Annotated in this window: 51 protein-coding genes, 1 tRNA gene and 1 pseudogene (1 of these 53 only partly in view); 38 read left to right on the plus strand and 15 right to left on the minus strand. The window is 38.3% G+C overall.

The window, feature by feature from the left end; genetic code table 11:
- The 18 genes from GJ691_RS10150 to GJ691_RS10235 all read left to right on the plus strand — a co-directional run.
- Positions 1-1,673, plus strand: the 3' portion of a protein-coding gene (locus GJ691_RS10150; protein ID WP_154366499.1) for a carbohydrate-binding domain-containing protein. 67 nt of this gene lie to the left of the window's left edge; 1,673 of the gene's 1,740 nt are visible here — the last part of the coding sequence; its start codon lies beyond the left edge, outside the window; its stop codon occupies positions 1,671-1,673.
- Positions 1,674-1,806: 133 nt separating this feature from the next.
- Positions 1,807-3,252, plus strand: a complete 1,446-nt coding sequence (locus GJ691_RS10155) for a CotH kinase family protein (protein ID WP_154366502.1) — start codon at positions 1,807-1,809, stop codon at positions 3,250-3,252.
- Between the two features lie 106 nt (positions 3,253-3,358).
- Positions 3,359-3,880, plus strand: coding sequence for a hypothetical protein (locus GJ691_RS10160; RefSeq protein ID WP_343033475.1), 522 nt, complete (start codon positions 3,359-3,361; stop codon positions 3,878-3,880).
- 86 nt (positions 3,881-3,966) lie between these two features.
- Positions 3,967-4,629, plus strand: a complete 663-nt coding sequence (locus GJ691_RS10165; protein WP_154366504.1) for a hypothetical protein — start codon at positions 3,967-3,969, stop codon at positions 4,627-4,629.
- A gap of 183 nt (positions 4,630-4,812) precedes the next feature.
- Complete coding sequence (locus GJ691_RS10170) at positions 4,813-5,028, plus strand: 4Fe-4S dicluster domain-containing protein (RefSeq protein ID WP_109649127.1); 216 nt, start codon at positions 4,813-4,815, stop codon at positions 5,026-5,028.
- 2 nt (positions 5,029-5,030) lie between these two features.
- Complete coding sequence (locus GJ691_RS10175; protein ID WP_179955084.1) at positions 5,031-5,675, plus strand: ferric reductase-like transmembrane domain-containing protein; 645 nt, start codon at positions 5,031-5,033, stop codon at positions 5,673-5,675.
- A complete protein-coding gene (locus GJ691_RS10180; RefSeq protein WP_154366508.1) occupies positions 5,668-7,464 on the plus strand; it encodes an FAD-dependent oxidoreductase in 1,797 nt (598 codons plus the stop codon). Before GJ691_RS10175 ends, GJ691_RS10180 begins: the two co-directional genes overlap by 8 nt.
- Before the next feature lie 139 nt (positions 7,465-7,603).
- Positions 7,604-8,731, plus strand: coding sequence for a sensor histidine kinase (locus GJ691_RS10185; protein ID WP_154366510.1), 1,128 nt, complete (start codon positions 7,604-7,606; stop codon positions 8,729-8,731).
- Positions 8,728-9,444 carry a LytR/AlgR family response regulator transcription factor gene (locus GJ691_RS10190; protein ID WP_154366512.1) on the plus strand — a complete coding sequence of 239 codons (717 nt, stop codon included), beginning with the start codon at positions 8,728-8,730 and terminating at the stop codon, positions 9,442-9,444. Before GJ691_RS10185 ends, GJ691_RS10190 begins: the two co-directional genes overlap by 4 nt.
- A gap of 191 nt (positions 9,445-9,635) precedes the next feature.
- Positions 9,636-10,238: a TetR/AcrR family transcriptional regulator gene (locus GJ691_RS10195; RefSeq protein WP_154366514.1), complete on the plus strand. Its 603-nt coding sequence runs from the start codon at positions 9,636-9,638 to the stop codon at positions 10,236-10,238.
- A 134-nt stretch (positions 10,239-10,372) separates the two neighbouring features.
- On the plus strand, positions 10,373-11,107 hold the full coding sequence (locus GJ691_RS10200; RefSeq protein WP_154366516.1) for an SDR family oxidoreductase: 735 nt from the start codon (positions 10,373-10,375) through the stop codon (positions 11,105-11,107).
- A gap of 24 nt (positions 11,108-11,131) precedes the next feature.
- Entirely contained in the window at positions 11,132-12,127 is a 996-nt protein-coding gene (locus GJ691_RS10205; protein ID WP_154366518.1) for an alpha/beta fold hydrolase, read from the plus strand.
- Positions 12,128-12,154: 27 nt separating this feature from the next.
- Positions 12,155-12,988 (plus strand): DUF6503 family protein, encoded by an 834-nt coding sequence (locus GJ691_RS10210; protein WP_154366520.1) that lies wholly within the window; start codon positions 12,155-12,157, stop codon positions 12,986-12,988.
- Positions 12,989-13,010: 22 nt separating this feature from the next.
- Positions 13,011-13,658: a peroxiredoxin-like family protein gene (locus GJ691_RS10215; protein ID WP_154366522.1), complete on the plus strand. Its 648-nt coding sequence runs from the start codon at positions 13,011-13,013 to the stop codon at positions 13,656-13,658.
- Positions 13,659-13,700: 42 nt separating this feature from the next.
- Positions 13,701-14,096: a DoxX family membrane protein gene (locus tag GJ691_RS10220; protein ID WP_154366524.1), complete on the plus strand. Its 396-nt coding sequence runs from the start codon at positions 13,701-13,703 to the stop codon at positions 14,094-14,096.
- 596 nt (positions 14,097-14,692) lie between these two features.
- Entirely contained in the window at positions 14,693-16,159 is a 1,467-nt protein-coding gene (locus GJ691_RS10225; protein WP_154366526.1) for a hypothetical protein, read from the plus strand.
- Between the two features lie 101 nt (positions 16,160-16,260).
- Positions 16,261-17,004: a hypothetical protein gene (locus tag GJ691_RS10230; RefSeq protein ID WP_154366528.1), complete on the plus strand. Its 744-nt coding sequence runs from the start codon at positions 16,261-16,263 to the stop codon at positions 17,002-17,004.
- A gap of 442 nt (positions 17,005-17,446) precedes the next feature.
- Positions 17,447-17,914 carry a DinB family protein gene (locus GJ691_RS10235; RefSeq protein ID WP_154366530.1) on the plus strand — a complete coding sequence of 156 codons (468 nt, stop codon included), beginning with the start codon at positions 17,447-17,449 and terminating at the stop codon, positions 17,912-17,914.
- A gap of 28 nt (positions 17,915-17,942) precedes the next feature.
- On the opposite strand, the gene GJ691_RS10240 is transcribed toward GJ691_RS10235, so the two are convergent.
- A complete protein-coding gene (locus GJ691_RS10240) occupies positions 17,943-18,689 on the minus strand; it encodes a LytR/AlgR family response regulator transcription factor (RefSeq protein ID WP_154366532.1) in 747 nt (248 codons plus the stop codon).
- Positions 18,690-18,697: 8 nt separating this feature from the next.
- The gene (locus tag GJ691_RS10245; RefSeq protein ID WP_154366534.1) at positions 18,698-20,497 is read right to left on the minus strand and encodes a tetratricopeptide repeat protein; all 1,800 of its coding nucleotides are present in this window, start codon (positions 20,495-20,497) and stop codon (positions 18,698-18,700) included.
- A 189-nt stretch (positions 20,498-20,686) separates the two neighbouring features.
- On the opposite strand from GJ691_RS10245, the gene GJ691_RS10250 reads away from it, so the two are divergent.
- The 10 genes and pseudogenes from GJ691_RS10250 to GJ691_RS10290 all read left to right on the plus strand — a co-directional run bounded on the left by GJ691_RS10250 (position 20,687) and on the right by GJ691_RS10290 (position 32,948).
- Complete coding sequence (locus GJ691_RS10250) at positions 20,687-21,223, plus strand: hypothetical protein (RefSeq protein ID WP_154366536.1); 537 nt, start codon at positions 20,687-20,689, stop codon at positions 21,221-21,223.
- A 19-nt stretch (positions 21,224-21,242) separates the two neighbouring features.
- Entirely contained in the window at positions 21,243-22,250 is a 1,008-nt protein-coding gene (locus tag GJ691_RS10255; RefSeq protein ID WP_154366538.1) for a hypothetical protein, read from the plus strand.
- Between the two features lie 3 nt (positions 22,251-22,253).
- Positions 22,254-23,285, plus strand: a complete 1,032-nt coding sequence (locus GJ691_RS10260; protein ID WP_154366541.1) for a hypothetical protein — start codon at positions 22,254-22,256, stop codon at positions 23,283-23,285.
- Positions 23,286-23,291: 6 nt separating this feature from the next.
- Positions 23,292-24,455, plus strand: a complete 1,164-nt coding sequence (locus GJ691_RS10265; protein ID WP_154366543.1) for a hypothetical protein — start codon at positions 23,292-23,294, stop codon at positions 24,453-24,455.
- Between the two features lie 3 nt (positions 24,456-24,458).
- Positions 24,459-25,715, plus strand: coding sequence for a hypothetical protein (locus tag GJ691_RS10270; protein WP_154366546.1), 1,257 nt, complete (start codon positions 24,459-24,461; stop codon positions 25,713-25,715).
- Positions 25,716-26,303: 588 nt separating this feature from the next.
- Positions 26,304-27,023 (plus strand): restriction endonuclease, encoded by a 720-nt coding sequence (locus GJ691_RS10275; protein WP_411556612.1) that lies wholly within the window; start codon positions 26,304-26,306, stop codon positions 27,021-27,023.
- Between the two features lie 254 nt (positions 27,024-27,277).
- Positions 27,278-28,909: a serine hydrolase domain-containing protein gene (locus tag GJ691_RS10280; RefSeq protein WP_179955085.1), complete on the plus strand. Its 1,632-nt coding sequence runs from the start codon at positions 27,278-27,280 to the stop codon at positions 28,907-28,909.
- A gap of 258 nt (positions 28,910-29,167) precedes the next feature.
- Positions 29,168-29,440 carry a hypothetical protein gene (locus GJ691_RS19700; RefSeq protein WP_246200159.1) on the plus strand — a complete coding sequence of 91 codons (273 nt, stop codon included), beginning with the start codon at positions 29,168-29,170 and terminating at the stop codon, positions 29,438-29,440.
- A gap of 23 nt (positions 29,441-29,463) precedes the next feature.
- Positions 29,464-29,577, plus strand: a pseudogene (locus GJ691_RS19705) (DinB family protein); the annotation flags it as partial.
- 512 nt (positions 29,578-30,089) lie between these two features.
- Positions 30,090-32,948 carry a bifunctional fucokinase/fucose-1-phosphate guanylyltransferase gene (locus GJ691_RS10290; protein WP_154366550.1) on the plus strand — a complete coding sequence of 953 codons (2,859 nt, stop codon included), beginning with the start codon at positions 30,090-30,092 and terminating at the stop codon, positions 32,946-32,948.
- A 144-nt stretch (positions 32,949-33,092) separates the two neighbouring features.
- Here GJ691_RS10290 and GJ691_RS10295 read toward each other — a convergent pair.
- Positions 33,093-33,165: transfer RNA gene (locus GJ691_RS10295), tRNA-Lys, on the minus strand.
- 145 nt (positions 33,166-33,310) lie between these two features.
- Here GJ691_RS10295 and GJ691_RS10300 point away from each other — a divergent pair.
- Complete coding sequence (locus GJ691_RS10300; RefSeq protein ID WP_282054142.1) at positions 33,311-33,826, plus strand: shikimate kinase; 516 nt, start codon at positions 33,311-33,313, stop codon at positions 33,824-33,826.
- Here GJ691_RS10300 and GJ691_RS10305 read toward each other — a convergent pair.
- Genes GJ691_RS10305 through GJ691_RS10315 form a run of 3 tightly spaced genes read right to left on the minus strand, consistent with a single transcriptional unit; the run spans position 33,818 to position 35,265 of the window.
- Positions 33,818-34,315 carry a phosphoribosyltransferase family protein gene (locus GJ691_RS10305; protein ID WP_154366552.1) on the minus strand — a complete coding sequence of 166 codons (498 nt, stop codon included), beginning with the start codon at positions 34,313-34,315 and terminating at the stop codon, positions 33,818-33,820. The genes GJ691_RS10300 and GJ691_RS10305 overlap by 9 nt on opposite strands.
- A 10-nt stretch (positions 34,316-34,325) precedes the next feature.
- Entirely contained in the window at positions 34,326-34,907 is a 582-nt protein-coding gene (locus tag GJ691_RS10310) for a methyltransferase domain-containing protein (RefSeq protein ID WP_317664353.1), read from the minus strand.
- Positions 34,891-35,265, minus strand: a complete 375-nt coding sequence (locus GJ691_RS10315; protein WP_154366554.1) for an RNA-binding S4 domain-containing protein — start codon at positions 35,263-35,265, stop codon at positions 34,891-34,893. The genes GJ691_RS10310 and GJ691_RS10315 overlap by 17 nt, the downstream gene beginning before the upstream one ends.
- A gap of 83 nt (positions 35,266-35,348) precedes the next feature.
- Here GJ691_RS10315 and GJ691_RS10320 point away from each other — a divergent pair, with 83 nt between their 5' ends.
- A complete protein-coding gene (locus GJ691_RS10320) occupies positions 35,349-36,269 on the plus strand; it encodes an FKBP-type peptidyl-prolyl cis-trans isomerase (protein ID WP_154366556.1) in 921 nt (306 codons plus the stop codon).
- A gap of 78 nt (positions 36,270-36,347) precedes the next feature.
- On the opposite strand, the gene GJ691_RS10325 is transcribed toward GJ691_RS10320, so the two are convergent.
- Positions 36,348-36,935, minus strand: coding sequence for an outer membrane beta-barrel protein (locus tag GJ691_RS10325; protein WP_154366558.1), 588 nt, complete (start codon positions 36,933-36,935; stop codon positions 36,348-36,350).
- Between the two features lie 328 nt (positions 36,936-37,263).
- On the opposite strand from GJ691_RS10325, the gene tgt reads away from it, so the two are divergent.
- From tgt to GJ691_RS10355, 6 genes are all read left to right on the plus strand, one after another.
- A complete protein-coding gene (gene tgt, locus GJ691_RS10330; protein WP_154366560.1) occupies positions 37,264-38,424 on the plus strand; it encodes a tRNA guanosine(34) transglycosylase Tgt in 1,161 nt (386 codons plus the stop codon).
- Positions 38,425-38,426: 2 nt separating this feature from the next.
- On the plus strand, positions 38,427-39,506 hold the full coding sequence (locus tag GJ691_RS10335) for an LptF/LptG family permease (RefSeq protein ID WP_154366562.1): 1,080 nt from the start codon (positions 38,427-38,429) through the stop codon (positions 39,504-39,506).
- Positions 39,493-40,386 carry a DMT family transporter gene (locus GJ691_RS10340; RefSeq protein WP_154366564.1) on the plus strand — a complete coding sequence of 298 codons (894 nt, stop codon included), beginning with the start codon at positions 39,493-39,495 and terminating at the stop codon, positions 40,384-40,386. Before GJ691_RS10335 ends, GJ691_RS10340 begins: the two co-directional genes overlap by 14 nt.
- A 55-nt stretch (positions 40,387-40,441) precedes the next feature.
- Positions 40,442-41,395, plus strand: coding sequence for an acetyl-CoA carboxylase carboxyltransferase subunit alpha (locus GJ691_RS10345; protein WP_154366566.1), 954 nt, complete (start codon positions 40,442-40,444; stop codon positions 41,393-41,395).
- Between the two features lie 168 nt (positions 41,396-41,563).
- Positions 41,564-43,111: a replicative DNA helicase gene (gene dnaB / locus GJ691_RS10350; protein WP_154366568.1), complete on the plus strand. Its 1,548-nt coding sequence runs from the start codon at positions 41,564-41,566 to the stop codon at positions 43,109-43,111.
- Positions 43,112-43,237: 126 nt separating this feature from the next.
- On the plus strand, positions 43,238-44,500 hold the full coding sequence (locus GJ691_RS10355; protein ID WP_154366571.1) for an asparagine synthetase B: 1,263 nt from the start codon (positions 43,238-43,240) through the stop codon (positions 44,498-44,500).
- Between the two features lie 83 nt (positions 44,501-44,583).
- On the opposite strand, the gene GJ691_RS10360 is transcribed toward GJ691_RS10355, so the two are convergent.
- The 3 genes from GJ691_RS10360 to GJ691_RS10370 form a co-directional block, all read right to left on the minus strand.
- Positions 44,584-44,724 (minus strand): hypothetical protein, encoded by a 141-nt coding sequence (locus tag GJ691_RS10360; protein ID WP_154366573.1) that lies wholly within the window; start codon positions 44,722-44,724, stop codon positions 44,584-44,586.
- 140 nt (positions 44,725-44,864) lie between these two features.
- Positions 44,865-46,244 carry a hypothetical protein gene (locus tag GJ691_RS10365; protein ID WP_154366575.1) on the minus strand — a complete coding sequence of 460 codons (1,380 nt, stop codon included), beginning with the start codon at positions 46,242-46,244 and terminating at the stop codon, positions 44,865-44,867.
- Between the two features lie 20 nt (positions 46,245-46,264).
- A complete protein-coding gene (locus tag GJ691_RS10370) occupies positions 46,265-48,679 on the minus strand; it encodes a TonB-dependent receptor (RefSeq protein WP_154366577.1) in 2,415 nt (804 codons plus the stop codon).
- A gap of 122 nt (positions 48,680-48,801) precedes the next feature.
- Between GJ691_RS10370 and GJ691_RS10375 the strand changes: the two genes are divergently transcribed.
- Complete coding sequence (locus GJ691_RS10375; protein ID WP_154366579.1) at positions 48,802-49,794, plus strand: helix-turn-helix domain-containing protein; 993 nt, start codon at positions 48,802-48,804, stop codon at positions 49,792-49,794.
- Between the two features lie 76 nt (positions 49,795-49,870).
- Here the strand turns inward: GJ691_RS10375 and GJ691_RS10380 are convergent, their stop codons facing one another.
- Positions 49,871-50,674 carry an HAD family hydrolase gene (locus GJ691_RS10380; protein ID WP_154366580.1) on the minus strand — a complete coding sequence of 268 codons (804 nt, stop codon included), beginning with the start codon at positions 50,672-50,674 and terminating at the stop codon, positions 49,871-49,873.
- Between the two features lie 100 nt (positions 50,675-50,774).
- Here GJ691_RS10380 and GJ691_RS10385 point away from each other — a divergent pair, with 100 nt between their 5' ends.
- Positions 50,775-51,197, plus strand: a complete 423-nt coding sequence (locus tag GJ691_RS10385; RefSeq protein ID WP_154366582.1) for a secondary thiamine-phosphate synthase enzyme YjbQ — start codon at positions 50,775-50,777, stop codon at positions 51,195-51,197.
- Positions 51,198-51,322: 125 nt separating this feature from the next.
- Here GJ691_RS10385 and rplT read toward each other — a convergent pair whose 3' ends face one another.
- From rplT to thrS, 4 genes are all read right to left on the minus strand, one after another.
- A complete protein-coding gene (rplT, locus tag GJ691_RS10390) occupies positions 51,323-51,667 on the minus strand; it encodes a 50S ribosomal protein L20 (protein ID WP_154366584.1) in 345 nt (114 codons plus the stop codon).
- Between the two features lie 93 nt (positions 51,668-51,760).
- Entirely contained in the window at positions 51,761-51,958 is a 198-nt protein-coding gene (rpmI, locus tag GJ691_RS10395) for a 50S ribosomal protein L35 (protein ID WP_154366586.1), read from the minus strand.
- Positions 51,959-52,052: 94 nt separating this feature from the next.
- On the minus strand, positions 52,053-52,607 hold the full coding sequence (infC, locus tag GJ691_RS10400; RefSeq protein WP_179955090.1) for a translation initiation factor IF-3: 555 nt from the start codon (positions 52,605-52,607) through the stop codon (positions 52,053-52,055).
- A gap of 30 nt (positions 52,608-52,637) precedes the next feature.
- Complete coding sequence (thrS, locus tag GJ691_RS10405) at positions 52,638-54,578, minus strand: threonine--tRNA ligase (protein ID WP_154366590.1); 1,941 nt, start codon at positions 54,576-54,578, stop codon at positions 52,638-52,640.
- Positions 54,579-54,967 lie beyond the last annotated feature (389 nt).

Here is a 54,967-nt window from a genome sequence, read left to right on the forward strand (position 1 = left end):
TGGGTTGCTCTGATGATCAAGACACAATATACGACTCCGATTCATCGGATTTGGAAACAACCGATGAAACTATTTCTAACGGTGATGATGAAATAACGATTGCTGAAGTAGGGGATACCCATGAAGAGGACAGTGATTATATTTGGGACGCATCAAGTGTGGTTTACATTACCTTAAGCGGTTCATCAATTACAGTTGATGGGGAAGGTGCCACGGTGGATGGTACCGAGGTAACCATAGCCTCGGCTGGCAATTATGAGATAACGGGAAGTCTGTCAGACGGTCAGGTAATCGTAGATACAGACGACGACGAAACCGTTCGGCTAATTTTAAATGAAGTTGATATAACCAACACTTCCGGTGCGCCTTTGAATATTGCCAGTGCCGAAAAAACCATTGTTATACTCAAAGAGAATACCATTAATTATTTAACCGATACCAACAACTATGTTTTCGATGACGAGGAGGATGAGCCCAATGCAGCTCTTTTCAGTGATGATGACCTTACCATATATGGGGAGGGTGCACTTGTTGTAGATGCCAATTACAATGATGGTATTACAAGTAAGGACGGTTTGGTGATCGCCAGTGGTAATATTACCGTTAATGCAGTGGATGACGGTATTCGTGGTAAGGATTATCTGAACATTAAAGGCGGTTATATCGTGGTAAACGCGGAAGGCGATGGTTTAACCTCGGACAATGATGAAGACACAAATACAGGATGGATATTAATCGATGACGGTACTTTTGTAGTCACCGCAGATGAAGATGGTATTGTGGCGGCATCCGTAGTTGATGTGGAGTATGGTGACTTTACTATCGTAACCGGTGGGGGACATACAAGTTCGTTAGGGGCAGATGATACGGCCAAAGGCATAAAGTCTGGTGGTAACATTACGATAGAAAATGGTATTTTCAATATCGATTCCGCAGATGACAATATACATGCGAATTATGATGTTACCATTACTACGGGGACATTTACATTAGCAACAGGGGATGATTCCATCCATGCCGACGATGCGGTCGAAATCAATGGAGGTACAATTAACATTACGGAAGGTGTTGAGGGTATTGAGGCTCCCGATATTATAATCAGTGATGGGGAAATAAATATCAATACAAGTGATGATGCTATAAACGCAGCCGGCAACACCAATAATTTCATGTATATAAATGGGGGGTACATCGTTATTACAAGTGGTGGTGATGGACTCGATTCCAATGGCGATATTGAAATGACAGGTGGTACGGTAATCATCAATGGCCCAACATCCCAAAGTAATAGTCCCATAGATTATGACGGTACGTTCGGTTTGGACGGTGGGTTCCTTGTTGCCTCGGGTTATGGGTCTAACATGGATGAAGCAGGAAGCAGCTCATCCGATCAGTATTCCGTATTGGTTAAATTGTCAACTACCCAATCTTCAGGAAGCCTATTTCATATCCAAAACAGTTCACAGGAAACTATTTTGACTTTTGCCCCGGGAAAAAATTATAAATCGATCGTATTCTCATCTCCTGGCCTGAAAACGGGAACCTACGATATTTATATAGGTGGCAGTTCAACGGGTACTGTATCCGATGGGGTTTATGAAAATGGCACTTATACACCAGGAACATTATATGAAAGCTTTACGGTTTCCGATAAAGTAACGACCGTAAACTGAAAAAAATGAAAGAATGTTCTCGTTGATAGGGTAGAAAAAAATGGTTGGGACTACTAGACCATTGAGCCCTATGAATGGGAAATACGTTCTTTTCCAACTATTTAAAAATACTAACTAAATCAGTAAATATATCATGACGACAATTTTTAAAAAAACATCAACTTTTTGGGGTTTGGTGCTAATGGTATCCCTTTTATTTGTAAGATGCTCAAGTGACAACAATGATTCTTATGATTCTACAGATGGTACGGATTCATCAGATTCGGATACGACCGTGGTTATCGATGACACGGATTTTGATCCTGTGGATTGGACGACCGAGACGCATAGTAACGATGTGGATCCAGACTTTGATGAGGTTTTTGATGATACTGAAGTAAAGCGATTCGATTTTGTTATTTCAGAGGAGAATTGGGAGGCCATGATGGCGGATATGACGGATCTATATGGAACCTTTGGGCGTAATGGTGGGGGAGGTAGCTCAAGTTTTTCCGATGACGACCCTATTTTCGTACCGGGATCGGTTTTTTACAATGGTAAAGAATGGTACAAGGTGGGACTTCGTTTTAAAGGGAATTCAAGTTTGCAAAGCGCTTGGCAGGCAGGTATTCTGAAACTGGCATTTAAAATGGATTTTGACGAGTTTGAGGATGATTATCCGCAAATCAAGAACCAACGTTTTTATGGGTTTAAAAAACTCAGCTTAAAGAACAATTATAATGATAGCTCTTTTTTAAGGGAGAAAGTCGCGGCCGAGGTGTTCAAGAATTCTGGTTTGGCCGTTTCGAACACTGGTTTTTACACCCTATATGTAGATCATGGTGATGGCCCCGAGTATTTTGGGTTGTACACCTTGGTCGAGGAAGTTGATAATACGGTAATCGATACCCAATTCACTAGTGATGATGGTAATCTTTATAAACCGGAAGATTATGGGGCGAGTTTTGCTTATGGTACCTTTAATGAGGAAGGTTTTGAGAAAAAGACCAATGAGGATGAGGCCGATTGGAGTGATATTGAAAGTCTTTTTTCGGCACTGCATGCAACCAATAGAACAAGTGAGCCGGAAACCTGGAGGTCTAATTTGGAGGCTGTATTTGATGTGGACACTTTTTTGAATTACCTCGCTGTAAATACGGTTATCCAAAATTGGGATACCTACGGTAGAATGGAACATAATTATTATCTATACAATAACCCGGACAATAATTTACTGACCTGGATACCTTGGGATAATAACGAAGCTTTACAAGATGGGAAACAAGGAGGTTCATTGAACCTTGATTTTTCAGATGTTTCCAGTTCCACATGGCCGTTGATAGGGTACTTATATCAAGATGAGGTTTATAAGGCGAAGTACGATGCTTATGTTCAGGCTGTAATAGATGGCCCTTTTGAAACTAATTATATACAAGGCGTTTATGATACGTATTCCAGCTTAGTGGAACCCTATGCGACCACTGAGGTAAGCGGTTACTCATTTTTATACAATAGCAGTTCATTTTATTCGGCTATTTCCACACTTAAATCACATGCTTCGAGCCGGGCATCGGCAGCAAATAGTTATTTGTCCAATTAATAGCTTGGTCAAAATATAAGAATTGGAAAAAAAACGTAAAATTCCAACAGACTGCTTTAAACTATTCGGGTTTAAGGCAGTCTAAATAAGTAGTTTTAAACAAAACATGATGAAAGGTAAAAAATCAATGAATTTTTATATGCGTATTGTTCATCGCTATTTAGGTTTTTTCTTAGCAGGTATTATGGCAGTTTACGCCTTTAGTGGAATTATTCTCATATTTCGGGATACCGATTTTTTGAAAAGTGAACAAACGGTCGAGAAAAAATTAGGGCCAGAACTATCTTCCGAACAATTGGGCAAGGCGTTGCACATGAGAAACTTAAAAATTTCCAAGAAAGAAGGTGATATACAATATTTCAATAATGGAACCTATAACAATGTAACGGGTGATGTAAAATATACATCGAATGAATTGCCTACGGTTATCAGGAAACTGATTCAATTGCATAAGGCAAGTACCAATCAACCCTTATTTTGGCTGAATATTTTCTTCGGGGTGTCATTATTTTTCTTTGTAGTGTCTTCGTTTTTCATGTTCAAACCTAAAACCAAAACATTGAAAGAAGGAGTTTATGTTTCTATTGCAGGGTTGGTACTAACGGTTTTGTTGGTTCTTTTGTCTTAAATGACACCTCAATAGGGAAAAATAATGAAATGGTTTGCCCCATATGTCGGCAACCAAAAATAGATGGAACAGCGTAGGAAAATGATATGGGAAATGCATCTAAATTAATTTTGGCAATGGTCTTGGCCTTTGGTTTTTCCAGTGCCAAAGCCTTTAATCCGTATACTTCATCGGTAATTTTGGAGAATATGGATAATGAATGGTTCTTGCAGATATCCACTTCACAGGTCAGTGCCTATGAGGTGTTGGAGGATTATTACGACACTGAGGATATTTCCGTACTTTCCATAGAGGCTTATAACAAAAAATACATAGAGTATTTGAAGGCCCATATGTACATAGTAGCAGATGATAAGGCGGTAGAACTTTTGCCTGTAGGGGTTCATTTGGGAAGTCAACAAGCCGAAGTACGCTTTGTTTTAAAGGGTATGTCAGGGAATTTCAACCAGTTGTTTTTGAAACTAGACGTTTTTGAAGAAAACGGTTCACAACAAAATGTAACCGGGTTTTTCAGCAAAAATGGAAATGTTAGTAGCATATTGAATGCTGATAATGAGTTTTCCATGAACATTATCTATAAGGATGGAAAGTATATACTTTCCGAAGGTTTCTCCTGGACTATTTTCCATATCCTATATTTAAGTATTTTATTGATGTTTACACTGGTGATGTTTTTTGTTCTTCGTTATCACACCAATAAGAGATCAATAACTTATAAAGGACCTGTGCTGGTTTATAATCGTCAATAAAAGTGGTTTGTCAATTTTTAATTTGCTACTTAACCCTTAAGTAGTGTTCTAATACCTTGTTCAAGATTGTTTTGTTGTCGTGATTTCATATTTGGTTGATAAAGTTCTATAGTCCGTCGATTACAATTTTACTACGCACCAATCTCCCGTATCTTCGATAAGTAATTGTAATAGACTTTTATTATGGCTATTGAAAGTATAAACGGGTGTATAGGGTGTGAAGAGTGTATAAAAAGCTGCCCTACCGATGTGATTCGGTTAGATCCCAAAACGAAAAAGGCAGTGATCACCTTTCCTGAGGATTGTCAAATTTGTCATTTATGTCGGTTGTATTGTCCGGTAGACGCCATTACGCTCACTCCGGAAAAAACCATTCCTGTAATCGTATCATGGGGTTAGTTATGAAAAAAGATAGAAGAATATATAAGATGTTGCCACTTTTTTTAGTGTTTATCGGCATACCCTTGGCATTGTGGTTTTTAAGTGATTTTCCCGAAAGATCATTGCTTATGGATTCCCTCTCACTTTTGACCATTTTAGCGTTTAGTTTACTACTTGCACAATTCTTTTTGGCAAGGACCAATAGGGAACTGGTGAAGAAAGTGAAAATGTCCAACGTACTTAGAATACATAAGTTCATTGGTTACATATTCATCAGTGTGATTATGCTACATCCTTTTTTTATCATAGTTCCTAAATTCTTGGACAATGCGGTTTCTCCTAAAGATGCGTTAATTCGTTTGATAACCACTTTCGATAATATTGGCCTTGTTCTTGGCTTAGTGGCTTATACGGCTATGTTGGTTATCATGATTACCTCCTTTTTCAGGTTTAAGCTTCATTTGAAATATAGGACATGGAGAACCTTTCATGCTTATTTGACATCCATTTTCATTGTTGCCGCCGTTTGGCATGTGATTTCATTGGGAAGACATAGTAATACGGCCTTCATTATGTTCTATGTTATTGCATTGGCAAGTGGTATCTATTATTTATTGCGAACATATTTATTTAAACCTACCTCAAAATCAATAAAAAATGTCTAAAACAAAAGAAAACAAGGGCATATCCCGACGTAATTTCATAGCCTTGGCAGGTGGTGCGGCAGGAGCTGTTGCATTGGCTTCTATGGGACTCCCTTTAGGCTGGGCCGAAAATAGCCCGGAGATAGATGTTGAAGCTTTGGACCTAGAAAAGATCAGTACTGAAGTTCTCGTAATAGGGAGCGGAATGGCAGGTTTGTTCGCGGCCGTAAAGGCACATGATGCTGGTGCAAAGGTGATGATGGTCTCCAAAGGACGACTTGGTTCTTCAGGGCAAACACCTTTTGCAAAGGGTATATTCGCATATGATCCCGATACCGAGAAATTGAGCATTGATGAGTTCGTTGCCCAAGTTTCCCGTTCGGCCTTGGGCAGTAATAATGTGGCCTATACGAAACAGATGGCAGAGCATTCTTTGGACAGGGTAAAAGAACTGGAATCTTGGGGTTTCTTTGATTCGGCCATCTATAATAAAAGCTTCAGGAAACCTATTGAGGAGCGAAATATACCCGTTCAGGAACGAATTGTGGTAACCCATCTTATCAAAGAGGATGAAAAGATTGTCGGAGCGGCCGGTTTTAGCATCGATAAGCAAAAAGTGATTATCTATGAGGCAAAGAGTGTTATACTATGTACAGGGGCTGGCGGATTTAAACCTAATGGTTTCCCTATAGGGGACCTTACCCACGATGGTACGATAATGGCCTATAATATCGGGGCAAAGGTAACCGGTAAGGAATGGAACGATGGCCACCCAGGCAGAGCCGAAAATGCCGCTGCATGTTATGATGGTTGGGGCAATATGTTTGAACAGAAACCAGGTACGGTCAGTATCGAGGTACATCATGATTTAGGTGTGGACATGAATTATAAGGCCTATGTAAGTGGAAATTCGGTAAAAATGGGGCACCCTGGAGAGGCAAATGATAATGCCATTACCGGTGGCCCTTACACTCCTGCTGAATTTAAGAGGGAAAATGTGGAGCGAAAACCTGGACCCGATTCGGAAGGTGGTAGGCCCCCTAGAGGGGAAGGTAAACCGCCAGGAGGGGGTAAACCTCCAAAAGAAGGTGGTGGCCCTCCAGGAATGGGAGGAAATGTAGTAGGGGGTTCATCTGCAGGAATGGCCATTCATAAATCTGAGGGATTGGTGCCGATCAACGATCAATGTGAATCCAATATCCCAGGGTTGTTTGCGGCCGGGGATGCTTTAGGTTCCTATATGTCAGGAGCAATTTATACCCAAATCGGTTCGTCCTTGGCCGGTTCTGCGGTTCAAGGTGGTGTCGCAGGTGAAGCTGCAGCAAGGTACAGTAAGGGTGTTAAAAATGTTGAAATATCCGATTCTAAAATTGAAGCGATACAGGAAGAAATTCTGGCGCCTTTAAAAAGGGAAGCAGGGTATAGCCCAGCATGGGTAACACAGACCTTACAGGGTATCATGATTCCCAACTTTGTCCTTTACATCAAAAAAGAAAGTTTAATGAAGGGGGCATTGGCATATATTGAGGAGTTGAGGGATCATCATATGGGTAAAATGTGCGCTTCCAATTTACATGAATTGCGGTTGGTACATGAAACTGCCAATATGATCATAAGCGCCGAGATGAAACTGAAGGCATCATTGATGCGTAAAGAAAGTAGGTGCAGCCATTACCGATTGGATTATCCGGAAATGGATGATGAAAATTGGCAAGCTTGGATCAATATCTTTAAAGGGGAAGATGGTACCATGCAATTTGAAAAACAACCATTTGGACAATGGCCTAATCAAGACATCGTCAATGTTTGAGAAAAATGGTAAAACATCATTTGAATACATGTGACCTTTAAGTTAATAAAGGGTAATAGATCTAACTTTGAAAGAATTTGTGATTTCAATATGCAGGGACATTTATTAATCAGTATCTTCGATAAACAGTGCAGAATACATGAGTAAAAACTACAAGGATAAGGCGTTCGCAAAAAGAATAGGCCTTTTTGAACCTTTCATTATTATTACCTTTTGGGTCGTATTGTTCGTCTCCCCCTTATTGTTCGGTCAGTTTGAGGAAGAAATCGATTGGGTTCATGTTTTAGATATCTGGAAAAACCATTTAGTATTACTGTTGCTTTTTTTGGCACATCGTTTCGTGTTAATGCCTTTGTTGTTTTTCAAAGGAAAAAAAATCATGTATTTCAGTGTTGTTTTTCTATTGATACTGGCAGGTACAACGATGATGTATTTAATAAATGACAAACAAGATGCACCGCGATTGCCACCACCGCCAGATCGAATTGAAAGGCAAGCAGGGGATTTGCGGGAACCGGGTTTTAAAAGGGAACTGCCTCCTCCTTTAGAGCGCCGTGGAAGAAATAACCAAGGGCCCATACCTGCCTATGCCAATTTTCTCATGTTATCGATTCTTTTATTGGGTTTTGATGCAGGATTGCAGTTATCTATGCGTTGGGCGAATTTGGAACAGGAGAAATTTAGATTGCAAAAAGAGAATGTAGAAAACCAATTGGCCTTTTTAAGGAATCAGATCAGTCCACATTTTTTCATGAATACCCTTAATAATATTCATGCTTTGGTAGATATAGATTCGGAAGAAGCGAAAGAGTCCATCATTAAACTTTCCAACTTAATGCGGCATTTATTGTACGATTCCGAAGAAAAGAAGACAGCCATTAGCAAGGAGGTAGGTTTTATACAGAGTTATATTGAATTAATGCGGTTAAGATTTACGGATAAGGTAGTGATCAATGTTGATATCCCTACCGTAATCCCTGACAAATCAATACCACCGTTATTGTTCACCTCATTGTTAGAGAACGCTTTTAAGCATGGTATAAGTTATGATAAGGAATCGTTTGTCCATATCGCGATGTCCTTTACCGACAGTCGATTGAATTTCACGATCGAGAACAGCGATCATTCCAAAAATGTGGAAGAACCCTCGGGTATTGGGATAGAAAATATTAAAAAACGATTGGAATTGCTTTACGATAAAGCATATGATCTAGATATTTCCAATATCGATGGTAAACATATGGTAACCCTAAATATTCCTTTATGATTCGTTGTATCGCTATAGATGATGAGCCCTTGGCATTAAGACAAATAGTAAGTTATATAGAAAAGACCCCTTTTCTTGTTTTGGAGAATCAGTTTGAAAGTGCCTTGCAAGCAATTTCATACCTCGAGGAAAATGAGGTTGATTTAATGTTCGTTGATATTAATATGCCCGATTTGAGTGGAATGGATTTTGTAAAATCATTGAACAATCCGCCTAAGGTAATTTTTACAACTGCCTATAGCGAATATGCCATTGAAGGTTTTAAAGTAGATGCGATAGACTATTTATTGAAACCTATAGGTTATAGTGACTTTTTAAAGGCAGCGGTCAAGGCCAAGGACAGGATCGATCCCAAGGTAGAAGTGAATACCGAGATTCAAAGCAATGACAAGTTCCTGTTCATTAAATCGGAGTATAAAATATTACGGATCAACCTTTCAGATATAAAATATATAGAAGGTATGCGCGAATACCTCCGTATACACCTTCAATCCGAAAAACCCATAATGACCCTAATGAGTATGAAGAAGATGGAGGAATTTCTTTCTTCGGATCATTTTATGAGGGTGCATAGATCTTATATCGTTAATCTCGATAAGATTTCCACAGTGGAGCGTAATCGTATTGTTTTTGACAAGAACGTTTATATCCCGATCAGTGAACAATATAAATCAAAGTTCCAAAAATTCCTCGACGACAATTTCTTGGTCTAGTTGTTCATTGTCCTTTTAAACGACAAGTATAAAATTGAGCCCATTGTACCATGTGCAAAGTGGTTTTTTTGAGCACTTTGTTTATCCCCATCTCATTATTTTCATAGTCTAATCACTATGGCATTCACGGGAAAATCATAATCCTTTCTTAAAAAAACATACTACATAGTATTTAATTTTTACTTTTGGGCATGGATCAAAGGCAAAAGTCAGAACTTACCAAGCAATCGATCATCAACGAATCGTTCAAGCTATTTTATGAAAATGGCTTTAAGACCACGAGCGTGGATACGATAATGAAAGCGACCAACCTCACCAAAGGGGCTTTTTACCATCATTTTAAGAATAAGAAAGAATTAGGGCTTGCTGTCATCGGCTTAAAGCTTCAAAAGCGGGTTTATGAAAGCATGGTAGCACCTTTATATGGCCCTGAACCCCCTATAGAGATATTAAGTAGCATATTTTATAAGCGCTTAAAGGCATTTAACCTTTATGAAAAACAACACGGTTGTCCTGCCAATAACTTCATAAATGAAATCGGAGATTATGAAACGGTGTATCAAACGGCCTTGAAAAGGATTGTGGAAGAATGGAAATCCGCTTTGGTGTATGTGTTGGATAGGGGGAAAACCGAGGGACAGATCAAGCAGGATATTTGTAGTAAATCTGTTGCCGTATATCTTATCAGTTCATTCGAAGGTGTTCGTGGGCTTCGTAAATTATATGACAATGATCTGATTTTGGATGAATATATTTCGGGTTTGTCCTTGTATATAGAAAATTTGAAAGTATAGGATATCGAATTAAACATACCAATACGAATGTTTTTAAATGTGTATAGGGATTATCCGGAAAAGTAATCGTGCTTTTAGTAGGGCAAGAAAATCATAAAGGGGTTAGTTAGTGTATCAATCAAAAAGTCAAAGGAATGGAACTCAAGAATAAAGTGGTCATAGTAACAGGTTCCTCAAAGGGTATTGGAAAGCAGATAGCAATATTATTGGCGCAAAACGGGGCCAAAGTCGTCGTGAACCACTCCAATAGTGAAGAACAGGCCAATAATACAGTAGCTGCTATTTTAAAGAGCGGAGGAACGGCATTCAGTGTAAAAGCGGATGTCAGTAATAAGGAAGAGGTGACCCGTATGTTCGATGTTGCTATTGCACGCTATGGAAAGGTAGATGTGTTGATCAATAATGCCGGAACAATGATTTCCAAAGAACTAAAGGATATTACCGAAGAGGATTTCAACAAACAGTTCAATGTAAACGTAAAAGGTGTATTCAATACGCTGCAAGAAGCCTCTGGTAAATTGGCGGATAACGGAATTATCATAAACGTATCATCAAGCACGGTAAAGTTGATGTTTCCTGGTTATGCGATTTATTCGGCATCAAAAGCGGCAGTTGAACAGATGACCCGCATTTTTTCCAAGGAAATAGGAAGGGGTATTTCTGTAAATGCCATCGCTCCCGGACCAACTGAAACCGAACTTTTCTTAAATGGCAAATCGCCGGAGTTCATTGAGCGGTTAGGTGCTATGAACGCTTATAACCGATTGGCAAAACCTATGGATATTGCTAAGATCGTGATGTTCTTGGCCAGTGATGATTCAAAATGGATTTCCGGTCAGGTTATCGGTGCCAATGGGGCAATGGTTTAATATATACTTTAAGATAAAATTGCAATGAGATTTAAATTAACATTTTTGTTTCTATTGATTAATGGAGTCGGTTTCTCCCAGGTCAATAATGAACAGTGGTTAGATATAATGTTGACGAACTATGAATATCCATTTGAGGTAGAATATATAGAAATTGATGCCCAAAAGCAAAAATTGAAAATGGCCTATATGGATATTAATAAAGCTAGGAATAATGGTAAGACAATTATGCTCTTACATGGTAAAAATTTTAATGGAGCCTATTGGGAAACAACTATAAATGCCCTTACGACAGTAGGCTATCGGATTATTGTCCCTGACCAAATCGGGTTTGGAAAATCTTCCAAACCAGATAGTTACCAGTATTCCTTTCAGGCATTGGCCAAGAACACAAAAGCTATACTCGACTCTTTGGGGATTTCTAAAACTGCCGTTTTAGGGCACTCAATGGGAGGAATGCTCGCCACTAGGTTTGCGCTGATGTATCCTGAGGTCACTGAAAAACTTATTTTGGAAAATCCGATCGGACTTGAAGATTGGAAATTGGTAGTTCCTTATCAGACAATTGATCAGTGGTATGCGGCCGAGTTGAAAAAGACGGCCGAAAGTATTAAGGCCTATCAACTTAAGTACTATTATGATGGGAAATGGAAAAGCGAATACGATCAATGGGTACAATTACTGTCCGGTTGGACCCTCAACTCCGATTATCCCTTAATTGCATGGAATGCCGCATTAACCTATGATATGATATTCAATCAACCTGTACTGTATGAGTTCAAGAATATAAAATGCCCAACACTTTTGATTATAGGTACAAGGGATAGAACGGCGCTAGGAAAGGCCTTGGTGCCCGAGAAAGTTCGGCCGACAATGGGCCTTTACAGTGAATTGGGGAAAAAAACACACCAAAAAATCCCAAACAGTGAATTGGTTGAAATAGAAAATGTTGGGCATCTTCCGCATATAGAAAGTTTTGAAGAATTTATTGATCCACTTAAAACATTTTTGAGAAAGTAAATCAACAAACAAATAAAAAAAAAGTCTATGAAAATTAAATTCTTTACGGCAATTATTCTCGGATGTATTATCGTATCCTGTAATGATGGCAAGAAAACAAAGGCCGTTACCTCGGTAGAAGTGAAAGAAAAAGCTAAAGCTCCCGTATACGATAATAAGGGTCAACAACTCGTTTACGATATGGTGCAAAAAGTGGGGAATTACAAAAGTCTTCGTGCTAAAAAGGATGTGGTTTATACCTATACCTACCAAACACCCGATGGTAAAACCGATGTTTCCACCGAAAAATATCTTTTCACTGGTGAATTGTCCTACGGGGCGTATAAACGACATGAAAGAACACTTCCCAATCTTGAAGGATTGATTGAGCAAGGTTTTGATGGGAGTACGTATTGGTTAAAACACAATGGTGTTGTTTTACATGATGAAAAATATTTAAAAAGGGTCGCTTTCAACAGACCTACCAATTTTTATTGGTTCACCATGATGCAAAAATTATTGGATCCTGGGGTCAACTACGAATACTTAAAGGAAGAAACCATTGATAGCACAGGGTATGATGTCGTAAAGATTTCCTTTACTTCAGATGATGATAAGCCCTCGGACATTTATCAACTTTATATAAATAAAAAAACAGGGTTGGTAGATCAATTTCTTTTTACAGTTGCCGATTTCGGGGTTATGGACATCCCCAATTTAATGAAGCTGCAATATGAAAAAGTGGATGGCATGGTATTGCCTACAAAGCGTTTGTATAAAAAATCCACTTGGGATGCCGATGTAAGCGATGCTCCATGGATAAAAGTCACATGGTCGGATATTAAGTTCAACAACGGATTAACCCAAGAGGATTTTGAATAATAAAACGGAAAATAGGAAGCATATGGAAAGTCTAAAATCGAAATTGGAAGAAAAAAAGGCAGATTTTGAATTGAATGCCAACAATCATATAAAAACGGTTTTCAAAGCAGGTATAGCTTCTGTAAGGGAAAGTGGAGTGCTCGATAAAGCCAAAAAAGTGGGGGAAATCGCTCCCGATTTTGAATTGAACAATGCCTTGGGAAAACCGGTGGCATTAAGTGATTACCTGAAAAAGGGGAAAGTGGTTCTAACTTGGTATCGTGGAGGTTGGTGCCCCTATTGCAATATGACCTTGCAGCAATTGCAACGTGAAGTGCCCGGTTTTAACGCTAACGGTGCAAGTTTAATCGCACTTACGCCCGAGTTGCCAGACAAGTCGATGAGTACCGTTGAAAAACAGAACCTTCAATTTGAGGTTTTAAGCGATGTGGGGAATGAAATTGCCAGAGCCTACGGAATCGTTTTTAAACTCGCTGATGATGTAGCGGAAATTTATGATGCATCATTTGGAATGCGTACCTATAATGGCGATGATTCGTACGAATTACCACTAGCGGCCACCTATATCATCAATGAAGACGGAAAAATTATGTATGCGTTTTTGGATGCCGATCATAGAAAAAGGGCGGAACCTTCCGAATTGACCGCATTTTTAAAGGAGAACCAATAAGTATATATGCTTTTTTAGGTCTATTATCTTAATATTTAATTTATGAATACACAAGTAGCATATCTGATTGTAAGAGTGGCCGTAGGGGTTAGTATGTTGGGGCACGGACTGGTGCGTCTTCCCAAATTGCAGGGATTCTCTGCCTGGATGCTCAAAGCATTTGAAAATTCCATACTTCCTGATATCCTGGTGTTGCCCTTCAGTTATGCTTTGCCTATAGCGGAGTTTGTCTTGGGAATACTTCTTGTTTTGGGGTTGTTTACGCGTATTTCCTCCATAGTGGCATCCATAGTTATGATTTTGCTCATATTCGGCTCCACGCTGATCGAGAATTGGGGGGCATTGGTGCCTCAATTCATCCATGTGGCTTTCTTTGCGTATCTCATACAACATATAGACAGGAATAGCTTTGCCTTGGATACGAAGTTGAGGGGCTAAGTGTTTTTTTTATTGGGGGAGCCGTTCTTTACCCTCATTTTATTGCATATAAACATTGCATTCAACGCTTAAAAAGAACAAACCCTGACGGGAAACGTCGGGGTTTTTTCGTTCTGGTGATTTGTACGAAATAGGAATCGTTCCTTTTTGATAATTAAATAAGGAACGAGCATTCGCTTATTTCATATGTACAGGATTCCGGCAGTCTACGCTATATCAGTATCCCCATACACGGGCACAGGCCCTGTACGGAAGATGCGGTAGTGTTTTGGGATAAACAACATAAGAAGAGGATAGTGCTTTAGTAAAAAGCAGTACAAAGACTATCATTTATATACGCCATTACGCTTTTCTGTAAGGGCATTTAATTAAATTTAATTAATTTGAGGGTGTGAAAAGGGGTCCTAAAAAATGGGCCAACCATTTTCCTGACCGTACGGTTACCGGCACCCAGGAGCGTCTAAAAGTATGTGGGGGAAGCTGTAGATAAACAATGATCCGTTACAGTTGATGCCCATAGGGGCGTATACAGCGGTGTTTTACGTGTATATAAACTAGTAGGCTGCATTAAGACCAGAACTTAATAAACATATAAAATGTCGAACTTCAAACTTCTTTTCTCTGAATACTTTGATATTGAAGAAGATGTAATGAATGAATATGGGGCTCTGAATATCTGTTTGAGCTCAGACCTTCCTTTATTTATTGACCCTTTTTTATTATTTGCATCAGAGAAAGTCGAATACAAAGAATTGCATGATAATGTAGTAAACCATCTTTTACACTTGAAAGAGTACGCTACAGAAAATGGAGGAAAAAATGTTAATGTAGATTTGTTCAGATTCCCTGAGATAAAGCAAAATTGGTTAGGTTTAGCAAAATATGGAAATAGTGGAAAGGGATTGGGAAAAAGGTTCGCTAACGGTGCAATTAAGGCGTTCAATGGGTTTTATAATAAATTTGGAGAAGAAGAAATCTCTGCTGAAACTCATATTGAAAAATTAACCCTGTTAAACTCTGGAATTGGCAAAGACTTTATTAGTGATTTTACAACAAACTTGATTTTAGAGTATCTTCTTAAGTATACCGAAAAATTCGCACTTGAACATCTTTCAAAAGATCATATTAAAGATTTTTCAATACGATGTATCTTTGATAAAAAACTGAAAATTTGGAAACCTCGAACTTTCAAACTTCCATATTTCTTTAGAGAATCTAACGGTGATTTTATTCTTCTTACTCCTTTAAATATTCTAACTATAGATGACTCAATCATCAATAATGCGGACTTTGTTTCCAATTTTAGCAATGTGACCAGATCTTTGGAAAACGAATCTCTTAGATCTGCAGTAAACGATTTTTTCAGAGGGTGCCTTCCTAAAAAACCATCTCAACAAGACAAACTTGATGCATTCATAAGAACAGTAGAAGAATTTCCTGATTTGATAGACTATTATATCAAACTTAAGGAGGACAAAAGAGGTGAAATCAGTGCCGTAACTACAGCTAAAATTGAAGATATCAGAAGCAAGCTAGTAGATGCCCTCACCCCATTGTGTGAGTTGCTAAATGAACAAAGTGATTTCTACAAAGTTCTACCTAATAGCTACGAAGAATCTCTTCAAAGAACTTTATTCCTAAAAGATGTAATTGAAAATAATGATGGTTATCGAATATTCTACGATGGTTCTCGGCCAATTGCAAAGGAAGACACGATACAAAGAATCTTTAGGTTGACATGGTATGCTTCGCCTTATGATGTCAATTCAGAGGTAAACAATGGTCGTGGACCAGCTGATTATAAGGTTTCTTTTGGAAGTGGAGACTCAACAATTGTAGAGTTTAAGTTGGCCAAATCATCATCGCTAAAAAGGAATCTCGAAAATCAAACTAATATTTATAAAGCTGCATCTAAATCATCGAATGATATTTCGGTAGTTTTATGCTATACCTCTTCTGACATAAGAAAAGTTCAAAAAGTTTTAAGGGAAATTGGAAAGGAAGGACATGAAAACATTGTAGTAATTGACGCAACACCCAAAACATCGGCCTCTAAAGTTTAATAATAATGAAAATAAAACGTCATACAACTTTGTATAAAATGCATAAATACCTTTTGGGCTGGCAATGATATTTTATACGAAACCGCTGGCATCCATTTAAAATGAACATATACGATTCAATTTTAGAGTACCTATATAAAAACCAAGATAAAGGATTTTTAGAGATTTCGCATATATGTTCGGACAAAGAAAAATTAACTCGAATTGCTAAGGAATTAAAGAAGGATGGACTTGTTACTTTTAAGCAAAAACGTTTAATGGGTTCTGGAAAAACACCACCTTTTAGAGAACACCCTAAACTAGAAATAACTCGACTTGGAATCGAAAAATACGAAAGAGAAATAACTGAATTAAAGGAAGTGACATTAAAAATGGATGCAAATACCATCAAAACTTTAGAAAATTTGAAAAACGGAAAATCCGTTACTTTAACTAAAGAGAGTCCGAATGAAATATCCGAATTTATTATTAACCTTAAAAACCTAGGAATTTTACATAAACCTACTAGGTTTGGGTATGCTTGTGACTTAAGTAATAGGAAATATCTAACAAAGTTAATAGAACTTAAATCCTGGGAAATGTTCCTTGATTGGTCTGAAAACGAAAATAACAAATCTGATTACATAAATGATTTTTCTGGTTCAACAATTGGACAAGTAAATCAATCATCTATTTTTTCCAATAGCCCCCAAAATATTGATACGAACGCAAAAGAAACTACTACCCAAAAAAAGAACTTCGGGAAAAAGTTTTGGGAATTAATTTCGGAAAACAAACTTATTTCTGGTATCATACTCATTGTTATTGGGTATTTAATTAAACTACTTTTTGGAATCGAATTTTAAACAAAAACGGTTTTCACTATATTTCAATAAATTACACGGACATCACATAGCGCTACGTTAGGCAACATATGCAAAGAATCATTTTTGTTTTATTCTTCTGTGTTTGTATCAGCTGTTATGGGCAAAACTTCCTATGAAAAGCCTTAGCCCAATTTCGGTATAGTTACTTACTATTTTGTTCTTCGCCTTAAAACACCTTTTTTCCCTGCATACCTAAAGTTGCGATCGCTTTCCCGATCGGCAAGATCCAAAACGCACTTTTTTTCCTAACTTGGTAATAGGTAAAATGTAAAGTAATAATAATTGAAACAGTACTGAATTCAGGGGGTATAGCCCGTTTTAATCGTTATGTAATTTAACGGGAAAGTGCTACGAAGTCGGCTACTATTCTTTTATTTACCATTGGCTGTAATGTAAAACGACATTCTCGAAAACAAAGAAAATGACCCAATCCGAACTCATAATTTTAAATTTTACAGAGATACGAAGAAGAAGCATAAAACTTTGGAATGTACTTCCTGAGAGCTATTATAATTGGAAACCTGACGAAAAAGCAATGACTGCCATAGAAATGGTAAGGCACGTTTTGGAGGCTGATTATGGCTGGAATATCATTATTAATCAAGGGGATATGACAAATTATAAAACGCCTTGGAAAAATCGACCGTTCATTAGCGTTGCCGACGAACTTGAATTTGCTGAACCCTATAGAAATACATTTTTAGAAAGTGTTCGACGATTTTCGGATACGGAATTAAACGAAACTGAAATCGTTCACCCTATGAATGGAGATAGGAAAACCCTTGGAAAATATTTACTGCGGATCGGATATCACGAATCGGTTCACGCAGGACAGTTCCTTTCGTATTTAAGGGCAATGAAAATTGATAGACCTGAAATATGGGATTAAAGGGTGTAGTTCTTTTCTAAATGGGGTGCTAGGCCCTTAGTTTTTGTATCAGTTCGTCCTTTCTTCTTACGGCAACTTCTATTCTGGTTTTATCCGACAAGGTTATGTGCCCTCCTTTTCCTTTAGTGTAGGCTTCTATATAGTCTAAGTTGACCAAGTGGGATTTATGGACTCTAAAAAACGTATTATCATCTAGAATATCCTCAAAATACTTGATGGTTTTTGATGCGGTTATCTTTTTGTTGGACAAGGTATGGATATGGGTGTAGTTTGCATCCGATTGAAACCTTATGATTTGTTTTGTGTCCAACATTGTAAATCCTGCCACCGTAGGAATAGCGATTCTTTTAGAGGACGGGTTGCTCTCTTTAAAATTATGAAATAGGATATCTATTTTTTGTGATGTTTCTTTCAGGCTTTTTTGTTGCCGTAACTTTTGGAGGGCATTGTCGAGGTCAGTATTGTCTATAGGTTTTAATAGATAATCCAAGGCAGAAAACTTAAAGGCCTTTAGTGCATATTTGTCATAGGATGTGGTGAAAATCACTTCGAAATCTATATGGTCCAATTGTGAAAGAAGGTCAAAACCGGTCCCGTTTCCTAATTGTACATCCAAAAATAGAATATCTGGAGTACTGCTGGCAATTTCCTTTATGGCTTCATCAATTGTTTTACAATAAGCTATAATCTTTATATTGTACGTACTGGATCGTAATAACGTTTCCAGGCGATCAATGCAGTGTTGCTCATCGTCAACTATTAATGCTTTTAACATGCTGTTTTTTAAAATTGAAGTTCTAAAGGAAGTGTTATTTCCACGCGCACCCCTTCGGGTTTATCCATCAAATTAACAGATCCTTTTTTGTTTTTTATATGACTCAGAATATCAATTCGACTTTTTGTGATCTTAATGCCAAAAGATCCATTCGATTTTTTCCCACGAACATTCTTTTTAGATTGTCCTACACCATTGTCATCCACAACATATTTAAGCATATCCCCCTCTTTTTCGATTTTAATGTCTATGTGGCCATCTCCATTTTTAGGGGCGATACCGTGCCAAATGCTATTTTCGATAAAGGGCTGTAAAATTAATGGGGGAACCAGGGTGTTATTTGGCTCAATATCTTGATCGATCGTAATTTGATGGTGCAACTTATTTTGTAGGCGTATGGTCTCTATCTGCATATATAGTTCCATTAGTTCAAGATCCTCGCTTAAAGTGATCGATTTTTTCTCTGAGTTTTCTAAAATGGCTCGTGTGAGCTTGGAGAATTTGACCAAGTAGTCATCTGCTTGCAGAATATCATTTTTAGAAATGAAATCACTTATGGAGTTGAGGGAGTTAAAAATAAAATGAGGGTTCATTTGGGACCGTAAGGCCTTAAGTTCCGTCTCCGATACCTTGGCGTTGAATTCGGCGGTTTTCTTTTTTTCCAACTCATCCCGTCTACGTTTGTAGATATAATAACCGAACATGGCCATCAACACAAAGAAAATGGCCCCTATCAAATAAATATTTTTCACCAGTTGCTGCCGTTTAATTTCTTCGTTGGCCACCGCTTGCTGACGCTCCATCTGAAACTGCATTTCCTTACGGGTCAATTCCGATTTCTTTTCTTCATTTAGTACACTGTCCCTTAATTGTATATGTTTTTTGTAGGCATTCAGTGCCTCGGGCATTTTACCATTTTGCTCATAAACCTTACTCAATACCTCCCAGGAATCAGCTTCCCACTCCACGGCCCCGATTTCTTTGGAAAGGGAGAGCGCATTGCTGGCATATGTTTCCGCTACCGCATAGTTATTCAGCAGTACGTTTATTTTACCTATACTGTTCAGAGCGGATGCCTCAATATATTTATTGCCTATTTTTTGGGCCATGGCCATAGCTTCTTGATAGTGGAAAAGAGCCTTTTGGTGCTCCCCCAAATTTTTATACGCCAAGGCTAAATTGTTGGTAATGGCCGCTATGAACAAATCGTTTCCCTCTTCCTTGGCCAATGTTAGAGCCTTGTTCAAGTAAGATACACCCTCTTCAAAATTTTCAGTGTCATTGTAGATAATGGCGATATTGGAAAGTGCCTTGATTTCTTCCGCCCTGTTGCCCATTGCCTGTGACGTTTCTAGGTAGGCACGGTAATTTTCTAGGGCACGGTCGTATTCCTTTAAATCGGCATGGATATTCCCTAAATTACTTAAAACACTGGCTTCGAGCTGCTTGTCCGGTATTTTTCTACTAAGCACCAAAGCCTTTTGATAGGCGTCCATGGCATTTAAATTATCCGCTAAAACATAATGTAAATTCCCTTTTTGGCGTTGGGCCAAGGCCTCACCTTTAATCCATATATTTTTTTTAGAAATTGCAAGGGCCTCTTCTATCAATGAAAATCCCTTATTGGGTTCAGAATAGGTCAATTCACTCGCTAGCTCAATAAGCAGGCCTGCTCTTATGGTATCTTTTAAGGTGTGAGTTTGTAACTCGTTCTTTAAGGAGTCTAGTTTATTTTGCTGAGAGGTGCCAAAAAAATGTACCAAACAGATAAGTAAAAAACAATACTTTTTTTGAGTTGGTCGGGACATGCTATAAGGTTGGTTGTTTTCAAATTTAAACTTTTTGTTCTATTAATCGGCTGTTACACCAGTTTTTACGAATATCAGAACAAATGCCACGGTAAAGCGAAAAATCAATACGTAGAATAATTGGTTATAGCACGAACCGATTGTAATTGATAGTTTAGGTATAATTAAACCACATTATAACGTAACTGAATGAAAAACAATATTAAAAATTTACTGTACTGTTCAACCTTGTTCCTCATTTTTGGTTGTGGGTCTGATGACGGCAATGAAGAGGGAGCTGCTTCCTACCAGTCACGTGGCAATATTACATTGTCAGGAGATGAAACATCGGAATTGGGAACCTCGTTATCCGTTGGAAATATTGAGGTTGCAAATGCCTCCCTTACAGGAACCGATAAATCTGTCATACTCTTGTCGGAGAATATTTCTGTGGTCGATGACGAACTTGTTTATGAGGATGACCAAAACGGATTTGTTATCGTAGCCGCGGATTTTTCTACCGGAGGTTCAGCTGATATCGACAAAAGTATTTCCATGACCATCGTAAAAGATGGTGAAGAGTACAGGCATGCTTGTACTTCGCCCTATCTAAACTTTTTTACGGCCTGTGGCGCTGGATTCGCAATTGATTTTGAGGGCAAGAGCGTCACTTTTGATGGTACTACGGTAATCAACACCGATGATGATACCATTTTAACCATGGATGGGACCATTACTTGGGATTAAAAATATAAAGGGAAAAGTTATGGTAAGGTCATGTTTGTTGATTGTTTTGTGTTTTTTGGGAGTGCTTTCTGGTAATGCACAGTCTATAAATGATAAAGAGATGGTGGTCTACCAAGCACCTTCCGATAAGTTTGCCTCCATCACATTACAGGCCCATAAGGGCTTGCCACGTTTTGGGGTTCCGAATATGTATCGGGAACAAACTGGTGGGCAAAGACAGGGGATGCGTGCTGGCGGATCAGATCGTGGTGCCAAAACCCCCGAACGTATGGAGAAAAACAAGCTCGTAACTACGGGCAAAAGTAATCTTTCGCTATTGGTCAGCTTAAAATATTTACAGCCGTTTATGGAGGACCTTGATCGGGAGCGGTTAACCACATTGACCTCCAATATGTCCGAAAAAGAATCCAATTCCGCCTTCTTACAGCGGTTTTTACGGAGTCAGGTGGCACCTAACCTATGCTTGGCCAATGAATGTAAGAGTGCCAACCAAGGCAAGAACGAATTTGAACGGCTTCGTAATTATACATCTTTTGTGGATCACTGTTTAGATCCACTTTTAGATTGGAGCAAAAATGTAATGGAAAACGACGAACTAATCGGCTACCACGTTTCTATGCTGAATATTGGCAGTAATTATGATTTTGATAAAAAGGGATATACCGCATACCATTCTTTAATACTCAACAACATTTTTTCCTTAAAGCAGGGCATCGGAAAACAAGTGGTCTTTAAACCGGTGAAACCGTTCGAGGAGGCACTTCAAAACTCGGTAGATAGGAGTAAGACCATAAAATTTTTACTTCACATAGATGAAAAAACGGCAGAACGATTTCAAAAAGAAGGCATAAAACGCTTGTATGCGGTAAAAAAAATAAAGGTAAAACGGTCTAACAAGCCCATGGAGTCAGTCTCTAAGGCCATAGAATTTAATTACTCCCACGAAAGTGCCGATTTGGAATTGTATACGGACGAGGCACTGACACAACATTTTAAAACTTTGTCTCTGGCAGACCTAACCAATTAAATTATGAAACAGTTCCTAATCATTCTAATACCGCTAGTAGTACATTTTTCGGTCTGGGGACAAGGGGAAGAAAAAGTTTTTGCCGCTCCTTCTTCAAGTTTTATAGACCTGTCGCTACAGACCCACAAGGGCAAACTTCGGTTTGGCCTCCAAGATGGATATTATATCAAATCGGACGGTAGCTATGTAAAGAACAACGAAGCGTCCTATTTTGAAATGGATAAAAGATTCAGTCATAACAATGCCAGCAGACATGCCTTTATCGAACTTTTAAAGATACGGTTCAAAGAAGATATGTTCGCGGCGATGGATAAAGACTATTTCACCGTGCGTACACCTAACATGTACGACAAGGAGCAGAAATCCTACACCGCACAGCAGCACGTGCTCACCCTGGCGAATGCCCTTTGCACCGCCGAACAGGCGATTCAATTTTTCTGCAATATAAAAGAAGAGGTTTGTGGCAGGGTATTCCCTGAAGAGGGGTATTACAATGAGCCTAGAAATATAAGGTATTGGGGCGGAAGGGGAGCTTCGGAGTTTCAAAAGTTGAGGGCATACACCTCGTTTGTAAAAGAAAAGTTTCCGTTGGTGCAAGAATGGGCAAAAACCTTGTATCCCGATAATGAAATTAAGGGTTACTACGTGGCCAAAACATATTTGGGCACCTACGATTTTAAAGAGGGCGGCTACTGGTTACGTACCGGTGAGTTTGGTAACAACGGCTTTTTGTTGAGGTGGTTCGGCCTTCAGCCCAGTAATTCGTCGGAAAGAAAATTGGTGCATCCCAACGGTTCATCCATTCTCTTAAAAATGCCCGCTGAAAAAGCGGAGACTTTTTCGGAAAACTATCAATACCTGTTTTTAGTTTTTGACGTCACGGGGCAGCTGATCGGACTCGAAAACTATAGGGCAGACCAGCTAAAGACCACCTTTGCCCTCAACAGTCACATTATTGAAATTTATACCGATGATGCGCTTACCAATAGAGTAGGCGAAATTGACATAAACACCATGGTATCCAAAACCAGATAAGAGACAATGATGAAAATTAAAAATATAAGAGCACGTTTTGTACTACTTTTTGCCATAACGGGCTTCTTGGCACCAAGCACCGTACATGCCCAGTTTTTTAAAAAACTAAAAAAGAATGTAGAGGATAGGGTGGTGGAGGTTGCCGGTGAAAAATCGGACCAACTTTTAGGCGGGGAAACGAAAACCACCGTAAACGATAATGTAAAAACAGGGGCCGATACCAAAACAACACCAACGGAAACACTGGTAAAAAAGGTAGACCCAAGTCTTCAAGACCAAGAGGTTTTAAGGTTCAAGGCACCTTCCAAAGATTTTAGGGATATTGTAATACAGGCATATAACGGCTTGCCAAGATATGGTGAACTCAATTTTCAAAGTGGATCAAATGCCTTGATTACCAATAAGGCCTATAAAGCCCTTTTAGAGTTAAAATTTTTAGAGGATACTTTTAAGGATATGGATCGGTCTAAATTGACCAAACATATAAATACGGCAGGCGACCTTGCCAAAAAGAATTCAGAATTTGCCCAAAATAATTTAAGGATTCTTGCTGGGGAAACCCTATCGGAGGACAAATTGAAAGAATATTTTTGTGATTCCGAAGCACCATCACCCTGTAGTTTTTACAATCGGGCAGGGGAGAGGATGCATGTTTCGTATTGGGGCGGTACGTCTACAAATGAATTTGCCCAGAACCGTAGCTATACCACCTTTGTAAAGGAATACTTCGATACCCTTAAAAATTGGAGCCAATCGTTTTATACCAATGATAGCGAGGTCGCCTATTATGTGGCAAAGGGTTTGGTGGGCGAAAAATATGATTTTAAGGAAAAGGGGTATTGGATAGGGAATCTATTTTCCATCGGAGGGGACTTCATTCTACATCAGTCCAATTTTTTGGCGTATACCGAGAACGAAAAAGCAATAAGACATCAGGCCAAAAAAATATTCCTGCCCATGGATGCCGATAAGGCGAAGACCTACAAGTTAATTCCTCGGTCACCGGTATATGTAGTGTTCAAGGTGCTTGTAAGCCCCAAGCCCAACAATACAACCTCTGTAAAATGGGAATATGAACTAGAGAGTCCGATCGTTGAAATTTATAAGGATGTGACACTTACCGATAAAATGGGAGAGGTAGATATTAATAGTACAAATCTTAAAAACTGACAGATGGGAAGCAGTCGTACAATTATGGTGGTAATGGGAATGTTGTTCTTTATAGTGGCACCCCGGGCCAATGCCCAGTTTTTTAAAAAGCTAAAACAGCAAGCTGAAGAAAAACTTACCGAGAAAGCCAATAAAGAGGTAGATGATATTTTTACCGGAAACAAGGGTACAACAAAGAAAGAGGAGGGGGCAAAAGAATTGGGAACCGTCAAAACCGATGAAAACAAAGTCGTACCGCCTACTACCGTACCGCAATCGACAACCACTTTTAACGAATCGGATTATTTGGTGTATAAATCGCCAGATCCGGCGTTTCATGATATTTACGTTCAAAAATTTAAGGGGCTCCCAAGATTCGGTTCCTGTAATTTTTATACCATGCCCAACAATCCGAAAATGCCCGTGTCGACTCCCGAGGTCAATGAGAAAAGAGTAAAAATGAAAATGGGTTATAATGCTTTTTTGTTATTGGCACGAATGCATACCCTAAAGGATCATTTTAAGGTAATGGACAGAACGGCCCTCACCCCCATTAGTAAACCCTTGGTAGAAGAAGAGGTAAAATCCAATATGGCACAAGGATACCTAATGAATTTTGCATTTTTAATGGGCACGGATGCCTTGAAAAAGGAATATTTTATGAATGATCGGAACGGTACCGGTAATGCTCCCATTGTATCCAAATGGGGAGGGCAATATGCCGATGATTTTACCGAGAATGAAAAATATGTGGCATTTGTAGAAAAGTATTTAGATAAAATACTGCAATGGAACCAAACATTTTTTGAGGACGCTACGGAAGATTTTCAATTTGTTGTTCCGCTGGAGTTCAAAGGATCCTATGATTTCGACAAAAATGGATTTTGGGTGCAACTTCCCACCAAAAGGAGGTCTAGTTATAGTATGGATTTTGGAAGTACGAGGGATAATTATTTTTTTGAGTTTCTTCCCAAGACACCTTATGGGCAGCAAATCTTGAATAAAACACAACAGGTGGAACATATAAATGCTGAGGTGCTTTTTAAAATGGATCCGGCCGCGGCCGAAGCTTTGATAAACGATAAAACAAAGAACCCACAAATGGTGGTAAAAGTAAAGGTCGTTTATGAAGGGTTCCGACCCGAGAATCCCACGATTTATGCTCCAAAATACACATATCATTTACTGGATCCTATTATGGAACTGTATTCCGATGCTGGGCTGACTTCAAAAATTGGGGAAATAAATCTGGAAAACTTAATTTACAAAGGCTCTAATTAATGTTAATGGTGCGCGTATCGTAATCTTTTTATACTTATATTCCCATTGTTACGCGTAGTACGCCACAAGGCAATCTGAATACCATAAGTTAGCCCTTACATGGGTTGAAAGCATGGCAGAACAAAGACCGCTTACCTACAAATACGCAACAAGGATATTCTTCTGTTAGAAAACAATGCAAAGAAAAATAAGGTGTCTGCCGTTACGCTTTTCAGTACGCTAATTTTTTAAAAATATTTATCTTGGGAAAGCATTACCTAGAATGGTTTTTATGACGAATAAAAACCTTTAGGGTAAGATGAAAAAGGAAATTAAACAATGGGTTTTCTAACTGTTTAAAGGCAATATAAGTGTATAAAGATGTGTTTTACACGTATATAAACAAGTTGTACATAATTAGAATAAACTAAAAGGAACTACCAAAATATCACCAAACATTTGTGCCAGTTTTAGAGATATTAAATTCTGTTGAATCATTAAATAGTCGTGAACTAGCTTCTCGAGTCCGCCATAACTACTATTCGGATTTACCAAAAGAACTATTGAAAAAAAAAGACAAGGTCTGGGGCAAACGTTTTACTTGATAGAATACTTTGGGGTAAATCTTATCTCAAAATGGCGAAGTTTTTATCTTACCCAAAAAGAGGCTTTGTGCAAATTACAGATAAAGGAAAACAAATTTTAGAAAGAGGTAATTTGACTTTAAGTGAACTTCAAAGTGATCCTGATTTTATCAATCATAGAGCATCTGTTCAAACTAAAAAAGAAAATGAAGTAATTCTAGAAACAGTTGATGTGGAAAATTCTTCTCCTCAAGATTTAATTGATTCTGGATTTACAACTATTGAAGCCGAAGTCAAAACTGAACTTTTAGGAAAGTTAAAAGAAATTGATCCTTATTATTTAGAAAAAGTAATTCTTATTCTTCTGAAAAAGATGGGTTACGGCGATTTTATCGAAACCTCAAAATCAAATGATGGCGGAATAGATGGGATAATAAATGAAGATAAACTCGGATTGGAAAAAATATATACCCAAGCAAAACGATATAATGAAAATAAAGTTCGTGAAAAAGATATACGAAACTTTATTGGAGCAATGAGTGGAGATACCAGTAAGGGAGTTTTTATAACCACATCATCATTTGATGATGCTGTTATAAGAAAATCCAGAGAAGCTCACCACTCAATAATTTTAAATGATGGAGCAAAATTAGTTGACTTAATGCATGATTACAATGTTGGTGTACAGGTTAAAACTACCTATGAAGTTAAAGAACTTGATAATGATTTTTTCGAAGGAGAATAACTGTATACTACAAAGAACTGAGGGAAAAGGTAAATAAATCCTTCTTGCTGCCTATACCATCAATTTAAAGGGAATCAAACCTAAGCCGTATATACTTCATTGCAAGTACGCATCAGGTTAAGTACGCAACAACCCAATTACCCATAGCCGAAAGATCAGTCACAATCTAGGCCGAAACTGTAACAAAAAATGGGACTTCACGTCTTGTAAAGTAAATCATCAATCAAAAAATAAGAATCAAAAACTTGATATCGTTGCTTACCATTCTTTTTTCATTTTCAACCAATGCCCAAGATATGGCAGAATATACAAGTGGTTGGGAAGGAGAAATGGAAAATTCCAAATTATTCAATCTTAAGGTGGAAATCAGAAATTTAGGGTTTGAAAATGCAAGCTTTGAAATTTTCAACAACAAAAGTATAATTGATTATTCTTTTGGTTCAAAAAGCACTCCAATATTGGAAATACCTTTTGCCGAAAATCATTCTTTTAAAGGTGCCTTATCTGAAAATGGTAAAGAAATTAACGGGTTTATCAAGTCAGGTATGCTTCTTTATCATATAAAACTCACTCAATCTGGGAACGGTACTTTTATAGGGGTTTGGAACCTTCTTATGGTCGATGGGTTAAAATCACTTAATTTCTATTTGAGCGTTGAAAATGGCTCGGGTAATAATTATGAAGCTTATCCAATTTTTGGTGATGATCGTTTTACTGGGACGTGGTGTGCTAATTTCCAAAAGAAAAATGACAGTATTTCTTTTGTCGATTTCAAAACAGGATTGAAGTTTAAAGGAAAACTATTATCCCAAAAAATTCAATTAGGAATTTATTTAGGGGATGGTTTGGTTATGCAGACGGACTTAAAAAAATCTACAAGCGATTGGCAAATAGGTGGATTTACAACAAATATAAATAACGGAAATCTTCAACTTACGGAAATGGAATCACTCATTTTAAAAGATTCCCTACCTAATACGCATGCTGTTTTAATTTCTAAAAAAGGCAGTATTTTATATGAAAACTATTTTGGCGGCTACAATCCGCAAATTCCCCACGATATGCGTTCAGCATCAAAAAGTATTTCGTCCGCTATAGTTGGTATGGCAAAAGACAAATCATTATTTCAGAATGTTGACCAATCCATTTTTGAGTTTTTACCTGAAGAATACCAAATCAACAAAGACAGCTTAAAAAGTAAAATAGACATAAAAAGCCAGTTAACGATGAGTTCGGGCTTGGATGCTGTCGATTTTGGGATTAAACGAAAATCTTTGGCGTCAGAGGATAATTACCAACCTACCCGAGACTGGACAAAAACTATTTTACAGGCGCCAATGATCAATGAACCCAACAAACACGGCAATTACGGTTCAGCAAACCCATATCTTCTTGGAGTTGCAATAGACTCCATTGTTGCAGAACCTTTGGAGTTGTTTATGGACAAAAACTTATTTCAAAAATTGGGAATTTCAAATTACATTGTTCAAACCGATATGACAGGTCGACCTTATTTCGGAGGCGGAATGTATTTGACACCAAGGGATATGATGAAATTCGGAGAATTATATCTTAATAAAGGAAAGTTGTTTGGAAAGCAAATTTTGTCAGAAAATTGGATACAGGATTCATTTAAAAATTACCGTGTTTTAGAAAATACCAACGATAAAAATGAATGCGGATATTTATGGTGGCATTATACATATCAATATAATGGAACTTCAATAAAATCAAAGGAGGCAAGAGGTGCTGGTGGACAATATATTTTTGTGCTTCCCAAATTGGAAATGGTCGTTGTCATAACATCTGGAAATTATAGAAACGGAAAAACGCAACAACCTGAATTGATCTTAGAAAAATATATATTGCCATACATTGTCAACTGAATTAACCGGTTGCCTATAACGTATCCCGAGAAAAGTCTTGGTCCGGCTCTCTAAAGTTCAAATAGGGGCTGGGAAAGGACACTTACTCTGCGAACCGAAACAGAATTTAAAGCCAACAAAGGATTATGAAACTGAATATGATTTTAGCCCTGCCGATACTGTTCGCTCTGGTACCGTTATCAATATTTGCCCAACAAGATGTTTTAATTGAAGAGTATCTGGATCGTCTGGAAAATTTAAAAAAAGTATTTTCTTCTGGTGGCAGAATCGATACCAGAGGACAACTACGAATATAGGGTAACACCTGAATCAATGAGTTTCACTGAGAATTTAATGCATATTGGGTGGGCGAAGGATTGGCATAGTAAATCCTTATTGGGAGGCCTAGCGGCCAGAGATTGGGATGCCTTTACCGAACTTAAAGGTGGGGAAAAGTCTGAAAAGGAAATGATTTCATCAATTGAAAGAACATTCGAGGAGACAATAAGGTTTATCATGGACTACGATGTGGATAAACTTGATGACACCTAGACTATTTTGGATTAACCAGAACCAAAAGACAGGTTTTGTTGTTACTGGCCGGTCATATAACCCATCATCGGGGTCAAATGCTTTTTTATATGAGGTTAAATGGGGTCAAGCCACCTAGGTATGTACTTTATCAATAGTTTCTGGCCAGCGTACCTAATAGTTTAAATAAAGGATAATTAACTTAGGTGTTTAAGTAGGGTAGCATCCATGATGCTGTTTAATTAATTTAAGGCATTTATCTTTGGGAATGTCCACAACAGAATCATAGCTTAACCATTATTAGCAATTAAAAAGTACATTTATAAAACAATTGACTGTTTTTATCGGAATCCCCAGATATAATTATTTTGGAGTAAAACATATGGTCTATTTATGCGTTTTTATTATCCGTTCTTTTTTCGAAAATTCTAGAAGTGGATGGTATGGTCAATATCGCTTGTGAATATCGATCCCAATATATAACTTCGGGAACTAAGTATTTTGGGTGTTCAATGCATTAACCTTAAGTTGATGTGGACATGCCCAAAGATTATTTTTATATCGACCTAAGAATGCACAAAAGGAACATGGGTAAAATTTTTGAATTTTCATTAATCAATAACAGCTTTACTTTGTTTAAACCAAACGTTTATATTTTCTGACCAAAACCATGAAAAAACTATTATCATTACCTCAAAACCTTGTAAATTATTTTCACCAAATAGAGGACAAAGACAAAGAATCTTGGTTTTGTGCATCTGACCCTGAAGGCAGTCATGTAGGTTCTGGCGGGGGCACGGCATGGCTTTTAAAAGAGATGTGGAAAAACTCCGAAACCGACTTTAATGAATGGTTAAAACAAGAGAAACGCATCATCATGCATGCCGGTGGGCAAAGTAGACGTTTGCCGGCCTATGCACCGTCGGGGAAAATTTTAACGCCAATACCCGTTTTTAGGTGGGAGAGAGGGCAAAAAATAAATCAAAACCTATTAGATCTTCAAATACCACTGTATGAAAAAATACTACAAAAATCCCCCAAGAGTTTAAATACCCTTATTGCCAGTGGGGATGTCTATATCCAATCGGATAAGAACATAAAAGAATTGCCAGATGTTGATATTGTGTGTTACGGCCTATGGGCCAATGCGGAATTGGCAACGAATCACGGAGTTTTCGTCTGTAATAAAAATGCTTCTGAGGAACTGTTGTACATGCTCCAGAAACCTTCGCCCAAAATTTTGAAAAATTTATCGCAAGATCAATTGTTTCTAATGGATATCGGTATTTGGGTGTTAAGTGATAAGGCCGTAAATGTGCTTTTGAAACATTCGGGATATTCCTTAGGGAAAAACGGGCGGTTGTTGACGCCGGAAAACTTGAGTTTTTATGATTTATACAGTGATTTTGGGCTTAACATGGGTAGCCATACCGAAGGGAAGAATCCAGAAATCAATGATTTGAAAATTTCGATACTGCCGTTGCCAAAGGGGGAGTTTTACCATTTTGGAACCAGTAGGGAGCTGATTTCTTCAACCCTTTCCATACAAAATAGGATAATAGACCAACGGTCAATATTACATAAAGATGATAAACCACATTCATCTATGTTCGTTCAAAATGCGGATATAAAAATTAAGTTGAGACCGGACCAGAGAAATTTGTGGATCGAGAATTCGTATATAGGTGAAAATTGGGAATTGCAATCTGAACATATTATTACAGGGGTTCCTGAAAACAATTGGGAATTAAAGCTGTCTACTGGTGTATGCTTGGATATTGTACCAATTGATGGTGATTCTTATTGTATACGGCCTTATGGTTTTTTCGACGCTTTCAGGGGGCCATTGAATGTAGACTCTACCGTTTGGATGGGAGAAAGTTTTGCTAATTGGCTTTTGCATCGTGGTGTTGCATTCCCTGATTTGGATTTTCCTGAAGATACAGATTTGCAAGCGGCGGCAATTTTCCCGGTTTTAAAACTGAATGGATCATTTGGAGAATTACTTACTTGGATGATAAACCCCAGTAAAAACAAGGAGCTTTTGTCACTATGGCTTTCTTGTGAGCGATTATCGGCCAATGATATATCTAAAAGGGCCTCATTAAGTCGCTTGTATGATCAACGCGAACTTTTCAGGAACAAGAATATTGTTCAGCTTCATAGTAATTATACGAAAAGCGTTTTCTATCAGTCCGACTTAAATTATATAGCCCAACATGTAGCGCAGAATAAAATAGATTTAAAGCCCAATCTTTCATTTGACAATACGTTTCAGCAAATGCAGGAGTTCATGTTTCAGGCAAAAATCAAAAAATATTTAAATCAGGACAATACGATCGAAGAGCAAAAGGCCTTCGATTTATTAGGGGATATTATTGTAGACAGTTTAGGCTATGAACAACCAGAACCCCAGCTGAATATTTTTCATGATCAAATTGTCTGGGGAAGAAGTCCTGTGAGGATAGATATTGCTGGTGGCTGGACGGATACCCCGCCGTATAGCATTGCCTATGGTGGAGCTGTCGTAAATATGGCCATTAATTTAAATGGTCAGCCTCCATTGCAAGTGTACATTAAACCATCGAAAGAATATAAGGTTATTTTACGTTCCATTGATATTGGCGTTCGTGAGGATATATCCACATACGAGGAAATTTCAGGTTTCAAGCAGGTAGGTTCTGCATTTTCCATACCAAAAGCCGCCTTGTTTTTATCTGGCTTTAATGATAAAAGTTCATTTAAAGATCTTGAAGAACATTTAAAGGCGTTCGGTTCCGGTATTGAGATTACCATGCTCGCAGCTATTCCCAAGGGTTCTGGGCTTGGTACTAGTTCTATATTATCGGCTACAGTGTTAGGGGCTTTATCTGATTTCTGTGGATTGAAATGGGATCAGAACGATCTGAACCAACGAACTTTGGTTTTAGAGCAATTGTTGACAACAGGAGGTGGTTGGCAAGATCAATTCGGGGGTATTTTGCCAGGTATTAAACTTATAGAAACCCAAAAAGGAGGTAATCAGACACCGAATATCAGTTGGGCCCCGGAGTTTATATTTTCCAAGCCTGAGAATAAAGCCCGTATGCTACTTTATTATACAGGGATAACACGAACCGCTAAGAATATACTTTCTGAAATTGTTACAGGGATGTTCTTGAATGAATCAAGGAACACCAAAATCCTTAAGGATATAAAAGAGCATGCTTTCGAAACGTTTAAGATTCTGCAAAGTGCGAATTTTGAAGATTTCAGCGATTGTGTGGCCCTAACTTGGGAACAAAAAAAGAAATTGGATAGAGGTATAAACCCTCCAGAGATAGATAAACTTATTGATATTATAAAAGATTATGCTTCTGCATACAAGTTGCCCGGTGCCGGTGGTGGTGGGTATTTGTATATTATCGCAAAAGACCCTAATGCGGCAGGGATTATCAGGAAATTGCTCAATGAAAACCCTCTGAATGACCGTGCACGTTTTGTAGATATAGATTTATCCAGTACCGGATTTCAGGTAACTAGGTCGTAGTGCGATTAAAAAATCACGCCTGGTTTTGGCGAGCTATGACTTATGCCTTGGAGAATTCTTGTTATATCTGGGGATAAGGAAAAACCAAAAGGGGAACTTAAGAACAAATAAAAAGCCTCAACTTAATTGTTGAGGCTTTTTAAGTGACCTGGCTGGGGCTCGAACCCAGGACCCTCTCCTTAAAAGGGAGATGCTCTACCAACTGAGCTACCAGGTCAAAATGTTTTAAAATGCTTACTAAGTTTCCTCGTTAGCGGCTGCAAATATAAGATCATTTGTTTATTTAACAAGCCTATTTTAAATAAATTTTAGTTTTCTTTGAAATCAATAGCAATTGATACAACTTAAAATAGTTAAAAATCGTGAAGATAGTTTTGGTCGGATACATGGGGAGCGGGAAGTCAACAATAGGCAAGACCCTTTCCAAACAGTTGAATGTTAAGTTTATAGACTTGGATGCTTATATTGAGGAAAAGGAAGGTATGTGTATATCCGAACTATTTAAAAGTAAGGGCGAAATTTTTTTCAGGAAAAAAGAATTTGAATATCTAAAACAGATTTTAAATAGTACCGATAACTTTATACTTTCAACAGGAGGGGGTACTCCGTGTTATGGGAATAATATGCAAGCGATTATCGAGGCTTCTCCCAATGTTTTTTACTTGAAACTTACTATTGAAGGGCTTTTGAAAAGATTAGCCCCAGGAAAGGCCCATAGGCCCTTGATCGCGAATATTCCGGACGAGGAATTGCCTGAATTTATTGGGAAACATCTTTTTGAGCGCAGTTTCTTCTATTCAAAGGCATACCATTCTATCTTAAGTGATGGTAAAAGTATAGCCGCGATAGTTAACGAGATAGAGCAACTCTTAGTCTAAATAGACCATATCGTCCTTTGCTTTAAACTGAACATGAACATGTTCCTGTAATGAGGTTGATAAGGATATACCCTTATAATCAGCTTTGACCGGATATTTTTTGTGGTTACGGTCAACCAATACAGCCGTCTTTAATTGCTTTAAGGGGCTTTTCAGGAAATGGTACACGCCATAGATCAAGGTTGTACCTGAATTGAGTACATCATCGACTAATACAACGGACTTGTCCTTATAGTCTTTTTGGTCTATGGATGTTTTGACTTCACCTTCCAACGGATTTTTTTTGTTCATCGAAACCTTGCAGAGTGTAATTTCAGCCTCGGTAATACTGCGAAGTACATGTTGTATTTTCTTCGCGAATTTTAATCCGCCACCTTCTATGCCCGCTATAATGATTTCTTTTTCAGAAACATTGGCCTCGTATATTTGATAAGCGATGCGTCGTACTTTATGCTGTATTTTTTGATGTGATAATATTTTGTTCTGCATGGTCCTGAATTTACTTTTCAAAGATAAAGAACAGTTCTTTACCTTTTCTGGGTTTAATCGAATTAAATGCCGTTTCTAAAGTCTTAATTTTAAAAACACCTTCAAAGATGTTTCTGTACTCTGCCTCGCCTCCTCCAAACGGAGGGCCATCTATGAATGAACGGTCAAAAAGTAATCCGACCAATCTTCCGTCTTTAGCTAACAGGTCATACATTTTCTTGGCATAGTCGGTTCGCTGTTCAGGGGGCAAGGAACAAAAGAAGGTCTGTTCAAGGATTAGGTCGAATTCCATGTCTTTTAACTCGAAAAAATCTGAATGTATCAATTGGTCTTCGGGAAAATCAGGTATTCTGGTTTTTATGTTGTTCAGGGGATGGGCAGAGATGTCGACAACCTGTAGATTGGTATAACCGGCCTTGAATAGATATTCTACCTCATAACCGTTTCCCGCCCCGGGAATGAGGATATTAGTGTTTTTGTCGGTCAATTGATCAATGTAAGCTTTAAGTGGGGGTGAGATATGACCAAGGTCCCAAACCAGTTTGTTCTGGTCATATTTTTTATCCCAATATGCTTTATTCAGATTCATCATCCAGATAATCATCGATTTCCCTACGGTCTTTTTTGGTGGGCCTACCCGTTCCTTTTTTTCTGTAATATGCTTTTGAGTATTTTAATAGCTCTTCATTTTCAAAGGCTTCTTTAGGGGTGGTGTCCTTTCTGTAGATATCCACTAATTTGGCGCCGACCCTGCTCGAGGGTATATCCAAAACGGTGAATTGTAGGTTTATTTGATTCTTGCGTACAATGACCTCATCGGTAGGGTAAACCTCCCTAGAAGGTTTTACCGCCTGTCCATTTACTTTAACCTGCCCCTTTTTGCAGGCAGTGGAGGCAATATTCCTGGTCTTGAAATATCGGGTATGCCATAAGTATTTGTCAATACGCATAGTCTAATAAAATTCTTTGTTAAGGAACTCTGCAAAAATACATAAAATTGTATCTTGCGACCTTAAATTGCTAATTGGAGAAAATGAAAAACAGTATTTTAATACTTTTAATGGTATTTCTTGCATGGTCATGTAAAAAAGATGATGATGAGGATGAGGTTATAGTGGTTGAAACTAGTTCTTTGAGTGAAGTGTCTATAGAAAATGATGCTGAGATCAGGGAATATTTAGAGACTCATTTCTACAATTATGAGGATTTTGCCGCAAAATCGGAAGGTTTCGATTATACGATAAGACTGGATACGATAGCAGGTGATAATGCGGATAAGATTCCTTTGATCGATCAAGTGGAATCAATCAAGGTCAATGTAGACTCCGATGATTTCAACCTTAGTACTGAGGAAGAAGATGTTGAGCACACCTTATATTATTTGACTGCTAGGGAAGGTGTTGGTGTTTCTCCAACGGTCGTTGATTCGTTGTATTTGAATTACGAAGGTTCCCTTTTGGATGGAAGTGTTTTTGACAGCAAAACCGGAGGACCCGTTTGGTTGGATTTGGTTAACACCGTTACCGGATTTAAAAACGGATTGTCATTGTTCAATTCCGGAGGGGACGTTGTTGAAAATGAAGATGGTACTTTTGAAGTTGAGGGTTCTGGAGTAGGACTGTTGTTCATTCCTTCAGGATTGGCCTATTTTTCAAGTAGTACGGTGGGTGAATCCTATGCGCCTATTATTTTTAAGATCAATGTTCTTAGGGTAGAAGAATCCGATCACGATCAAGACGGGATACCAACGATTCAGGAAGATATAAATGGGGATTTGGATATTGGTAATGATGATACCGATGAAGACGGTTTTCCAGATTATTTTGATCAGGATGATGATGGGGATGGTATAGCCACAAAAACAGAAATCTCCGATGACGATGGGAATATCATTATCCCGTATCCAGATACCGATAATGACGGTACGCCGGATTACCTGGATCCTGACAATTAGAAAGTTTTTAACTCAATACAAAAAAAAAATCCCCGATGGTCGACCATCGGGGATTTTTTTGTGGAATGTTCTTCTCCTTTATAGGTTAAGGGATAAACTAACTATGATTTGATCGGGCCTGGTATCAACCCTATTAGGTTCCAGGTCGGTTATGTTTGTACTAATGAAATTTACTTCATTACTGTTGAAACCTCTTTCATATCGTAAATCGATTCCAAATTTTCCCAAGTTTACACCTGCTCCGAAATTAAAACCAACCGTAAAGTCATTTTCAACATCCTCAGTGGTTATTCCTTCAAATTCAGTATCCAATATATACTGAAATGCAGGGCCTGCAAAAATATGTAATGGGCCAATTACTTTTGCCCCTACCAATACTGGAAGGTCCAACTTGCTCATATCGAATTTATCACCATCATAATCTGATTTTGTTTTGGTATAGACCAATTCGGGTCGTACGTACAAGCGATTTCCTATTTTTCCGAAAATTCCGATATGGTAGCCCATATTTCTACTAGGATCTTCATATGCATTTTCGGCAGAATTGAAATAATCGCCATTGGCACTATAATTCAATCCGGCTTTAATACCAAAACCAGGGCCTATTTGGGCAAAAGAAGTAAAACTTGCCAAGGCAAAAATTGCTAATAAAATCGTTTTTCTCATAATGTGTTTGTTTTTTCTGAATAGGATTCAGGGTTATATTTGGCATCTTATACAACGCCATTTTTAATGATCACGTATTACAAAAAGAACGACAACGATTTTCCTTTATTGTTACAGTATTCCATATCATTATTGAATATTTGTGCTTATATGGGGTAAAAGATTTTGGTAAATTGAAAAAGGCTGACTCATAAAGTGACCCAAAGATTATCTTAAAAGACCTAGGCTACAAGTAGTGCTGCCATTTTGTATTGTACGGCCGTTCTCTTAGATCGTATTATAAAATTAGGCAACTTTATTTTTTCGTTAAGGACTTTATGATGGGCAGATGATTATATTTGCCACTTTAAATAACAAGGTGCAATTTACATTAGAACATACAGACATTCAGAGCAAGGCCCGTGCAGGTAAGATGGTTACGGATCATGGGGTTATCGAAACCCCTATTTTTATGCCGGTTGGTACGGTAGCCTCGGTCAAAGGAGTACATCAAAAAGAGTTAAAGGAAGAGATTGATCCCGATATCATTTTAGGGAATACCTATCATTTGTTCCTGCGTCCTAAAACCCAGATTCTTCAACAGGCCGGTGGCTTGCATAAATTTATGGGTTGGGATCGGAATATTTTGACCGATAGTGGTGGTTATCAAGTCTACTCCTTATCCGCAAATCGAAAGATCAAAGAAGAAGGGGTCAAGTTCAAATCACACATTGATGGTTCCATGCATATGTTCACACCGGAAAATGTAATGGAGATCCAACGGGTTATCGGGGCCGATATCATCATGGCCTTTGATGAATGTACACCCTATCCTTGTGATTATAACTATGCCAAACGATCCATGCACATGACACATCGTTGGTTGGATCGTTGTATAGCCCATTTAGAGAAAACACCTTATGCATACGATTATACCCAATCCTTTTTTCCCATAGTTCAAGGCTCAACGTATAAAGATCTTCGAATACAATCTGCTGAATATATAGCGAATGCAGGAGCAGAGGGGAATGCGATAGGCGGACTCTCGGTAGGGGAACCGGCAGAGGAAATGTACGCCATGACCGAAGTGGTCTGTGATATCCTGCCAGAAGACAAGCCCAGATACCTGATGGGTGTAGGTACCCCGATCAATATATTGGAGAATATAGCACTCGGGATCGATATGTTCGACTGTGTAATGCCTACGCGTAATGCCAGAAACGGTATGTTGTTTACGGCCCATGGCACGATCAATATCAAGAATAAAAAATGGGAAGATGATTTTTCCCCTATTGACGAAATGGGAACTACATTTGTAGATAGGGAGTATTCAAAGGCTTATTTAAGGCATTTGTTCGCGGCCAATGAATATTTGGGCAAGCAAATCGCGACGATCCATAATCTAGGATTTTACCTTTGGTTGGTACGTGAGGCAAGAAAGCATATTTTAGCAGGGGATTTTACCACATGGAAAAATGTCATGGTAAAGCAGATGGATAAAAGATTATAGTATTGAGTATTATAGATAAGTACATATTAAAGCGGTATTTGGTCACTTTTGCAGTGATGTTGTTGCTCTTTGTGCCTATCGGTATCATGGCCAACCTTGCGGAACAGATCGGTAAAATGATCGATAATGATGCCCCTACCAATGAAATTGTCATATACTATCTCAATTTTACCATTTATATCGGGAGTCTGCTTTTTCCCATATTTCTGTTCTTGTCCATTATTTTCTTTACCTCGAAATTAGCGAGTAATACAGAAATCGTGGCTATTTTAAGTTCTGGGGTTTCCTACGGCCGCTTTCTAAGACCCTATCTCATAGGCGCTTCTATTATTGCCGCCACCATGCTGGTTATGGCGATGTTCATTGTGCCGAATGCCAGTAAAGGGTATAATGAATTCAAGTATAAATATCTGAAAAAAGGAAAGAAAGATAGGATTACCAGTAACATTTTCAATCAATTGAATGAGAATGACTTCCTTTATGTAAGTAGTTTTGACCCGGCCAGGCAAAATGCCAATAAATTCACCTTTGAACGTTTCAACGACGATAATACTTTGAATTTTAAGATATCGGCCAATAGTATTCGTTGGGTCGAAAAAGACAGTATGTACCGTTTGATCAAATATACAAAGCGAAAAATGGTAGGGGATTCGGCCATTATCGAGACTAAAAATAGGTTGGACACTCTTTTCGCTTTTAAAATATCTGACCTTACCCCGGTTTCCTATATTGCAGAGACCAAAAACCTTTACGAACTCAATAAGTTTATAAAAGATCAACGAAGAAAAGGGGCCTCGAACATTAACAGTTATGTGTTGGTAAAATATAGGAGATGGGCTTTACCCTTGACGGCATTTATTCTTACGATCATTGCGGTTGCCGTATCATCGGTAAAAAGGCGAGGTGGTATGGGTATTAATTTGGCATTTGGTATAGGTGTGGCCTTTATATATATCTTCTTTGACAAAGTCTTCGGAACCTTGGCCGAACAGGCTGGTTTTTCACCCTTATTAGCGGTGATTATTCCTAATATTGTTTTTGGTATTTTAGCTTTTTACCTTCTGCAACATGCCAAACGATAAATTAAAAGATTACTTACATCTACATTTGATCGTATTTATCTGGGGCTTTACAGCGGTTCTCGGTAAGTTGATCACAATAGATGCGCTTCCATTGGTTTGGTACCGTATGGGTATAGCATCTCTTCTTATTTTTCTTTATATCCGTTTTAAGAAGTTGCCACTTAAGGTTTCAAAAAAAGCGATGATTTGGATGATTGTCGGAGGAATTACAATTGCCTTACATTGGGTCACTTTTTTCAAGGCCATTAAGGTTTCCAATGTTTCGGTGACTTTGGCAACGATGTCTACTGCCGCTTTCTTCACAGCGATTCTTGAGCCTATTTGGTACGGGAGAAAAATCGTTCCCTATGAGATTGCATTCGGTTTGATTGTAATTGTAGGATTATATTTGATCTTTCAGGTTGAAACCGATTATCTATATGGAATTGTCCTTGCTTTGATATCGGCTTTCTTATCGGTCATTTTTACATTGATAAATGGAAAGTTGGTCAAATCGCAAAAACCTTCGGTCATTTCATTTTATGAATTGGGATGTGGCGTATTATTTCTGACGGTCTTTATGGCTTTTCGAGGAAGTTTTACCCAAGAGTTCTTTTCACTCTCTATAAATGATTGGATTTTTATTGGAATACTGGCATCAATATGCACAGCCTATGCATATATCGCCTCGGTAAAGATTATGCGCCATATAACCCCTTATACCGTAGTTTTAACGGTGAATCTAGAGCCTGTTTACGGTATTATCCTTGCCTTTTTGATCTTAGGTGACGATGAGAAAATGAATCCCGTCTTCTACATGGGCGCATTCATTATAATTCTCACTGTTGTGGCTAATGGGGTGTTGAAACAATTGAACGTAAAAAAAATTAGGAAGGGATAAGGTTCCCTTAGATTATTTTATATTTGCATGCAAACTAACAAAACCTACACGACCCATGGAATATTTGGATTTTGAACTTCCCATAAAAGAATTAGAGGATCAACTGGATAAATGTATGATCATCGGGGAAGAGAGTGATGTTGATGTAAGCGAAACCTGCAAGCAGATCGAAAAGAAATTGATTGCCATGCGTAAGGATATTTATAAGAACCTTACCGCTTGGCAACGGGTTCAGCTATCCAGGCACCCGAATAGGCCATATACTTTGGATTATATCAATGCGATTTGTGGCGATACCTTTTTGGAACTTCATGGGGATCGTACCGTGAAGGACGATAAAGCCATGATCGGTGGACTTGGAAAAATAGGTGATCAAAGTTTTATGTTCATTGGTCAACAGAAAGGATATAATACAAAAACACGCCAATATCGAAATTTCGGTATGGCCAACCCAGAAGGGTATAGAAAAGCTTTGCGTTTAATGAAATCTGCCGAGAAATTCGGTGTGCCCGTTGTCTGTTTTGTAGACACACCTGGTGCTTATCCCGGTATAGAAGCTGAAGAAAGGGGGCAAGGAGAGGCCATTGCAAGGAATATCTTGGAGATGACACGATTAAAAGTTCCTATTATCGTCATTATCATTGGCGAAGGTGCCTCGGGAGGCGCGTTGGGTATTGGAGTAGGTGATCGTGTATTGATGTTGGAAAATACTTGGTATTCGGTAATTTCACCGGAATCCTGCTCCTCGATCCTTTGGAGAAGCTGGGAATTTAAAGAACAAGCAGCGGAAGCCTTGAAGCTTACCGCACCCGATATGAAAAAGTTGAAATTAATCGATGAAATCGTAAGGGAACCCGTTGGTGGGGCCCATAGTAATCGTGAGAAAACTTTTGAGGTCGTAAAAAATAAAATAATCACCCATTTTGAGGAATTGGAAAAGTTATCACCAAAAAAATTGGTGGAATTGCGAATGGATAAATATGCCAATATGGGGGTTTTCAATGGCTAATCCTTGGTTTTAATCAAGGTAGGTCCGTCTAACCCTTTTCAATTCAATTCTTTTTTCTGTTATCAACAGATTTTGTAACTTATCAACAGGTAAATTGTTAATGAACCGTTGAAATAGTTACGCCTAAAACTCATGTTAACTTAAGGTTAATTACATATTTTCGTATCCATGGAAAAACCCAAGCCACTTATTGGCCATAAGATAGACAAGTCTACGATCATTAATCTTGAAAGAGGTAAAATACCTCCTCAAGCTGTTGATTTAGAGGAAGTTGTGCTTGGTGCTATGATGATTGACAAGAAAGGTGTAGACGAGGTAATCGATATATTACACCCTGATGTTTTTTATAAAGATGCCCATCGTTTTATCTATGAGGCTATCTTTAAGTTGTTTGAAACCTCTGAACCGGTGGATTTATTAACCGTTTCATCCCAATTGAAGAAAGATGGAAAGTTGGAATCCGCAGGAGGGGATTTTTATCTTATAAAACTTACCCAAAAAGTCGCTTCTTCGGCACATATTGAGTTTCATGCCAGGATTATATTACAGAAGTATATTCAACGAAGCCTGATTAAAATATCCAACGAGATCATTGAGGAGGCCTATGATGAAGGTACCGATGTTTTTGATCTTTTGGATGAAGCCGAATCCAAATTATACGATGTTACCCAAGGTAACCTAAAACGATCTGCGGAAACAGCACAGAATCTGGTTATCCAAGCTAAGAAAAGGATTGAGGAAATTTCAAATAAAGAAGGGCTTAGTGGTATACCATCGGGTTTTGATAAACTCGATAAGCTAACATCGGGTTGGCAGCCTAGTGACTTGATCATTGTCGCGGCCCGTCCAGGTATGGGTAAAACGGCCCTTACATTGTCAATGGCCCGTAATATTGCTGTTAATTCTGAAATTCCGGTAGCTTTCTTTTCTCTTGAAATGTCATCGGTACAGTTGATTACCAGGTTAATATCATCGGAAACCGGTTTGTCTTCGGAAAAGTTACGTACGGGTAAGCTCGAAAAACACGAATGGGAACAATTGAACGTAAAAGTTAAAACTTTGGAAAAGGCCCCCTTGTTCATTGATGATACACCATCCTTATCAATCTTTGATCTTCGGGCAAAAGCGAGACGTTTGGCATCGCAGCACGGTATTAAAATGATCATGATCGATTATTTGCAATTAATGACTGCAGGTGGTAGTCAAAAAGGAGGGAACCGTGAACAGGAGATTTCGACCATATCGAGAAACTTAAAGGCCCTTGCGAAAGAACTGAATGTTCCTGTTATTGCATTGTCCCAGTTATCCAGGGCGGTGGAGACCCGTGGAGGAAGTAAAAGACCTATACTATCAGATTTAAGGGAGTCCGGGGCGATTGAGCAGGATGCCGATATCGTTTCTTTTATCTATAGGCCCGAGTATTATAAAATAGATGAGTGGGATGATGAAGAGCGCACGCCAACACAAGGTCAGGCCGAATTTATCGTTGCAAAACACAGAAATGGTGGACTTGAGAACATTAGGTTGAAATTTATCGGTAATCAAGGTAAGTTCGATAACCTGGACGATTTTGATTCTCCTTTCGAGTTTCAATCCAAAATGAATGCGGATGATGAAAATCCTTTCGTTACCAAAAACCTACCGAACGCAAATGAAGCTTTTGGTAGCTCAATGAATGATCATCTAGGTTCGGATGACAGTGATGTCCCGTTCTAGTCAAGCAAGGTCAAAATTCTTTATTGGTTAGGTAAATATAAAAGGCACAAGGGGTTTAACCTTTTCTTACATGATCCATATTCATTTTTCCTGTAACTTTGGGAAGGTAACCCAAGTTCTATTTTAATGCGTAAATCTTTCTTTTTTCTTTTATTCTCCTTTTTTTCTTTAAGTATTTACGCTTCATCCATTCTTATACCTATGGATGCCGATAGCCAAGAAAATCATCTGAAGGCCTACGGAATTACTTATTGGGTACTCTCAAAACAGCAAAAAGTTCAATGGCTATTAAATTATAGGGGAGGCTCTTTCTTGCTTCCCGATGGGGAAAATATCCGTAGGGAATGTCAGATTCGTGGGGTTTCGTTTGAAATTCTTTCAGACGGGCAAGCCCAAGGAATCTTGGATGATATCAGTAGTCCTTCACAAAATCAAGAAGCGGTAATACTTGAAAAAGCACCCAAAATTGCCGTGTATTCCCCAAAGACCAATCAACCTTGGGACGATGCCGTGACCATGGTGCTTACTTATGCCGAAATTCCTTATGTAACGGTTTATGATGAGGAAGTGTTGGGCGATAAGTTGGTTTTATACGATTGGTTGCACCTTCATCATGAGGATTTTACAGGTCAGTACGGAAAATTTTATGGGGCGTATAGGGCAACTCCATGGTATATTAAAGGAAAGGAGGAGGCTGAAGCCTTGGCCCATAAGTTGGGCTATGAAAAGGTCTCTGAGGAAAAAAGGGATGTAGCCTTGAAAATCAGGAATTATGTTATTGGCGGTGGTTTTATGTTCGCCATGTGCTCGGCTACTGATAGTTTTGATATAGCCTTGGCCGCCGATGGGGTTGATATTTGCGAACCTATGTTCGATAATGACCCTTCGGATGCCAATTATCAAAGTAAATTGGATTATGGAAAAACCTTTGCCTTTACTGATTTCACCTTGGAACGGAACCCTTTACGGTATGAATTTTCTTCGATAGACATGACCACTAAAAGAGGTGAAGTGCCAAAGGAGTCCGATTATTTTTCATTGATGGATTTTTCCGCTAAGTGGGATCCTGTACCTACAATGTTATGTCAGAACCATACAGCGTTGGTCAAGGGTTTCATGGGTCAGACCACTGCATTTGCCCGTAAACAGATAAAACCAACGGTACTTATTTTGGGAGAGAATAAGATAAATGGAGAGGCACGTTACATACATGGTATAAAAGGAAAGGGGTTCTTTACCTTTTACGGCGGTCATGATCCTGAAGATTACCAGCATAGGGTAGGGGACCCAAAAACAGAACTGGAACTGCATCCAACATCTCCTGGTTATAGGCTTATTTTGAACAATGTTCTGTTTCCAGCAGCAAAGAAAAAGAAACAAAAAACTTAGTGAGTTCTTCGAGGATTACCCAATTTCGGTGTCTTTTGATTCATATAAGGGCAATGTTCACAATTAACATTCTCATAATATCATTAGCTAAGAAAAGTAATCTCTTCCTTAACCAATTCAGGGGTAGTATAACCCTTGGTTTTGAAAGTGGGCATTTCTTCCCAAATTGAAAATAAGATAAAGACTTGGAACAGTAAGCCCAATGGCATTTTGTGTATTGGCATACTGACATGTTAATGCCTTAGGTCTTAATCAAGGCATTCATTGTTGGGTTTCGTAAGTCTTTTGCAATTTTTTTTGAATGGATATAGCTAAACCATTACCGAACCTTTGGTCCGGTAATGGTATATTTGAGCTTAATGGTTTACCATGCGCCAATGAAATGGCTACCTGTAGTATTTACCAATTCGGCACCTTTGGTCACTGTGCCGGTCTCGGTATCTATAATATAAATGTTTCCATTTTGACCTACTGGTGCTTGTGTAACATAGATTTCCGTTCCATCTACGGCATAACCTTGGTACTGGAATAATTCAAAATCCACGTCATAAGGAATGTCATTTATTTTGGTTGCTGTTTTTGTGTTTAGATCAACTAAAGCGAAAAAGCTTTCCCCTCTACCAGAGATGCCTTCTATAGAACCATCATGACGGTATGCAAGAACGGCTTTTCCATTGGCTGCAGGTCTCCATGCCAAGACATAGGCACCTGTTACCCCTAAGGCATTATCAAGGTTAAAATCATACGAATCATCATATAGATTGTCAGCTCCTATTTTTAGGATATAGGAACCTTCTGGGTCGCTTTGGTTGGCTTGGTAAACACTTCCATCGTATTTAAAAGCATTGATACTACGGTACCCATTGGTGTTCCCGTGTCCTATAGTTGAAGTAATTATGGTAGGATTCAATAAGGAAGGGTAATCCAATACAATGGTTTTAGAGCCTAAGATCTCATAATCACTTTCACTTTCCAGGGTGGTAGGATCTATTTTGCTAACACGGGCACCAATATATAATTTGTCTCCCGCATCATTCAAAACCGGCATATCTATTCTAGAAATATAATAACCAGCAACAGATTCTTCTTCGCTTAACGTAATTATATGCTCTTCAAAATTGTTTATTTGAGAATCTACCAGGTCTAATGTAACAACACCAATGGTTGAGTTTGTATATAGATAAGTGTCATCAGTGACATCATCTGGAGTGTCATTATTATCAACTTGATGTTCTGTAGACACATAGACAGCTGCTCCGGTTTGATCTCCGTCAAATAATTTAATCCATCTTGGGGCGGTTCCAACGTAAGGGGCAATACTTATTTCTGATCCGGTCTGAGTAAAAGTTCCCCCTCCTTCTACTGTATATTTTGAATAATTACCTCCAGTATCGCCCGCGTAACTAATGTTGAAAATAGTATTGCCGTCTTCAGTAGCTTGAAGTCTAGCGGTTCTGTTAGATGGAGCTACAAAACCATTGTTGAATGGATCTATTTGTACTGTTGGGTCTTTAGCATCTTCACTGGTTACGGAATATATCAAAGTACCTCCGTTTCCGTCACCGGGTTCATCACCCATTTTTGCCCCTGCAATGGTTATCCATCTAGATTCTCCATTTCCCTCTTCCTCTTCTTGTTCGGGATCAGGGGTTACTGTATTGTCATCACTACTACATGCAGCCATAAAACCAACAGCAAGTATGGTTAAGGTAAATGATCTTAAATTTAATAATGGTCGTTTCATATTAGATTCTATTTAGATAATTAAAAATTGTTGATCGTATAATTCAGTTTAAAATAAAAAGCTCTTCCAGGTTTTTGTACCGATAGGTTGTCGTATATATCCTGATCAAAAATATTTTTGATGTCAAAGCTGAACACAAAATTCTTTTTTGGGAATGTATAGCTTAGACCAAAATCATGGGATATCTGTTGGGGAATTAGAAATTCATCTTCCCCTGTAGTGTTCGTTCCTGCTGCGAACTTAAATGCAAATTCATCGGTATAATAGATGTTATAGAATAGGTTGATTAATGATTTTGATTGAATAAAGTTGTTTATGGTGTACCTTAAACCCGCGTTCATGGTAGATAAGGGTACGTTGGGTACGTTGGTTTCAACACCTGAATTTACGGTGGTTAAATCCATATGGGTTATATTAAAGTTGAAGCCGAGGATATTGTTGTACGTATACTTGAGCTCAGCTTCAATCCCTTTGGATTCTGCGGTATTCTCTAAATTGGTGTATTGTACAAATTCGTCACTTTCCCTTAATCCATCTGCATTTGCGGGCAACCCGATTCTATTTTCAATATTTCGGGCAAAGAAGTTAGCTGCTAGTGTTATTCCGTGCTTTTTTAAATTGAATTCCCCTAGTCGAAAACCAATATTTAGATTATTGCTAGTTTCTGGTTGAATGGTAAGGTTCGGAAGTAGATTGTCACCGGCATCTCCAAAAACTTCATTTTCGCTTGGTAAACGAATGGCTTTTTCTGCAGATGTCAATAGAGTGACACTAGGGCTAATAATATATGAAGCCGCAAAACCATACCCAGTATAATCCACATTACTTTCGTAAACTTCATCTATTACTTCGGTATTATCGTCATTAAATACCGGTTGTGTGTTTTTGACCTTTTGTTGGTAATATTTAACAAAGGCATTTGTTTTAAATTTTTCTTTAAAGGCCTTTAGCTCATAGCTTAAGGAAGAAATGTTTTTGTATAAATCACTTGTTTGTTGAAAGGTATTCTCAAGTAATGAAATCATTTCGTCGCTATCTTCCCGATCTACCCCACTATATACATGATTAAGTAATACTTTGTGATTGTTGTTGATGGTATAGGATAAACCGGAGCGTACAGAGGAAACTTTTCTTTCGATTTTTGCCAAAGTAGGTCCGTTTTCATTTTGAGAATCCCATATATAGTCAATATATTCACCGTCAAAGCCTACTAATCTTTCGCCGGTCCAACTATAGGCTTGGGCAACGGTATCGTTGATTTTGCGGTTTCGTTTGCCATATACACCGTTGATATTTAGGTCTAGCCCTTTTGTAAAGAGGTTTTTTTTCTGATAGGTTAAATTACCAAGAAGAGCATCCGATTCTAAAAAACGTCCTTTATAAGGTAATTTAGTGACAAAGGTTCCGTGTTGTACCTCATTATATTCATCAGAGGCAGTAACACCTATTAATAATTGTTCGGCCCACTTAACATTGGTAAAACCAATTTGGGCCATGCCTCCTGTAGAACGGTAGGCATCATTGAACCTTCTGGCGACTATGGGGGTTTCTACTCCGTTTGGAGCAATATCCACAATGGTTTTACCGGATATTTTGTAGTCGTTATCTGAATAATTGTGAAATACGGAAGACTTAACGGTAAATCCGGATTTTTGTAATCTATAAGCGCCGTTCAAATTAGTTTGTAAGGTATTGAAAGAACCATAAGAAACAGAAGCGTTCAAGTTGTTCTTTGTGCTTTTATGTAAAACAATATTTATGGCTCCGCCCACAGCATCACTAGATAAATGCCCCGGAACCACTCCTTTATATACTTCAATATTTTTGATCATGGAAGGGGGTATACTGTTTAAGCTAAAGGAAGAACCATATACGGAAATGGGAATCCCATCAATAAAAATACTTACCGATCTACCGGATAGGCCGTTTAAGCTATACTGGGCGTTAGAGCCTAAACCTCCATTTTGACGGATTTTTACCCCGACCGTGGTGTTTAGCAATTCATTTGTTTGGATATTGCGTAGGCCTGCTTCCTCTGTTTTGAGGGCATTTACAGCAAAACCTGCGGTTTCCTTCTCGGTTTCCAAGGTTTTGCCATTTACTGTAACCCCCTCTAAATGTTCGGTGTTTTCCGAAAGTACAAAGTCCATATGTAGCTTCTTCTCCTTATCTCCAATAACTATTTTTTTAGAAATTGGCCTAAAGCCTATATAGGATACACCTACCGTATATGGGCCATTTGGGATGTTTTGTATTTCGTATTGCCCGCTCTCATCGGTTTGTACGCCTATGGATGTGCCTTTAAGAAGAACTGTCGCCCAAGGTAAGGGCTGACCGTGACTACCAAATACCTTTCCTGAAATGGAGGACTTTTGTGAATGTCCGATTGCGGTAAACGTTAGGATCAAAAAAGTTATAAAAAATGTTCTGCCCATTATTGAATTATAATAACTATATTTATTTAGATTAAATCTTAATAGTGTTATATTGCAAAACTAAAATAGGTTTTCAAGAGGGGGTAACGCAAAAGGAAATTTTAATTACGTAAAAGGAAGTAATGGAGCTAAGATTGATAAAGGAGGGAGATAAACAATATCTGCATAAAAATATCAAAGGGGAGAAGTTGTTCAGAAATGTACATATTCGTAATTCCGTTAGATTCGAAACGATTGAAATTGATTTAAAGGAAGGTGAGGCCACCGTTAATGGGCCGGCTTTTTCCAATAAGGTTAGGCCCGATGGGAAAAACCTTGAAATGTGTGTTTCAAGTAATTGTCCCGTATTGAAACTTCATTTTTCTCTACAAGGAGGGTATCGTCATGAACCGTTGAATAACGAGGGTCTTTCAATTCATATTCCGGAGAGTCATTGCAATATGTATTACGTGCCGAGTTTGAAAGGAAAGGATGTATTTTCAGATGAAAAAACAAAAATCTTTGAGATATATGTGGCGCATGACTCAATTGACCACCTGTTATACGGTGAATTTAAAGAAAGGATTTCAGAATTACATGATGCCATAGACCAATTAAAAACTTATGTATTATGGGAAAAAAGTAAGCCTATATCCGCTAATATCTTGAGCAAGATAAATGAGATTATAAAATGCCCTTATACAAATAAAGTTAGAAAATGTTATTTGGAAAGCAAACTGACTGCCTTGTTAATAGATTTTTTGTTAGGTAAGAACCCTTCCAAGGCAATGGAAAGTGAGTTGGATATTCCGAAAGCTGACTATCAGGCCTTGGAAAAGGTCGAGGTATTCATTACAAAAAATTTAAAGAAACCACTCAACATTTTGGATTTGGCCAAAATTGCAGGATTCAATGCTACCAAACTCAAAAGGGATTTTAAAAAGGTTTATGGGATGCCTGTCTTCAAATATATTACGACCCTTCGAATGGAAGCGGCAAAAAAAATGATTGTTGAAGAAGAGCTTCCCATAGCGCATGCGGCATACGAAGTCGGGTATGCCAATCCCCAACATTTTACAGCAGCGTTTAAAAGAACCATGGGCTATTTGCCCAGTGCCCTTAAGCGAGGGAATTAAATGAAGTGGTCCTTATATCTTATTGCACCCATGAATTATTAAGAGAGGCTTGTATCGAATACTACTAGGTGCTGATTTATTGAGTATCCGTTATAAGTTTTTCCAAGATTTGTTCAACCCCTAAATCGTCATTACTCGATGTGGCATAATTGGCCACTTCTTTTACGTTGGGATGTGCATTTTTCATGGCAAAACTAAAATGTGCATTCTGTAGCATTTCCAGGTCATTATTGTAATCTCCAAAAACCATCGTTTCCATAGGGGAAATATTATAAAGTTGTTGAAGTTTCTGAAGCGCAAAACCCTTATTTGCTTCTGGACTGGAAATATCTACCCAGTTGGGACCGGAAACCTTGACCTTTAGATCACCTTCTAAGTGTTGTACTGCGGGGTATATGTATTGTTCGGAACTCTCGGAATGGTAGATGGCGATTTTCATGATTTCCGCATCTACTTCAGAAAGGTCCTCGACAATTTCATAAGCGGAATAATATTGTTTTAGAAAATCTACAAAAGACTCCGATTCACCTGTAAGATAAGCTTTCTGCTTACCGCAAAGAACTGAATTGATATTTTCTATGGTCTTAAGCACTCCTAAAATATCATGCCGTTGTGCAATGGGTAGTAATGTGGCGAGTAATTCTTCCTCTTTACGCCTTACATATGCCCCATTTTCCGATACAACGATAATATCGTCTTTGATGGTCTGCAACTTTCCTACAATACTGTTGTATTGTCGGCCACTGGCGGCTACAAATAGGATATCTCGTTTTTTCAGTTCATCGAACAATTCAAAAAAGCGATTACTTACTTCGTGATTGGAATTCAGTAGGGTGCCATCCATATCGGTGACCACCATTTTTATTTGTGATAGATCCATTTGGTTTTTATAAGCAGCAAAGGTATTTCTTAAGGTTAAATAATAAGAATATAATGTATAAAGTTTATATTAACATCTTAATTATTTTTTCGGTGAAGTCATGAAATGCTATCAAAAAGAAATACGATTAAGGCCTTATGAAAGGGGGTATCATATAATTACTGGCGATATTTTGCAAAATATGACAGAGGTCAAGCACATTCAACAAGGAATGTTGCAAGTGTTTATTAAACATACTTCGGCAAGTTTAACCATTAATGAAAATGCAGATCCATCGGTAAGGGAAGATTTTGAAAGTCATATGAATGTGGTGGTACCGGAAAATGCACCCTATTATATACATACGTATGAGGGTTCGGATGATATGCCTGCCCATATTAAATCTTCTTTATTGGGTGCTTCAGTACAGATTCCGATTACAAAGGGTAGCTTGAACTTAGGTATTTGGCAGGGCATCTATTTGTGTGAACATAGGAATAATGCCTCTGGTAGAAATTTGGTTATTACCGCTTTTGGAATTTAGGATACGTATATCAATGCAAGCTTTTGATAAACCGATTATTCCCTTCGTTGGTTGCGCCCTAAAGGGTATAAAAAAATCCGACTCGTTAAAGTCGGATTTTTTAAAGTGAGATATAATGTTCTTATTTATTTTACTTTCTCTACAATGGCCTTGAAGGCATCTGGGTGGTTCATGGCCAAATCGGCTAATACCTTACGGTTTAACTCAATGTTATTGGCTTTTACTTTACCCATGAATTGTGAGTAAGACATTCCGTGCATTCTCGCACCTGCATTAATACGGGTAATCCATAGGGCACGGAAAGTTCTTTTCTTGTTTCTACGGTCTCTATAAGCATATAACATTGCTTTTTCAACCGCGTTTTTGGCTACTGTCCAAACGTTTTTACGTCTTCCAAAGTAACCTTTGGCTTGCTTCATCACTTTTTTTCTTCGTGCTCTTGAAGCTACTGCATTTACTGATCTTGGCATAATTTTAATTGTTTTTGTAGTAGGCGTCCTGTATGTATATCAGAATCTTTTATTGCCTATCTCCAGGGTTAATGATAATTACCGAAAGAAGAATTACTTTAAGCGTAATTGTTCTTTAATACTGTTTACGTCATGGTCATGTACCAATGCGGAATGAGTTAACGCAAGTTTACGCTTTTTCGATTTCTTTGTAAGAATGTGGCTCTTAAAAGCGTGTTTTCTTTTGATTTTACCGGAACCAGTAAGCTTGAATCGCTTTTTGGCACTGGATTTTGTTTTTTGTTTAGGCATTTTTTCCTATTTATATTAATCTCACTTGTTTATGCTGAACAAGCCCCTATAAGGGCTTGAATCAGTATCCTTTTGAAAAACCCCAAAGGGTTGTTTATTTTTTTGTTTTAGGGGCGATGAACATGGTCATCCGCTTTCCTTCTAATTTAGGCATTTGTTCAACCTTGCCCAATTCCTCCAATTCTGAAGCAAGGCGTAATAACAAAATTTCACCTTGGTCCTTATATACTATCGATCGTCCCTTGAAGAATACATATGCTTTCAATTTAGCTCCGTCTTTTAGGAACTTTTCGGCATGTTTCTTTTTGAACTCGTAATCGTGGTCATCGGTATTCGGACCGAACCGAATTTCTTTGACCACTACCTTTGAAGCTTTCGCTTTCATCACTTTCTCCCGTTTCTTTTGCTCGTAGAGAAATTTCTTGTAATCTATGATTTTACAAACAGGTGGGTCTGCCTTGGGTGAAATTTCCACCAAGTCCAAACCTAATTCTTCTGCTTTTGCCATTGCCTGGGGCAACGTGTAAACACCCACTTCAATATTGTCACCCACCAATCTAACGTTGGGTGAAATGATTCTTTCATTGATCTTGTGAGGGTTTTTGTTTTCCCTCCTAGGTTGGGGCCTAAATCTTTTTCGTATTGCTATGACTAAGTAATTTTAATTAAACTTCAATTTTTAAAACGACTTTAAGGTACTATTTATTTCTTTAGTGACCAAGTCAACGAAATCCTGTACACTAATAGAACCTAAATCTTCACCTCCGTGTCTTCGGATAGCGATGGTATTATGTTCTTCCTCACTTTCTCCTACAATCAGCATAAATGGTGTTTTGCCCATTTCTGCTTCACGTATTTTCTTTCCTACAGTTTCGTTCCTGTTATCAATGAGGGCGCGAATTTCGTTATTTTCCAAGGAATTTAAAACTTTTTCCGCATATTTTTCATGTTTCTCGCTCACTGGCAGTATAATGGCCTGCTCGGGAATCAGCCATAATGGGAAATTTCCTCCGGTATGTTCCAATAATAGGGCTATGAATCGCTCCATACTTCCAAAAGGTGCGCGATGGATCATTACAGGTCTATGTAACTCGTTATCGCTGCCTTTATAAGTTAGGTCAAAACGTTCCGGTAAGTTGTAATCTACTTGTATGGTTCCTAATTGCCAATTTCTTCCTAAGGCATCTTTAACCATAAAATCCAATTTCGGACCATAAAAAGCAGCTTCGCCACTTTCAATTACATAGTCCAATCCTTTTTCCTTAGCTGCATTTATGATGGCATTTTCAGCTTTTTCCCAATTTTCAACGGAGCCTATGTATTTGTCGGGGTTATCCAAATCCCTTACGGAGACTTGGGCTTTGAAATTTTCAAAACCTAATGAACCCAATACATATAAGGATAGGTCAATTACTTTCTTGAACTCTTCATCCAATTGTTCTGGTGTACAGAAAATGTGGGCATCGTCTTGGGTAAATCCTCGTACCCTTGTTAAGCCGTGGAGTTCGCCACTTTGTTCATATCTATATACTGTGCCGAATTCGGCATAACGTTTTGGTAATTCTTTATAACTAAATGGCTTGGTGTTATAAATTTCGCAGTGGTGCGGGCAGTTCATCGGTTTTAGTAAAAACTCCTCACCATTTTTAGGTGTATGAATAGGTTGAAAACTGTCCTCACCGTATTTTGCATAGTGTCCAGAGGTTACATAAAGTTCTTTCTGACCTATATGTGGTGTTACCACCATTTCATATCCTGCTTTTTTCTGTGCTTTTTTCAAGAAATCTTCCAAACGTTCCCGTAGGGCGGCTCCTTTGGGCAGCCACAATGGAAGGCCTTGTCCTACTTTTTGTGAAAAAGCGAAAAGTTCCAGTTCCTTACCTAACTTTCTATGATCTCTTTGTTTGGCCTCTTCCAATAACTGTAAGTACTCGGTAAGTTCTTTTTGTTTAGGAAAGGAAATCCCGTAAACTCGGGTGAGTTGTTTTTTGTTTTCATCACCTCTCCAATATGCGCCGGCGACACTTAATATTTTTATGGCCTTTACTATACCGGTGTTGGGAATGTGTCCACCACGACATAAATCGGTAAAAGTATCGTGATCACAAAAGGTAATAGTACCGTCCTCAAGGTTTTCTATAAGTTCAACCTTGAATTCGTTTCCTTGCGATTTGTATTTTTCCAGAGCTTCCGCTTTTGATACGGGGTGCATTTTGAAATCATGTTTGCCCCTTGCGATTTCCAAGGCTCTCTTTTCGATGGAAGGAAAATCTTTCTCCGACACGGTGTGTTCCCCAAAATCAACATCATAATAGAATCCGTTTTCAATCGCGGGACCAATGGTCAATTTCGCCCCAGGGAACAATTCTTCCAAAGCTTGGGCAACAATATGTGAAGAAGAATGCCAGAAGGCTTTTTTTCCTTCATCATTGTTCCATGTATATAAGGTAAGGGAACCGTCCTCATTTAAGGGGGTCACCGTCTCAACAATGGTATCGTTGAATTTTGCGGAAATGACATTTCGTGCCAAACCTTCGCTTATGCTCTTGGCAACATCCATTGGAGTGCTGCCTTTGCTGTACTCCTTGATAGTTCCGTCTGGTAAAGTAATCTTGATCATGCTTCTTTTATGACAATAAGGGTACAAAGATACTATCTTGTATTCATGCGGGCAATATATGTAGGTATGTTTTTAGGGGGTATCCCTGGCTGTGGAAAAACGAAGGTGTCGGGGCGTTCTTTAGATACATTGATTAATTTCATCGTATCGTTCCTGTCTATAGTATAATTAAAAAGGAGGCATTCTTGCCAGTTTTAAAATAAAGTATTAGATTTAATACCCTTTTTTAAAATTTATTTAGTTTCTAAGTTCTTCGGAAATAAAGGGTTATAATGTTTTTGGTGTTTTTTTGAAAAAAACCTTTTAAAAAAGTCTTGTTTGGAAGGAAAATGGTTGTAGATTTGCAGCCCGAAACGATTAAGGTCGTTGGGTAAAAAAGGTCTTCGGGC

It is taken from the genome of Maribacter luteus (genome assembly GCF_009674825.1).
Lineage (GTDB): Bacteria > Bacteroidota > Bacteroidia > Flavobacteriales > Flavobacteriaceae > Maribacter_A > Maribacter_A luteus.

What these genes read in the sequence shown, in the direction of transcription:
- GJ691_RS10155 (WP_154366502.1), top strand. Translation starts at nt 1,807, where the DNA reads ATGACGACAATTTTTAAAAAAACATCAACTTTTTGGGGTTTGGTGCTA.
- GJ691_RS10160 (WP_343033475.1), top strand. Translation starts at nt 3,359, where the DNA reads ATGATGAAAGGTAAAAAATCAATGAATTTTTATATGCGTATTGTTCAT.
- GJ691_RS10165 (WP_154366504.1), top strand. Translation starts at nt 3,967, where the DNA reads ATGGGAAATGCATCTAAATTAATTTTGGCAATGGTCTTGGCCTTTGGT.
- GJ691_RS10170 (WP_109649127.1), top strand. Translation starts at nt 4,813, where the DNA reads ATGGCTATTGAAAGTATAAACGGGTGTATAGGGTGTGAAGAGTGTATA.
- GJ691_RS10175 (WP_179955084.1), top strand. Translation starts at nt 5,031, where the DNA reads ATGAAAAAAGATAGAAGAATATATAAGATGTTGCCACTTTTTTTAGTG.
- GJ691_RS10180 (WP_154366508.1), top strand. Translation starts at nt 5,668, where the DNA reads ATGTCTAAAACAAAAGAAAACAAGGGCATATCCCGACGTAATTTCATA.
- GJ691_RS10185 (WP_154366510.1), top strand. Translation starts at nt 7,604, where the DNA reads ATGAGTAAAAACTACAAGGATAAGGCGTTCGCAAAAAGAATAGGCCTT.
- GJ691_RS10190 (WP_154366512.1), top strand. Translation starts at nt 8,728, where the DNA reads ATGATTCGTTGTATCGCTATAGATGATGAGCCCTTGGCATTAAGACAA.
- GJ691_RS10195 (WP_154366514.1), top strand. Translation starts at nt 9,636, where the DNA reads ATGGATCAAAGGCAAAAGTCAGAACTTACCAAGCAATCGATCATCAAC.
- GJ691_RS10200 (WP_154366516.1), top strand. Translation starts at nt 10,373, where the DNA reads ATGGAACTCAAGAATAAAGTGGTCATAGTAACAGGTTCCTCAAAGGGT.
- GJ691_RS10205 (WP_154366518.1), top strand. Translation starts at nt 11,132, where the DNA reads ATGAGATTTAAATTAACATTTTTGTTTCTATTGATTAATGGAGTCGGT.
- GJ691_RS10210 (WP_154366520.1), top strand. Translation starts at nt 12,155, where the DNA reads ATGAAAATTAAATTCTTTACGGCAATTATTCTCGGATGTATTATCGTA.
- GJ691_RS10215 (WP_154366522.1), top strand. Translation starts at nt 13,011, where the DNA reads ATGGAAAGTCTAAAATCGAAATTGGAAGAAAAAAAGGCAGATTTTGAA.
- GJ691_RS10220 (WP_154366524.1), top strand. Translation starts at nt 13,701, where the DNA reads ATGAATACACAAGTAGCATATCTGATTGTAAGAGTGGCCGTAGGGGTT.
- GJ691_RS10225 (WP_154366526.1), top strand. Translation starts at nt 14,693, where the DNA reads ATGTCGAACTTCAAACTTCTTTTCTCTGAATACTTTGATATTGAAGAA.
- GJ691_RS10230 (WP_154366528.1), top strand. Translation starts at nt 16,261, where the DNA reads ATGAACATATACGATTCAATTTTAGAGTACCTATATAAAAACCAAGAT.
- GJ691_RS10235 (WP_154366530.1), top strand. Translation starts at nt 17,447, where the DNA reads ATGACCCAATCCGAACTCATAATTTTAAATTTTACAGAGATACGAAGA.
- GJ691_RS10240 (WP_154366532.1), bottom strand. Translation starts at nt 18,689, where the DNA reads ATGTTAAAAGCATTAATAGTTGACGATGAGCAACACTGCATTGATCGC.
- GJ691_RS10245 (WP_154366534.1), bottom strand. Translation starts at nt 20,497, where the DNA reads ATGTCCCGACCAACTCAAAAAAAGTATTGTTTTTTACTTATCTGTTTG.
- GJ691_RS10250 (WP_154366536.1), top strand. Translation starts at nt 20,687, where the DNA reads ATGAAAAACAATATTAAAAATTTACTGTACTGTTCAACCTTGTTCCTC.
- GJ691_RS10255 (WP_154366538.1), top strand. Translation starts at nt 21,243, where the DNA reads ATGGTAAGGTCATGTTTGTTGATTGTTTTGTGTTTTTTGGGAGTGCTT.
- GJ691_RS10260 (WP_154366541.1), top strand. Translation starts at nt 22,254, where the DNA reads ATGAAACAGTTCCTAATCATTCTAATACCGCTAGTAGTACATTTTTCG.
- GJ691_RS10265 (WP_154366543.1), top strand. Translation starts at nt 23,292, where the DNA reads ATGATGAAAATTAAAAATATAAGAGCACGTTTTGTACTACTTTTTGCC.
- GJ691_RS10270 (WP_154366546.1), top strand. Translation starts at nt 24,459, where the DNA reads ATGGGAAGCAGTCGTACAATTATGGTGGTAATGGGAATGTTGTTCTTT.
- GJ691_RS10290 (WP_154366550.1), top strand. Translation starts at nt 30,090, where the DNA reads ATGAAAAAACTATTATCATTACCTCAAAACCTTGTAAATTATTTTCAC.
- GJ691_RS10305 (WP_154366552.1), bottom strand. Translation starts at nt 34,315, where the DNA reads ATGCAGAACAAAATATTATCACATCAAAAAATACAGCATAAAGTACGA.
- GJ691_RS10310 (WP_317664353.1), bottom strand. Translation starts at nt 34,907, where the DNA reads ATGATGAATCTGAATAAAGCATATTGGGATAAAAAATATGACCAGAAC.
- GJ691_RS10315 (WP_154366554.1), bottom strand. Translation starts at nt 35,265, where the DNA reads ATGCGTATTGACAAATACTTATGGCATACCCGATATTTCAAGACCAGG.
- GJ691_RS10320 (WP_154366556.1), top strand. Translation starts at nt 35,349, where the DNA reads ATGAAAAACAGTATTTTAATACTTTTAATGGTATTTCTTGCATGGTCA.
- GJ691_RS10325 (WP_154366558.1), bottom strand. Translation starts at nt 36,935, where the DNA reads ATGAGAAAAACGATTTTATTAGCAATTTTTGCCTTGGCAAGTTTTACT.
- tgt (WP_154366560.1), top strand. Translation starts at nt 37,264, where the DNA reads ATGATTATATTTGCCACTTTAAATAACAAGGTGCAATTTACATTAGAA.
- GJ691_RS10340 (WP_154366564.1), top strand. Translation starts at nt 39,493, where the DNA reads ATGCCAAACGATAAATTAAAAGATTACTTACATCTACATTTGATCGTA.
- GJ691_RS10345 (WP_154366566.1), top strand. Translation starts at nt 40,442, where the DNA reads ATGGAATATTTGGATTTTGAACTTCCCATAAAAGAATTAGAGGATCAA.
- dnaB (WP_154366568.1), top strand. Translation starts at nt 41,564, where the DNA reads ATGGAAAAACCCAAGCCACTTATTGGCCATAAGATAGACAAGTCTACG.
- GJ691_RS10355 (WP_154366571.1), top strand. Translation starts at nt 43,238, where the DNA reads ATGCGTAAATCTTTCTTTTTTCTTTTATTCTCCTTTTTTTCTTTAAGT.
- GJ691_RS10360 (WP_154366573.1), bottom strand. Translation starts at nt 44,724, where the DNA reads ATGCCAATACACAAAATGCCATTGGGCTTACTGTTCCAAGTCTTTATC.
- GJ691_RS10365 (WP_154366575.1), bottom strand. Translation starts at nt 46,244, where the DNA reads ATGAAACGACCATTATTAAATTTAAGATCATTTACCTTAACCATACTT.
- GJ691_RS10370 (WP_154366577.1), bottom strand. Translation starts at nt 48,679, where the DNA reads ATGGGCAGAACATTTTTTATAACTTTTTTGATCCTAACGTTTACCGCA.
- GJ691_RS10375 (WP_154366579.1), top strand. Translation starts at nt 48,802, where the DNA reads ATGGAGCTAAGATTGATAAAGGAGGGAGATAAACAATATCTGCATAAA.
- GJ691_RS10380 (WP_154366580.1), bottom strand. Translation starts at nt 50,674, where the DNA reads ATGGATCTATCACAAATAAAAATGGTGGTCACCGATATGGATGGCACC.
- GJ691_RS10385 (WP_154366582.1), top strand. Translation starts at nt 50,775, where the DNA reads ATGAAATGCTATCAAAAAGAAATACGATTAAGGCCTTATGAAAGGGGG.
- rplT (WP_154366584.1), bottom strand. Translation starts at nt 51,667, where the DNA reads ATGCCAAGATCAGTAAATGCAGTAGCTTCAAGAGCACGAAGAAAAAAA.
- rpmI (WP_154366586.1), bottom strand. Translation starts at nt 51,958, where the DNA reads ATGCCTAAACAAAAAACAAAATCCAGTGCCAAAAAGCGATTCAAGCTT.
- thrS (WP_154366590.1), bottom strand. Translation starts at nt 54,578, where the DNA reads ATGATCAAGATTACTTTACCAGACGGAACTATCAAGGAGTACAGCAAA.